57 protein-coding genes and 1 pseudogene (2 of these 58 running past the window's edge) are annotated in these 56,176 nt (G+C 60.4%); 34 read left to right on the plus strand and 24 right to left on the minus strand.

Annotated elements, in window-relative coordinates; translation table 11 throughout:
* The 3 genes from ACA067_RS24430 to ACA067_RS24440 form a co-directional block, all read left to right on the plus strand.
* Positions 1–9, plus strand: the end of a protein-coding gene (locus ACA067_RS24430; protein ID WP_307328006.1) for a hypothetical protein. The gene continues 123 nt to the left of window position 1, outside the view; 9 of the gene's 132 nt are visible here — the last part of the coding sequence; the start codon falls outside the window, past its left edge; the stop codon is at positions 7–9.
* A gap of 77 nt (positions 10–86) precedes the next feature.
* Positions 87–272 (plus strand): hypothetical protein, encoded by a 186-nt coding sequence (locus ACA067_RS24435; RefSeq protein ID WP_497458864.1) that lies wholly within the window; start codon positions 87–89, stop codon positions 270–272.
* Between the two features lie 100 nt (positions 273–372).
* On the plus strand, positions 373–1,587 hold the full coding sequence (locus ACA067_RS24440) for an MFS transporter (protein WP_497458865.1): 1,215 nt from the start codon (positions 373–375) through the stop codon (positions 1,585–1,587).
* On the opposite strand, the gene arfB is transcribed toward ACA067_RS24440, so the two are convergent.
* Positions 1,588–2,001 carry an alternative ribosome rescue aminoacyl-tRNA hydrolase ArfB gene (gene arfB / locus ACA067_RS24445; RefSeq protein ID WP_154977463.1) on the minus strand — a complete coding sequence of 138 codons (414 nt, stop codon included), beginning with the start codon at positions 1,999–2,001 and terminating at the stop codon, positions 1,588–1,590.
* Positions 2,002–2,284: 283 nt separating this feature from the next.
* Between arfB and ACA067_RS24450 the strand changes: the two genes are divergently transcribed.
* A complete protein-coding gene (locus ACA067_RS24450) occupies positions 2,285–2,686 on the plus strand; it encodes a type II toxin-antitoxin system MqsA family antitoxin (protein WP_497458866.1) in 402 nt (133 codons plus the stop codon).
* A 110-nt stretch (positions 2,687–2,796) separates the two neighbouring features.
* On the opposite strand, the gene ACA067_RS24455 is transcribed toward ACA067_RS24450, so the two are convergent.
* The 8 genes from ACA067_RS24455 to ACA067_RS24490 all read right to left on the minus strand — a co-directional run bounded on the left by ACA067_RS24455 (position 2,797) and on the right by ACA067_RS24490 (position 11,117).
* Positions 2,797–3,492 (minus strand): pentapeptide repeat-containing protein, encoded by a 696-nt coding sequence (locus ACA067_RS24455; RefSeq protein WP_497458867.1) that lies wholly within the window; start codon positions 3,490–3,492, stop codon positions 2,797–2,799.
* Positions 3,493–3,600: 108 nt separating this feature from the next.
* The gene (locus ACA067_RS24460) at positions 3,601–5,019 is read right to left on the minus strand and encodes an amino acid permease (RefSeq protein WP_497458868.1); all 1,419 of its coding nucleotides are present in this window, start codon (positions 5,017–5,019) and stop codon (positions 3,601–3,603) included.
* A 966-nt stretch (positions 5,020–5,985) separates the two neighbouring features.
* A complete protein-coding gene (rluB, locus tag ACA067_RS24465) occupies positions 5,986–7,284 on the minus strand; it encodes a 23S rRNA pseudouridine(2605) synthase RluB (protein ID WP_497458869.1) in 1,299 nt (432 codons plus the stop codon).
* 156 nt (positions 7,285–7,440) lie between these two features.
* On the minus strand, positions 7,441–7,632 hold the full coding sequence (locus ACA067_RS24470; RefSeq protein ID WP_497458870.1) for a DUF1289 domain-containing protein: 192 nt from the start codon (positions 7,630–7,632) through the stop codon (positions 7,441–7,443).
* A 143-nt stretch (positions 7,633–7,775) separates the two neighbouring features.
* On the minus strand, positions 7,776–8,780 hold the full coding sequence (scpB, locus tag ACA067_RS24475; RefSeq protein WP_497458871.1) for an SMC-Scp complex subunit ScpB: 1,005 nt from the start codon (positions 8,778–8,780) through the stop codon (positions 7,776–7,778).
* An 11-nt stretch (positions 8,781–8,791) separates the two neighbouring features.
* Entirely contained in the window at positions 8,792–9,610 is an 819-nt protein-coding gene (locus tag ACA067_RS24480) for a segregation and condensation protein A (RefSeq protein ID WP_497458872.1), read from the minus strand.
* Complete coding sequence (locus ACA067_RS24485; protein WP_497458873.1) at positions 9,611–10,240, minus strand: L-threonylcarbamoyladenylate synthase; 630 nt, start codon at positions 10,238–10,240, stop codon at positions 9,611–9,613.
* A 13-nt stretch (positions 10,241–10,253) separates the two neighbouring features.
* A complete protein-coding gene (locus tag ACA067_RS24490; RefSeq protein ID WP_497458874.1) occupies positions 10,254–11,117 on the minus strand; it encodes a PHP domain-containing protein in 864 nt (287 codons plus the stop codon).
* Positions 11,118–11,204: 87 nt separating this feature from the next.
* Between ACA067_RS24490 and ACA067_RS24495 the strand changes: the two genes are divergently transcribed.
* From ACA067_RS24495 to ACA067_RS24520, 6 genes and pseudogenes are all read left to right on the plus strand, one after another.
* Positions 11,205–11,801 (plus strand): septation protein A, encoded by a 597-nt coding sequence (locus tag ACA067_RS24495; protein WP_497458875.1) that lies wholly within the window; start codon positions 11,205–11,207, stop codon positions 11,799–11,801.
* A 1-nt stretch (position 11,802) separates the two neighbouring features.
* Entirely contained in the window at positions 11,803–12,102 is a 300-nt protein-coding gene (locus tag ACA067_RS24500) for a YciI family protein (RefSeq protein WP_497458876.1), read from the plus strand.
* A 123-nt stretch (positions 12,103–12,225) separates the two neighbouring features.
* Positions 12,226–12,385: pseudogene (locus tag ACA067_RS24505) on the plus strand (translation initiation factor 2); the annotation flags it as partial.
* A gap of 7 nt (positions 12,386–12,392) precedes the next feature.
* Positions 12,393–13,070, plus strand: coding sequence for a response regulator transcription factor (locus ACA067_RS24510; RefSeq protein ID WP_138968662.1), 678 nt, complete (start codon positions 12,393–12,395; stop codon positions 13,068–13,070).
* A gap of 353 nt (positions 13,071–13,423) precedes the next feature.
* Positions 13,424–13,870 (plus strand): Spy/CpxP family protein refolding chaperone, encoded by a 447-nt coding sequence (locus ACA067_RS24515; RefSeq protein WP_150749095.1) that lies wholly within the window; start codon positions 13,424–13,426, stop codon positions 13,868–13,870.
* Positions 13,871–14,077: 207 nt separating this feature from the next.
* Positions 14,078–15,418, plus strand: coding sequence for a sensor histidine kinase (locus ACA067_RS24520; RefSeq protein WP_497458877.1), 1,341 nt, complete (start codon positions 14,078–14,080; stop codon positions 15,416–15,418).
* Positions 15,419–15,527: 109 nt separating this feature from the next.
* Here ACA067_RS24520 and ACA067_RS24525 read toward each other — a convergent pair whose 3' ends face one another.
* Positions 15,528–16,094 carry an NAD(P)H nitroreductase gene (locus ACA067_RS24525; protein ID WP_497458878.1) on the minus strand — a complete coding sequence of 189 codons (567 nt, stop codon included), beginning with the start codon at positions 16,092–16,094 and terminating at the stop codon, positions 15,528–15,530.
* A gap of 121 nt (positions 16,095–16,215) precedes the next feature.
* On the opposite strand from ACA067_RS24525, the gene ACA067_RS24530 reads away from it, so the two are divergent.
* A complete protein-coding gene (locus tag ACA067_RS24530) occupies positions 16,216–17,670 on the plus strand; it encodes a TrkH family potassium uptake protein (protein ID WP_497458879.1) in 1,455 nt (484 codons plus the stop codon).
* Here the strand turns inward: ACA067_RS24530 and ACA067_RS24535 are convergent.
* Positions 17,627–18,688 carry an AraC family transcriptional regulator gene (locus ACA067_RS24535; protein WP_497458880.1) on the minus strand — a complete coding sequence of 354 codons (1,062 nt, stop codon included), beginning with the start codon at positions 18,686–18,688 and terminating at the stop codon, positions 17,627–17,629. The two genes, ACA067_RS24530 and ACA067_RS24535, sit on opposite strands and share 44 nt — an antisense overlap.
* A 161-nt stretch (positions 18,689–18,849) precedes the next feature.
* Between ACA067_RS24535 and ACA067_RS24540 the strand changes: the two genes are divergently transcribed.
* Complete coding sequence (locus ACA067_RS24540; protein ID WP_497458881.1) at positions 18,850–19,161, plus strand: Mpo1-like protein; 312 nt, start codon at positions 18,850–18,852, stop codon at positions 19,159–19,161.
* 27 nt (positions 19,162–19,188) lie between these two features.
* Positions 19,189–19,779, plus strand: a complete 591-nt coding sequence (locus ACA067_RS24545; protein WP_497458882.1) for an HD domain-containing protein — start codon at positions 19,189–19,191, stop codon at positions 19,777–19,779.
* 142 nt (positions 19,780–19,921) lie between these two features.
* Here the strand turns inward: ACA067_RS24545 and ACA067_RS24550 are convergent, their stop codons facing one another.
* Complete coding sequence (locus ACA067_RS24550) at positions 19,922–20,737, minus strand: UDP-2,3-diacylglucosamine diphosphatase (RefSeq protein WP_497458883.1); 816 nt, start codon at positions 20,735–20,737, stop codon at positions 19,922–19,924.
* Between the two features lie 135 nt (positions 20,738–20,872).
* Here ACA067_RS24550 and ACA067_RS24555 point away from each other — a divergent pair, with 135 nt between their 5' ends.
* Both ACA067_RS24555 and ACA067_RS24560 read left to right on the plus strand, forming a co-directional pair.
* Positions 20,873–21,637: a helix-turn-helix transcriptional regulator gene (locus ACA067_RS24555; protein ID WP_497458884.1), complete on the plus strand. Its 765-nt coding sequence runs from the start codon at positions 20,873–20,875 to the stop codon at positions 21,635–21,637.
* Positions 21,638–21,840: 203 nt separating this feature from the next.
* Positions 21,841–22,734: a DMT family transporter gene (locus ACA067_RS24560; protein ID WP_497458885.1), complete on the plus strand. Its 894-nt coding sequence runs from the start codon at positions 21,841–21,843 to the stop codon at positions 22,732–22,734.
* Here ACA067_RS24560 and ACA067_RS24565 read toward each other — a convergent pair.
* The 4 genes from ACA067_RS24565 to recQ all read right to left on the minus strand — a co-directional run bounded on the left by ACA067_RS24565 (position 22,728) and on the right by recQ (position 27,832).
* Positions 22,728–23,015 (minus strand): Rdx family protein, encoded by a 288-nt coding sequence (locus ACA067_RS24565; protein ID WP_338920098.1) that lies wholly within the window; start codon positions 23,013–23,015, stop codon positions 22,728–22,730. The two genes, ACA067_RS24560 and ACA067_RS24565, sit on opposite strands and share 7 nt — an antisense overlap.
* Positions 23,016–23,243: 228 nt before the next feature.
* Positions 23,244–25,031 carry a motility hub landmark protein FimV gene (locus ACA067_RS24570; protein WP_497458886.1) on the minus strand — a complete coding sequence of 596 codons (1,788 nt, stop codon included), beginning with the start codon at positions 25,029–25,031 and terminating at the stop codon, positions 23,244–23,246.
* A 129-nt stretch (positions 25,032–25,160) separates the two neighbouring features.
* On the minus strand, positions 25,161–25,595 hold the full coding sequence (locus tag ACA067_RS24575) for a MarR family transcriptional regulator (protein ID WP_064679160.1): 435 nt from the start codon (positions 25,593–25,595) through the stop codon (positions 25,161–25,163).
* A gap of 110 nt (positions 25,596–25,705) precedes the next feature.
* Positions 25,706–27,832, minus strand: a complete 2,127-nt coding sequence (gene recQ / locus ACA067_RS24580; protein ID WP_497458887.1) for a DNA helicase RecQ — start codon at positions 27,830–27,832, stop codon at positions 25,706–25,708.
* A 420-nt stretch (positions 27,833–28,252) separates the two neighbouring features.
* Between recQ and ACA067_RS24585 the strand changes: the two genes are divergently transcribed.
* The 4 genes from ACA067_RS24585 to lapD all read left to right on the plus strand — a co-directional run bounded on the left by ACA067_RS24585 (position 28,253) and on the right by lapD (position 31,456).
* On the plus strand, positions 28,253–28,840 hold the full coding sequence (locus tag ACA067_RS24585) for a UPF0149 family protein (protein ID WP_030130067.1): 588 nt from the start codon (positions 28,253–28,255) through the stop codon (positions 28,838–28,840).
* A gap of 10 nt (positions 28,841–28,850) precedes the next feature.
* A complete protein-coding gene (locus ACA067_RS24590) occupies positions 28,851–29,246 on the plus strand; it encodes a YbaN family protein (protein ID WP_497458888.1) in 396 nt (131 codons plus the stop codon).
* A 96-nt stretch (positions 29,247–29,342) separates the two neighbouring features.
* Complete coding sequence (locus ACA067_RS24595; RefSeq protein ID WP_497462890.1) at positions 29,343–29,492, plus strand: hypothetical protein; 150 nt, start codon at positions 29,343–29,345, stop codon at positions 29,490–29,492.
* 23 nt (positions 29,493–29,515) lie between these two features.
* Positions 29,516–31,456 (plus strand): cyclic di-GMP receptor LapD, encoded by a 1,941-nt coding sequence (gene lapD, locus ACA067_RS24600; protein WP_497458889.1) that lies wholly within the window; start codon positions 29,516–29,518, stop codon positions 31,454–31,456.
* A gap of 220 nt (positions 31,457–31,676) precedes the next feature.
* On the opposite strand, the gene ACA067_RS24605 is transcribed toward lapD, so the two are convergent.
* Positions 31,677–35,057 (minus strand): retention module-containing protein, encoded by a 3,381-nt coding sequence (locus ACA067_RS24605; protein ID WP_497458890.1) that lies wholly within the window; start codon positions 35,055–35,057, stop codon positions 31,677–31,679.
* 588 nt (positions 35,058–35,645) lie between these two features.
* Between ACA067_RS24605 and ACA067_RS24610 the strand changes: the two genes are divergently transcribed.
* Genes ACA067_RS24610 through ACA067_RS24620 form a run of 3 tightly spaced genes read left to right on the plus strand, consistent with a single transcriptional unit; the run spans position 35,646 to position 40,583 of the window.
* The gene (locus ACA067_RS24610) at positions 35,646–37,004 is read left to right on the plus strand and encodes a TolC family outer membrane protein (protein WP_497458891.1); all 1,359 of its coding nucleotides are present in this window, start codon (positions 35,646–35,648) and stop codon (positions 37,002–37,004) included.
* 54 nt (positions 37,005–37,058) lie between these two features.
* On the plus strand, positions 37,059–39,218 hold the full coding sequence (locus ACA067_RS24615) for a type I secretion system permease/ATPase (RefSeq protein WP_497458892.1): 2,160 nt from the start codon (positions 37,059–37,061) through the stop codon (positions 39,216–39,218).
* Between the two features lie 9 nt (positions 39,219–39,227).
* The gene (locus ACA067_RS24620; RefSeq protein WP_497458893.1) at positions 39,228–40,583 is read left to right on the plus strand and encodes an HlyD family type I secretion periplasmic adaptor subunit; all 1,356 of its coding nucleotides are present in this window, start codon (positions 39,228–39,230) and stop codon (positions 40,581–40,583) included.
* A gap of 149 nt (positions 40,584–40,732) precedes the next feature.
* On the opposite strand, the gene ACA067_RS24625 is transcribed toward ACA067_RS24620, so the two are convergent.
* Together ACA067_RS24625 and ACA067_RS24630 are read right to left on the minus strand one after the other, a co-directional pair.
* Complete coding sequence (locus ACA067_RS24625; RefSeq protein WP_497458894.1) at positions 40,733–41,329, minus strand: tRNA-uridine aminocarboxypropyltransferase; 597 nt, start codon at positions 41,327–41,329, stop codon at positions 40,733–40,735.
* Positions 41,330–41,333: 4 nt separating this feature from the next.
* Entirely contained in the window at positions 41,334–42,227 is an 894-nt protein-coding gene (locus ACA067_RS24630; protein WP_064679167.1) for a LysR family transcriptional regulator, read from the minus strand.
* A gap of 348 nt (positions 42,228–42,575) precedes the next feature.
* On the opposite strand from ACA067_RS24630, the gene speB reads away from it, so the two are divergent.
* The 6 genes from speB to ACA067_RS24660 all read left to right on the plus strand — a co-directional run bounded on the left by speB (position 42,576) and on the right by ACA067_RS24660 (position 48,177).
* Positions 42,576–43,526 carry an agmatinase gene (gene speB / locus ACA067_RS24635; RefSeq protein ID WP_150766619.1) on the plus strand — a complete coding sequence of 317 codons (951 nt, stop codon included), beginning with the start codon at positions 42,576–42,578 and terminating at the stop codon, positions 43,524–43,526.
* A 7-nt stretch (positions 43,527–43,533) separates the two neighbouring features.
* Positions 43,534–43,941: a YybH family protein gene (locus ACA067_RS24640; protein ID WP_497458895.1), complete on the plus strand. Its 408-nt coding sequence runs from the start codon at positions 43,534–43,536 to the stop codon at positions 43,939–43,941.
* Positions 43,942–43,995: 54 nt separating this feature from the next.
* Positions 43,996–45,507, plus strand: a complete 1,512-nt coding sequence (locus tag ACA067_RS24645) for a purine-cytosine permease family protein (protein WP_497458896.1) — start codon at positions 43,996–43,998, stop codon at positions 45,505–45,507.
* A gap of 172 nt (positions 45,508–45,679) precedes the next feature.
* Positions 45,680–47,059, plus strand: coding sequence for a sodium:solute symporter family protein (locus ACA067_RS24650; protein WP_497458897.1), 1,380 nt, complete (start codon positions 45,680–45,682; stop codon positions 47,057–47,059).
* A gap of 86 nt (positions 47,060–47,145) precedes the next feature.
* The gene (locus tag ACA067_RS24655; RefSeq protein WP_497458898.1) at positions 47,146–47,871 is read left to right on the plus strand and encodes an MBL fold metallo-hydrolase; all 726 of its coding nucleotides are present in this window, start codon (positions 47,146–47,148) and stop codon (positions 47,869–47,871) included.
* A gap of 54 nt (positions 47,872–47,925) precedes the next feature.
* Positions 47,926–48,177 (plus strand): acyl carrier protein, encoded by a 252-nt coding sequence (locus ACA067_RS24660; protein ID WP_497458899.1) that lies wholly within the window; start codon positions 47,926–47,928, stop codon positions 48,175–48,177.
* Between the two features lie 155 nt (positions 48,178–48,332).
* Here ACA067_RS24660 and ACA067_RS24665 read toward each other — a convergent pair whose 3' ends face one another.
* The 3 genes from ACA067_RS24665 to ACA067_RS24675 form a co-directional block, all read right to left on the minus strand.
* Positions 48,333–48,461: a PA1414 family protein gene (locus tag ACA067_RS24665; RefSeq protein WP_007914492.1), complete on the minus strand. Its 129-nt coding sequence runs from the start codon at positions 48,459–48,461 to the stop codon at positions 48,333–48,335.
* A gap of 231 nt (positions 48,462–48,692) precedes the next feature.
* A complete protein-coding gene (locus ACA067_RS24670; RefSeq protein WP_497458900.1) occupies positions 48,693–49,625 on the minus strand; it encodes a DMT family transporter in 933 nt (310 codons plus the stop codon).
* 303 nt (positions 49,626–49,928) lie between these two features.
* Positions 49,929–50,765: a CvfB family protein gene (locus ACA067_RS24675; protein ID WP_497458901.1), complete on the minus strand. Its 837-nt coding sequence runs from the start codon at positions 50,763–50,765 to the stop codon at positions 49,929–49,931.
* On the opposite strand from ACA067_RS24675, the gene ACA067_RS24680 reads away from it, so the two are divergent.
* The 4 genes from ACA067_RS24680 to ACA067_RS24695 all read left to right on the plus strand — a co-directional run bounded on the left by ACA067_RS24680 (position 50,764) and on the right by ACA067_RS24695 (position 53,171).
* Entirely contained in the window at positions 50,764–50,988 is a 225-nt protein-coding gene (locus ACA067_RS24680) for a hypothetical protein (RefSeq protein WP_497458902.1), read from the plus strand. The two genes, ACA067_RS24675 and ACA067_RS24680, sit on opposite strands and share 2 nt — an antisense overlap.
* 127 nt (positions 50,989–51,115) lie before the next feature.
* Positions 51,116–51,304, plus strand: a complete 189-nt coding sequence (locus ACA067_RS24685) for a PFL_1563 family small protein (RefSeq protein ID WP_017337097.1) — start codon at positions 51,116–51,118, stop codon at positions 51,302–51,304.
* 215 nt (positions 51,305–51,519) lie between these two features.
* On the plus strand, positions 51,520–52,236 hold the full coding sequence (locus ACA067_RS24690) for a TorF family putative porin (protein WP_497458903.1): 717 nt from the start codon (positions 51,520–51,522) through the stop codon (positions 52,234–52,236).
* 65 nt (positions 52,237–52,301) lie between these two features.
* Complete coding sequence (locus ACA067_RS24695) at positions 52,302–53,171, plus strand: DUF6279 family lipoprotein (RefSeq protein ID WP_497458904.1); 870 nt, start codon at positions 52,302–52,304, stop codon at positions 53,169–53,171.
* A 116-nt stretch (positions 53,172–53,287) separates the two neighbouring features.
* Here the strand turns inward: ACA067_RS24695 and ACA067_RS24700 are convergent, their stop codons facing one another.
* On the minus strand, positions 53,288–53,677 hold the full coding sequence (locus ACA067_RS24700; RefSeq protein ID WP_497458905.1) for a transcriptional regulator: 390 nt from the start codon (positions 53,675–53,677) through the stop codon (positions 53,288–53,290).
* 175 nt (positions 53,678–53,852) lie between these two features.
* Between ACA067_RS24700 and ACA067_RS24705 the strand changes: the two genes are divergently transcribed.
* Together ACA067_RS24705 and ACA067_RS24710 are read left to right on the plus strand one after the other, a co-directional pair.
* The gene (locus tag ACA067_RS24705) at positions 53,853–54,587 is read left to right on the plus strand and encodes a DUF899 domain-containing protein (protein ID WP_497458906.1); all 735 of its coding nucleotides are present in this window, start codon (positions 53,853–53,855) and stop codon (positions 54,585–54,587) included.
* Between the two features lie 140 nt (positions 54,588–54,727).
* Positions 54,728–55,003: a hypothetical protein gene (locus ACA067_RS24710; protein WP_497458907.1), complete on the plus strand. Its 276-nt coding sequence runs from the start codon at positions 54,728–54,730 to the stop codon at positions 55,001–55,003.
* Positions 55,004–55,099: 96 nt separating this feature from the next.
* Here the strand turns inward: ACA067_RS24710 and ACA067_RS24715 are convergent, their stop codons facing one another.
* Positions 55,100–56,176, minus strand: partial view of a DEAD/DEAH box helicase gene (locus tag ACA067_RS24715; protein WP_128871778.1) — the 3' portion only. It continues 270 nt past the right edge of the window; only the last 1,077 of its 1,347 coding nucleotides appear in the window; the start codon falls outside the window, past its right edge — the gene reads right to left on this strand; its stop codon occupies positions 55,100–55,102.

The raw sequence follows: 56,176 nt of genomic DNA on the forward strand, positions 1-56,176 counted from the left end.
GAAGACTGAAACACCTGCAATGCCAGACCGTGTGGAAAGCGCTAACATGCGCTTTCCACACCGCCTGAACCCTTGAGCCCCGCCCCATGACCAACGAATTCAATGAGAGCCAGGCCAGCATCCTGATCGGCACAGCCGAGAAGATGATCGAGATCTGGAATCGCCTGCCCCCCGAAAAAAAAGCCGCCTTGCTCGCCCGTTTCGGCAGCGAAGAAAACGCGTTGGCCGCCCTGGTCACGACGCAACTGGTTGCTCCGCATCACCCTGAATAACCCTCTGCGGCAAATAGTTTTACTTTTCCACGACCCGCGGCCGCTTGCGCCGTTATCATAAGCAGCCTATCTATCCTGCTGCCCCGTGGACCTTTACCTCATGTCTGAAAACCAGCGCCCCCTGGCGGTCACGCTGCAAGTCGTCTCCATCGTCCTGTTTACCTTCATCGGCTACCTCAACATCGGCATTCCCCTGGCCGTATTGCCGGGCTACGTCCACAGCGACCTGGGTTTCGGCGCGGTGATCGCCGGCCTGGTGATCAGCGTGCAATACCTGGCCACCCTGCTCAGCCGGCCCTATGCCGGGAAGATCATCGATAACAAGGGCAGCAAACTCGCGGTGATGTACGGCCTCGCCGGTTGCGGCTTGAGCGGTGTGTTCATGCTGATTTCGGCCTGGACCCAGAGCCTGCCGACCTTGAGCCTGATCAGCCTGTTGATCGGCCGACTGGTGCTCGGCAGCGCGGAAAGCCTGGTCGGCTCGGGCTCGATCGGCTGGGGCATCGGCCGGGTCGGCGCGGCGAACACCGCCAAGGTCATCTCCTGGAACGGCATCGCCAGCTATGGCGCACTGGCTATCGGCGCACCGCTGGGAGTGCTGCTGGTCAATCAACTGGGCTTGTGGAGCATGGGCGTGAGTATCGTGCTGCTGGCCATCCTCGGCCTGGCGCTGGCCTGGCCGAAAACCGCGGCGCCGATCGTGGTCGGTGAACGCTTGCCGTTCATGCATGTGCTGGGGCGGGTGCTGCCCCATGGCTGCGGACTGGCGCTGGGCTCCATCGGTTTCGGCACTATCGCGACCTTCATCACCCTGTATTACGCCACGCAACACTGGGATAACGCGGTGCTGTGCCTGAGCCTGTTCGGCGCCAGCTTCATCGGCGCCCGGTTGCTGTTCGGCAACCTGATCAACCGCCTTGGCGGCTTTCGCGTGGCGATTGCCTGCCTGTCGGTGGAAACCCTCGGCCTGCTGCTGTTATGGCTGGCACCGGATGCCCACTGGGCGCTGGCCGGCGCGGCATTGACCGGTTTCGGCTTCTCGCTGGTATTCCCGGCACTGGGCGTGGAAGCAGTCAACCTGGTGCCGGCCTCCAGCCGTGGGGCGGCAGTCGGGGCTTATTCGTTGTTCATCGATTTGTCGCTGGGGATTACCGGACCGCTGGCCGGGGCGATTGCGGCGGGTTTCGGTTTTGCCTCGATCTTCCTGTTCGCGGCCCTCGCCGCCCTGAGCGGCCTGGTGCTGAGCGTTTACCTGTACCGCCAGGCGCCAAAACACCTTAATGAGAAGCACCGCGAAGAACGGGACGCGCGCTAGCTAGAAGTCGACCTTGCCACGCCCGGCCTTGATGCTGCCGCGCTTGGTCTTGGATTCGAGCCGACGCTTTTTCGATCCGAGGGTCGGCTTGGTCGGACGGCGTTTCTTTTCGACCTTGGTGGCGCTGAGGATCAACTCGGTCAGGCGCTCCAGCGCGTCGGCGCGATTGGCTTCCTGGGTGCGGTATTGCTGGGCCTTGATGATCAACACGCCTTCGCTGGTGATCCGACTGTCCCGCAGCGCCAGCAGCCGCTCCTTGTAGAACTCGGGCAAGGACGAGGCCGGAATGTCGAAGCGCAGGTGCACCGCGCTGGAGACCTTGTTGACGTTCTGCCCACCCGCCCCCTGGGCACGAATGGCCGTCAACTCGATCTCGGCATCCGGCAGATGCACGTTGTTGGAAATCTTCAGCATGGGATTCTCACTCAAATTCCTCAAAGCTCACCGCAGCAGGAAAACCCTTTATTGGTAGGTAGTTAGCGAGCCTTCTATTATCCAAATGTTTCATTCGGCAACGCCCTTTTCATTACAAACGGGAACCAAACGGGAAAAATGGCCAAGTGTATTCGACTGACAGAAATGGAAGCCTATAACGTCAAAGGCAAAAAATCCGAACCGCACGAGAAAGCAATTAACCAATTTTGAAACTGACGGTTATTGATGACGTGCTGATCGTATCCTTTAAGGAGCTATAAACATGAAATGTCCTGTTTGCGGCGCAGCTGAACTCATCCATGACACCCGCGACCTGCCGTATACCTACAAAGGTGAAACCACTGTCATTGCGGCGGTGACGGGCGACTTCTGCCCCGCCTGTGCCGAATCTGTTTTGGGTGCAGTTGAGTCGGATCGTGTCATGCGTGAAATGCGTGCTTTCACGAAGCAGATCAATGCGGCCATTGTCGATCCGGGCTTTATCACGACCGTGCGCAAAAAGCTCGATCTTGACCAGCGTGAAGCGGCTGAGATTTTCGGCGGCGGCGTCAATGCGTTCTCGCGCTATGAGAATGGCAAGACCAAGCCCCCATTGGCCCTGGTCAAGCTGCTCAAGGTGCTTGATCGTCACCCTGAACTGCTGAACGAAGTCAAAGCGTATTAACACACCGGCATTGGCCGGTGTGCCTGGCTGATCCACCGGTTCTGGCGGGCAAAAAAACCGCCTTATCAGGACGGTTTTCCGCAAGCTCAGTGAGGAGCTGGCTTGCTGTGCTATGCGACCGATAAACCCAGTTCCGACAGCAGCATCGAGGCTTGTGCGCGAGAAATCACCGCCCCCTTGAACAGTTTGGCATCATTGAGTCGAAAGCCGCTCAAATCGGCGCCGCGCAAATCCGCACCGGCAAATGTCGCGCCATTGATACGGGCATGCGCCAGGCTGCAATCGACAAACTCGGCCTTGCGAAAGTCCGCATCGCTCAGGTCCGCCTCGGAGAAATCCAGGTTGTTCAGCGTGCTTCTGGCGAAAGACATCCCCGGTAAAAAAGCACTGTTGAGTCGTGTTTCATTGAACGAAAGACCCAGGCTCGAACAGTGACTGAAATTGGCGCCTGTCAGCTTGCAGCCGTTGAACACGACTTGCGCCAACTTGGCTCGCTGCCACCGCGTGTTATTCAGATCACAATTGCTGAACGATGCTTCCAGCAGGTGCGCTGCTTCGAAAATCCCGTGCGCCCCCCGGCACCCCTTCCACTGCGTGCCCTCCAGACGAGCCCCGAGAAACTGACTGCGCAGCAAGGTGCAGCGCTGGAACTCGCAGTGATCCAGCACCAACCGCGACAAATCGGCGTCGGTGAAGTCCACACCAATGAAGCGCAGCGGCAAGCCGTGATGATCAATCGCCGCCTGAACGTCCTCACGGGCCAATAGGCCGCCTTCTATTTCGTGGTGCGTTTGTCCTTCGCTCATGCTTGCCTCCTGTCCTTTTTATCTGGCGCGGGCAGTCTATCGTCACCTCGCGTAGGACCGCAGACAAAAAAACCGGCAGAAGCCGGCTTTTTTGTTGTCATCCTGTTCCTACTTGATCGCGGAGCCGGCCACAGCGGCGCCGTGGTCACGACGCTTGTTCTTGATGCCGTAGCAGACCCACATGAATGCAACCCACACCGGAATCGCATACACCGAGATCTGGATCCCCGGGATCAACAGCATCACGCCGAGGATGAACACCACGAACGCCAGGCATACGTAGTTCCCGTACGGGTACCACAACGCCTTGAACAGCGGCGTCTGCCGGGTTTTGTCCATGTGCTGGCGGAACTTGAAGTGCGAGAAGCTGATCATTGCCCAGTTGATCACCAGCGTCGCGACCACCAGTGACATCAACAGCTCAAGGGCGCTATGCGGAATCAGGTAGTTCAGCAGCACGGCGATCAGCGTCACTGCGGCCGAAGCCAGGATCGATCGCACAGGCACACCGCGCTTGTCGATCTTCGCCAGGGCTTTCGGCGCATCGCCCTGCTCGGCCATGCCCAGCAGCATGCGGCTGTTGCAGTAGGTGCCGCTGTTGTACACCGACAATGCCGCGGTCAGGACCACGAAGTTGAGGATGTGCGCGGCGGTGTTGCTGCCAAGCATCGAGAACACTTGTACGAACGGGCTGCCGCTGTAGGAGTCGCCGGAGGCGTTCAGGGTCGCCAGCAGGCTGTCCCATGGCGTCAGCGACAGCAGAATGACCAGCGCACCGATGTAGAAAATCAGGATCCGGTAGATCACCTGGTTGATGGCTTTGGGGATCACGGTTTTCGGCTTGTCGGCTTCTGCCGCGGTGAAACCGAGCATTTCCAGGCCGCCGAAGGAGAACATGATAATCGCCATGGCCATCACCAGACCGCTGACGCCGTTCGGGAAGAAGCCGCCGTGGGACCACAGGTTGGTCACCGAAGCTTGCGGACCGCCGTTGCCGCTGACCAGCAGGTAGCTGCCGAGGGCAATCATGCCGACGATGGCCACGACCTTGATGATCGCAAACCAGAACTCGGCCTCGCCAAAGACTTTGACGTTGGCCAGGTTGATCAGGTTGATCAGCACGAAGAACCCGGCGGCCGAGACCCAGGTCGGGATGTCCGGCGCCCAGTAGTGGATGTATTTGCCGACCGCGGTCAGCTCCGACATGCCCACCAGGATGTACAGGATCCAGCAGTTCCAGCCCGACAGGAAGCCGGCGAAACCGCCCCAGTACTTGTGCGCGAAGTGGCTGAAGGAACCGGCCACCGGCTCCTCGACAATCATTTCGCCGAGCTGGCGCATGATCATGAAAGCAATGAAGCCGCAGATGGCGTAGCCGAGGATCATCGACGGGCCAGCGGATTTCAGGACGCCGGCCGAGCCGAGGAACAGTCCGGTACCGATCGCGCCACCGAGGGCGATCAGTTGAATATGGCGATTTTTCAGGCCGCGCTTCAGCTCGCCTGAATGCGAGTTTTGTCCACTCATGAAAAGGGTCTCACGCAAGGTTTGATGATGTTCGTTAGACGTTGCTGCTCGGTTACGGCTTCAAGCAGCGCCGATCAAACCCCAGCGCAGGCACCGGGAGTCCAGCGTTTTTACAACGGTCATGCGTCACCTGTTTGTTTTTATCTGTGACGAAATCGGACCCGACACGCTCGTGACGTGGCGGAGTGAACAAGGCGGATAACCTTGAGGTTTGCGCAGATGCGCAGGAGGTCACAGTTAAAACGCGGCGCATTGTACACCTGTAACCCCCTGCTGCCAGACACCGTTGGATCAACGTGTCGTTTGCCGGGATTGCCTGTGTCCGCCCCGAGGGTCTCGGGCGGCTGCAAAAATTGAGTCAGACCTTTGCAGGTCCTGGACGGAGGCGGTAGAAAAATCGCCCGTTGGTGAGAGATGAAGATGAGTCACGGCGTACATTGCGCCTCCTTCTTGTTATGCACCTGCACGACAGGCATGGGGCGCATCTGATCCTTGATGAGGCTTTGAAACAAGCGGGCCAGAGGGCTGTGAAGGGTGCGCAATGGCAAGCGGATGGAAGTATTTCCTTACAGTATCTGGAGAATCCCGATTCCAAAGGAGTGAGGAGTAGATTTCGTAAGATTTTCGTTACGGGGCGTAACGCTGGTTTTCCGGTCCGAGTCCAGTGGAGTTGCCACTGGCGCTATCGCGAGCAAGCTCGCTCCCACAGGTTTAGTGGGTGTATGCAAAATTTGGAGTTGCCTGCTCCCACAGGATTAATGGGTGTATGCAGAACTCGGGTCATCTGCTCTCAAAGGGTTCACAGGTGTACGCACAATTCGGGATCAGCCACAATCACTGTGGGAGCGAGCTTGGTCCGGGCGGCGTTCCGACGAAGGCGTCAGTACAGGCACCACCTCACCCAATGAAAGCAGCAAAAAAAAACGCCAACCCGAAGGTTGGCGTTTTTCATGAAGCGCTTACCGATTACTCAGGCTTGCGACGACCAAAGCCCGGACGCTGGCCGGAGCCGGCTGGGGCGCCGCGGCGTTTGCCCGATGGCGCGTCCTTGTCGACCAGGACGATCCCTGGGCGTTTCTTCGGCGCTGGCTTGGCCGGGCGCTTGGTGTCGGACGGACGGTCCGCCACTGGCGTGCCGCGTGCCGAATCACCACGAGGTTCACCACGACCTGCCGGGGCGCCGCGATCACTGCGACCACCGCTTGGTGCACCGCGGCCTTCACCGCGTTCGGTGCGACCGTTGGCCGGACGCGGCGTGCGTGGACCGCGCTCGCCGTCCGCACGGGGTGCTGCTGGCTTGCGGGCCGGACGCTCGCCTTCGATTTGCGGTTCACGGGAGTCACGCGGCGTAGCAGCGGTCTGGTTACCGATGGCTGGACGCAACGAACGCACGCGCTCGGTCTTGCCCATCGGACGCGACGATTTACGCTGCATGCGATCGAGCTTGTCTTTGCTCTTGGCGTTCATCTGCGGCATGGCCACCGGCGTCAGGCCTACTTCAGCACTCAGAATGTCGACTTCGTACTGGCTCATTTCGCGCCAGCGACCCATCGGCAGGTCGGAATTGAGGAACACCGGACCGAAACGCACGCGCTTCAGACGACTGACCACCAGGCCCTGGGATTCCCACAGGCGACGGACTTCGCGGTTGCGACCTTCCATGACCACGCAGTGGTACCAGTGGTTGAAACCTTCGCCGCCGGGCGCCTGCTTGATGTCGGTGAACTTGGCCGGGCCGTCTTCGAGGACGACGCCTGCCTTCAAGCGCTCGATCATCTCATCATCGACTTCGCCACGCACACGGACTGCGTATTCACGGTCCATTTCGTAGGAAGGGTGCATCAGGCGGTTGGCCAGCTCACCGTCGGTGGTGAACATCAGCAGACCGGTGGTGTTGATGTCCAGGCGGCCGATGTTGATCCAGCGCCCTTCTTTCGGGCGCGGCATCTTGTCGAACACGGTCGGACGGCCTTCCGGGTCGAGGCGGGTGCAGATTTCGCCGTCGGGCTTGTTGTACATGATCACGCGGCGTACCGACTCGGCGGCTTCTTCGCGCTTGATCACCTTGCCATCGATGGTAATGGCGTCGTGCATGTCGACACGCAGGCCGAGGGTGGCGTCTTTGCCATTGACCTTGATGCGGCCGTGGCTGATCCAGGCTTCTACGTCACGGCGCGAGCCGACGCCGATACGGGCGAGGACTTTCTGCAGCTTTTCGCCTGCAGGGCCGATTTCCTGGTCGTCTTTCTGGTCTTTGATACTCATCTGGGCACCTCCCGGTGTGGTCTGTTCAGGCAGCCCTGAAGTGAGGGGCCTGAAGCGTTGAAAGCTGGGTACTCGGGCGAAGGGATCGCCGGAGGGTCGCGAATCATACGCTCATGCGGGCGCTCGCGCATCAGAGACTAGTCGACGCAGGCCAGATTATTTGTTTTTCCGCCGACCGGTGGCGCCGAGCCTGATCAACCGCAGCGCCGCCTCAGCCAGCACCGTGCGCTTGTCGACCTTGTCGAGTTTCTTCCAGGCCTTGATCTCGCGCTTGCTGCGGCCGCAGCCGATGCAGATGTCGTCGGTGAATTTGCAGAGGCTGATGCAGGGGTCTTTGGTAGAACTCATTACCAACTCCGGAACACATAATCCCTGTGGGAGCGAGCTTGCTCGCGATGAGGGAGTGTCAATCGACATCATTGTTGACTGACCCACCGCTATCGCGAGCAAGCTCGCTCCTACAGTAGGTCTCAACGGCCCGCAGATTCGAGTCAGTCGTCGAATTCGCGGCGTTCGGCCTCGATTGCTTCGGCGAGGGCTCGGGCTTCGGCTTCTTCGTCGCTCAACTCCGGTTCGGGTTTGTGCTGCTCTAGAGCAGCGACGGCGGCCAAAAGTTTTTCGCGAGCTTCGGCGACGCCAAGCACATCGTCTTCCTGCTCTTCTTCCTGCTCTAGTTCCGCCTCTTCTTCGTCTGTGGCTTCAGGCTCGACCTGAAGTTCAACTTCGATCTGAGGCTCAGGCTCAGGCTGTTCCAAAACCTCTTCAGTCTCAGTCACCGCCCCATCGCGCAGGATGTCGTCGAAATCAGTCTTGAGCCCCTCCTCCATTGTGTCCAGCTCCTGCAACAGCGTATGGAAACTGGTTTCTTCCTTCGGCTCTTCCGGCTCGGCACTGGCATCCGCCAGTTCTTGCAGCCCGGCCGGCACCGGTGCGTCGTCGAAATCCAGTACCGGATCGGGTTCAAGCTCGCGCAGCTCGGCCAGCGGCGGCAGATCGTCGAGGTTCTTCAGGTTGAAGTGATCGAGGAAGATTTTGGTGGTGGCGAACATCGCCGGTTTGCCGGGCACTTCGCGATAGCCGACGATGCGGATCCACTCGCGCTCCAGCAGGGTCTTGACGATGTGAGTGTTGACCGCCACACCCCGTACGTCTTCGATCTCGCCACGGGTGATCGGCTGGCGATAGGCGATCAGGGCCATGGTTTCGAGCATGGCGCGGGAATAGCGTTGCGGCCGCTCTTCCCACAGACGTCCTACCCATGGCGAGAACTTTTCGCGGATCTGCAGGCGATACCCGGAGGCGACTTCCTTCAGCTCGAAGGCGCGGCCGTCGCAGGACTTGGCCAGAATCGTCAGCGCTTTCTTGAAGACCGGCGGCTCGGGGCGTTCACCCTCTTCGAAAAGTTCGAACAGGCGTTCAAGCGATTGCGGTTTCCCCGAGGCCAACAGAAAGGCCTCAAGCAGTGGCGCGAGCTCGCGGGGTTCACTCAGGTTCATGATTCAACTCGTTATTCGGCTCGGGCCCGGACGTGGATCGCCGCGAACGGTTCATTCTGCACCAGCTCGACCAGGGATTCCTTGACCAGTTCGAGGATCGCCATAAAGGTCACCACCACCCCCAGGCGCCCTTCTTCAGCGGTGAACAGTTCGACAAATGGCACGAAACCGCCGCCCTTGAGCCGTTCCAGCACATCGCTCATGCGTTCGCGGGTGGACAATGCCTCGCGGCTGACCTGGTGGCTTTCGAACATGTCACCCCGACGCAGGACCTCGGCCATGGACATCAGCAGCTCCTCCAGGCTCACGTCCGGCAACAGCTTGCGCGCCCGGGCCTCAGGGGCGTCGAGCTTGGGCACCACCACGTCACGGCCAACGCGACTCAAGCCATCGATGCCTTCAGCGGCCGCCTTGAAGCGTTCGTACTCCTGCAAGCGCCGGATCAGTTCGGCGCGCGGGTCGTCTTCTTCGTCTTCGATGGTTTCGGCACGGGGCAGCAACATCCGCGACTTGATTTCGGCCAGCATCGCGGCCATCACCAGGTATTCCGCGGCCAGTTCCAGGCGCACCGACTGCATCAGTTCGACATAACCCATGTACTGACGGGTAATTTCCGCCACCGGGATGTCGAGGATGTTGATGTTCTGTTTGCGGATCAGATACAGCAGCAGGTCAAGGGGGCCTTCGAAGGCTTCGAGAAAAACCTCGAGCGCGTCCGGCGGGATATACAGGTCCAGCGGCATTTCCATGACCGCCTGGCCATAGACCATCGCGAAGGGCAGCTCTTGCTGGGCTTCGGCCTGACTGTCGACGGGTTCTACTGCGGACATCTAGGCCTCGGCCATGAATGGCGTGGGGTCGCCACAACCGACGCGGATCACTTCGGGCTCGCCATCAGCGAGGTTGATCACGGTGGACGCCTTGATCCCGCCGAAACCGCCGTCGATGATCAGGTCGACCTGATGCTCGAGCAACTGGCGCATTTCGTAAGGATCGCTCATCGGGTCGGTGTCGCCGGGCATGATCAGGGTCACGCTCATCAACGGTTCGCCGAGTTCTTCCAGCAGCGCCAGGGCAATCGGATGGGCCGGCACGCGCAGGCCGATGGTGCGTTTTTTCGGATGCAACAGCAGGCGCGGGACTTCGCGGGTGGCGTTGAGGATGAAGGTATAGGGGCCTGGCAGATGCGCCTTGAGCAGGCGGAAGGTGCCGGTGTCGATCTTGGCGAACAACCCCAGTTGCGACAGGTCACTGCAAATCAGCGCAAAGTTGTGCTTTTCATCCAGTTGACGCAAGCGGCGCACGCGTTCCACGGCGTTCTTGTCACCGATCTGGCAACCAATGGCGTAGGACGAGTCTGTGGGGTAAATCACCACCCCGCCGCTGCGGATGATCTCGACAGCCTGTTTGATCAGGCGCGCTTGCGGGTTTTCCGGATGAATCTGGAAAAATTGACTCACATTCTCTACCTGTTCAGACGGCGGCAATAATTGGGTCATGTTTGAATCGACACCACAATGGCGGCAGATCCTCCGGGAGCGGGCGGTATTCACCGATCTCGGACCAGCCTCCAGGGCCATGAAAATCACTGCCGGCGCTGACCAGCAGACCGAACTCACGGGCAAGAATCGCCAGGCTGCCCACTTGCTCGGCGGGCTGATGGCCATTGACCACTTCGATCGCGTGGCCCCCTGCTTGAATATAGTCGGCAATCAGCCGGCGACGTTTGCTGCGAGTGAAATCGTAATGCCAGGGATGCGCCAGGCTGACCCAGGCTTGCGCCGCGCGCAGGGTTTCGACGGTGTCCTCCAGGGTCGGCCAGTGTTGCTTGACGTCCCCCAGCTTGCCGGCGCCCAGCCATTTGCGGAACGCCTCGGCGCGATCCTTGACGTAACCCTCGCGCACCATCCAGTCGGCGAAATGCGGACGGGCCGGCGCGTTGCCGCTGTCGCCCAGTTCCTGCTGAATGGCCCGGGCACCTTCCAGCGCGCCCGGCATGCCTTTCAACGCCAACTTGCGGCTTATTTCTTCGGACCGTAGCCAGCGGCCATCGTGCAATCTTGCAATCGCCTCGACCAACGGTGGTGCATTCACATCAAATCCGTAGCCCAACACATGGATGGTCGCGCCGCCCCAGGTGCAGGACAATTCGACGCCATTGACCAGTTGCATGCCCAGCGCGAACGCCGCGCTGCGGGCCTCATCAAGGCCTTCGAGGGTGTCGTGATCGGTCAAGGCCAGGACTCGCACGCCTTTTTCGAACGCACGCGCAACCAGAACCGCAGGCGCCAAGGCGCCATCGGAGGCCGTGCTGTGGCAGTGCAAATCAACATTCACGGGGATGTATTACCTCAAATCAGCTGGCGCTATCGCGCGCCCATATGTTTGTTATTATGCCGCCACATCCTGCTTCTGGCTGCCACTGTGAAACAATTCATCGATTTCATCCCGCTCCTGCTGTTCTTCATTGTGTTCAAGATCGATCCACGGGTCGTCGACATTGCCGGTCACGAGGTCACTGTAGGCGGTATCTACAGCGCCACCGCGATGCTGATCGTCAGCTCCCTGGTGGTCTACGGCGCCCTCTATATCAAGCAGCGCAAGCTGGAGAAGAGCCAGTGGCTGACCCTCATCGCCTGCCTGGTCTTCGGCAGCCTGACCCTGGCGTTCCACAGCGAGACCTTCCTGAAATGGAAAGCCCCGGTAGTCAACTGGCTGTTTGCCCTGGCGTTCATCGGCAGCCACTTCGTCGGTGATCAATTGTTGATCAAACGCATCATGGGCCACGCGCTGACATTGCCAGAGCCGGTCTGGACCCGTTTGAACGTCGCCTGGATCGGGTTTTTCCTGTTCTGCGGTGCCGCCAATCTGTTCGTCGCCTTCACGTTCCAGGAATACTGGGTCGACTTCAAGGTCTTCGGCAGCCTGGGCCTGACCCTGCTGTTCCTGATCGCTCAGGGTATTTACCTGTCCCGCCATCTGCACGACGCCGAAACCACAACGCCAAAAACCGAGGACTGACATGCTTTACGCAATCATTGCCACAGACGTCGCCAACTCCCTGGAAGCCCGCCTGGCCGCACGGCCTGCCCACCTTGAGCGCCTGCAAGTGCTCAAAGGCGAAGGCCGCATCGTACTGGCCGGCCCGCACCCGGCCGTCGACAGCAATGATCCGGGGGCCGCGGGTTTCACCGGCAGCCTGATCGTCGCCGAATTCGATTCCCTGAGCGCCGCCCAGGCCTGGGCCGACGCCGATCCGTATATCGCCGCAGGCGTCTACGCCAATGTTGCGGTCAAGCCGTTCAAGCAAGTCCTCCCGTAATACCCCCTCGCGATGAACCTTATCGGTTCATCGCGCTCTCAACGCTCATTATTCTCGTTCACTGGCCGACAACCTGCCCAATCCCCGTATTGGAACCAGGCGTCGCGATGCGCAGAGGGGGCGTTGTGTCTGATGGTGGCAGCTGCCAACAGTCCGCTGCCGCGTCTATTGACCGACCCGGCAACAAGGGTTCGTCCTCGGAGCGGGAGTTGCACTATTGACCCTGCTCTGCGGTATCTTCGCCAGTGGTGCAAGCAGAATACGTCGGCAATGGCTAAATTGAGTGATTCATGAGCGAGTTGTTATTAATTGATGATGACCAGGAGCTGTGTGAGCTCCTGAGCAGTTGGCTGAGCCAGGAAGGCTTCCACGTCCGCGCCTGCCACGATGGCCGCAGCGCCCGTCGCGCGCTGGCTGAAACCTCGCCGGCGGCCGTGGTGCTGGACGTGATGCTGCCGGATGGCAGCGGCCTGGAATTGCTCAAGCAACTGCGCAGCGATCATCCGGACTTGCCGGTGCTGATGCTCTCGGCCCGGGGCGAGCCGCTGGATCGCATCCTCGGCCTGGAACTCGGTGCCGACGATTACCTGGCCAAACCCTGCGATCCACGGGAACTGACAGCGCGCTTGCGTGCCGTTTTGCGCCGCAGCCATCCGACGGCAGTGTCCAGCCAGCTTGAACTGGGCGACCTGTGTTTCAGCCCGGTGCGCGGCGTGGTCAGCATCGATCAACAGGAATTCACCCTCACCGTTTCCGAAAGCCGCCTGCTTGAAGCGCTGCTCAAGCAACCCGGTGAACCGCTGGACAAACAGGATCTGGCGCAGATCGCCCTCGGCCGCAAACTGACCCTGTACGACCGCAGCCTGGACATGCACATCAGCAATCTGCGCAAAAAAATCGGCCCGCATCCCGATGGCCGGCCGCGCATCGTTGCCCTGCGCAGCCGTGGTTACTACTACAGCCTCTGAACCCGAACGCGATCCCATTTGTGATCGGCCAAACGCCGCGGTTCCCTACGGGATCTGCCAAACACCGCGGCCCCCTATGGGATCTGCCAAACACCGCGGTCCCTGTAGGAGCTGCCGAAGGCTGCGATCTTTTGATCTTGCTTTTCGGCGGCTTTGAAAAGATCAAGATCAAAAGATCGCAGCCTTCGGCAGCTCCTACGGGGAGGCGTGATAGTTAGCGGGCAACGTGGTTTGTCAGCAAGGTACAAAATCGTCTTTACCCAAGCTTTACGCTCCGCTGACCGCCGCTGACCTTGATCTGCGTAATCTGCACTCATCCGGAACGTACCGGGAACGAGACAAGGAGATTCACCATGCGCAAGACTCTTATCGCTCTGATGTTCGCTGCCGCCCTGCCGACCGTTGCCATGGCCATGCCTGAAGGTGCCGGCCCGATGGGTCCGATGGACGGCTCGCGCCACGGCGGCCAGATGCACGGCATGCACGGCAAAGGCCCGTACAGCCAGCTGGACCTGAGTCGCGAACAGCGCGAGCAGATCCGCAAGATCATGGGCGAGCAGATGCACGAGCGTAAGCAAGTGGTCGACAAGTACCTGGAAAAACTGTCGCCAGCCGACCAGAAAGCCATGAAAGACGAAATGGCCGCCAACCACAAGAAAGCCGAAGCCGACGTGCGTGCCCTGCTGAAACCGGATCAACAGAAGCAATTCGACGAGATCCAGAAGAAAAAGGCCGAGCGCCGCGCGGAATGGGCCGAGTTCAAGGCCTGGAAAGCTCAACAGCCGCAAAAAGCGCAATAATGCGTTAATTCCAGCCCCAACAGTTCAACACTGTTGGGGCTGATGCCACTCGGTTAAATGTGGGAGCGGGCTTGCTCGCGAAGGCGGTGTGTCAGTCAAGATCTTCTCTATCTGACACTCCGCTTTCGCGAGCAAGCTCGCTCCCACATGGATTGGGCTTGACTGACAAACATCAACAGTCGGGCTTTCTTTGTTCGAGGATTTTCTGTGCGCTCATTGTTCTGGCGTATCCTGGCCAGCTTCTGGCTGGCCATCGCTCTGGTTGCGGGGCTGTCCATTCTGCTCGGGCACATGCTCAACCAGGACGCGTGGATTCTCAGCCGCCATCCGGGTCTCAACACCCTGCCCGAACAGTGGACGCAAACCTACGAAGCCCAGGGCGAGGAAGCGGCCCAGGACATTCTGGAGCTGCGCAAGCGCCAGTATCACATTGACGTTCAGGTGCTCAACGAGAGCGGCGATCCGGTGGTGCGCGGCACCTTCCCTCGTCGCGCGGCGGCCTTCGAAGCACGGCAGAACAACGACGATCGCCGCCTGCCGTGGCGTCGTCTGACCGCTGAGTACACCAGTGAAAAAACCGGTGACACCTACCTGCTGATCTATCGGATCCCGCACCCGGAACTGGACGCCTGGCACCGCGAGAGCCTGCTCTGGCCGTTGAGTGCATTAGGTATCGCGTTAGTGGTACTGACCTTGTTCAGCCTGCTGGTGACTTTTTCGATCACCCGCCCGCTCAGCCGCTTGCGCGGTGCCGTGCATGATCTGGGGCAAACCACCTATCAACAGAACAGCCTGGTAAAACTGGCAAACCGGCGCGATGAGTTCGGCGTGCTCGCCAACGATTTCAACCGCATGGGCGCCCGCCTGCAAAGTCTGATCGGCAGCCAGCGACAACTGCTGCGCGATGTGTCCCACGAATTGCGCTCGCCCCTCGCCCGACTGCGCATTGCACTGGCCCTGGCCGAAAGGGCCAACCCCGAGGAACGGGAAAAACTCTGGCCACGCCTGACCCGTGAATGCGACCGGCTGGAAGCGCTGATCAGCGAAATCCTGGTGCTGGCGCGGGTTGATGCCGACAACGCCAGCGCCGAAGAGGTGGACCTGAATGCCTTGCTCAACACCCTGCAAAAAGATGCACAGCTCGGTTCGCCGGAGCAGAACGTGTGCCTTGAGGCCGAGCCGCAACTGAACCTCAAAGGCTGGCCGACCATGATCGAGCGCGCGGTGGACAACCTGCTGCGCAACGCCCAGCGCTTTAACCCCGTAGGGCAATCGATAGAAATGCAGGCGTCACGCCAGGGTGAGCGGATTGTGGTCAGTGTGCGTGACCATGGGCCCGGTGTGAATGCCGAGCACTTGAGCCAGTTGGGTGAGCCGTTCTATCGGGCACCGGGACAGACTGCGGCGGGGCATGGCCTGGGGTTGGCGATTGCCCGTCGTGCGGCGGAAAGGCATGGCGGGAGCCTGGTGCTGGCCAATCATCCGCAGGGTGGGTTCATTGCCAGCCTGGAATTGCCGTTGGTGCCCGGAATCGTCGTCCAACCCTGACCCCCTGTGGGAGCGAGCTTGCTCGCGATGGCGGTATTACATTCAACATCAATATTGACTGACCCACCGCTATCGCGAGCAAGCTCGCTCCCACAGTTGAACGGTGGTGTCAGGACTTGCCCGGCCAGGCGCTGACAAACTCGGCCAGATCGACCTTCTCCGCCACCCGCGGCTCTTTCTGCGGTGTGCCAAGGTAAAGAAACGCAATCACCTCTTCCCCTTCCGCCAGTCCCAACCCTTTGGCCACATGCGGCGAATACGCCAGCTCACCGGTGCGCCATACCGCGCCAATCCCTTGCGCATAGGCCGCCAGCAAAATCCCGTGCGCCGCGCAACCCGCCGCCAGCAGTTGTTCGGACTTTGGATATTTGACGTGGTCCTGCAAACGGGCGATCACCACGACTACCAGCGGCGCACGCAGCGGGCCGTTGCGCGCCTTGTCCAGCGCCGCCTCGGACACTTCGCTGTCCTGCAGCCTCGCCGCTTCGGCCAGCAACTCGCCCATCTGCTCGCGCGCCGCGCCTTCGACTGTCAAAAAGCGCCAAGGCTGCAAGTGGCCGTGGTCCGGCGCACGCATCGCGGCGGCAAACAGCACTTCTCGCTGTTCGGCGGTAGGGGCCGGATCAAGCAGTCGTGGAACGGAAACACGGTTGAGCAACGCGTCGAGAGCCTGCATCGGCCACCTCCTGAAAAAATGTTTGGCTATTCTAGCTGCAAGTGCGCAGACCCTGCCGGTTTACATGTCCTGCGCCGCAGGTAGAATGGCGCCCTTCCCTATTTCAGCCCGAGCGGACTTCATGGCGTTGCCGACCTTACGGACCATTGGTTTCATCATCGGCATCTTCCTGATCACGCTGGCCATTGCCATGGTCGTGCCCATGGCCACGCTGGTGATCTTCGAGCGCACCGGCGACCTGCCCTCGTTCCTCTGGGCGAGCATGATCACCTTTGTCGCAGGTTTAGCCCTGGTTATCCCCGGGCGTCCCGAACACGTGCACCTGCGCCCGCGGGACATGTACCTGCTGACCGTCAGCAGCTGGCTGGTGGTGTGCATTTTCGCCGCGCTGCCGTTTTTGCTGACGCAACACATCAGCTACACCGACTCGTTCTTCGAAAGCATGTCCGGCATTACCGCCACCGGCTCGACGGTGCTCAACCACCTGGACGACATGTCCCCCGGCATCCTGATGTGGCGCTCGTTGCTGCACTGGATCGGCGGCATCGGGTTTATCGGCATGGCGGTAGCGATTCTGCCACTGCTGCGCATCGGTGGCATGCGCCTGTTCCAGACCGAGTCGTCGGACCGTTCCGAAAAGGTCATGCCGCGCTCGCACATGGTGGCGCGCCTGATCGTCGCGGCCTACGTCGGCATCACCATTTTCGGCAGCCTGGCGTTCTGGTGGGCCGGGATGAGCCCGTTCGATGCGATCAACCACGCGATGTCGGCGATTTCCACCGGCGGTTTCTCCACTTCCGACCAGTCCCTGGCCAAATGGACGCAACCGGCTGTGCACTGGGTAGCCATCGTCATCATGATTCTTGGCAGCCTGCCGTTCACCTTGTACGTGGCGACCTTGCGTGGCAATCGCCAGGCCCTGATCAAGGATCAGCAGGTGCAAGGCTTGCTCGGCATGTTGCTGGTGACCTGGCTGGTGCTCGGCACCTGGTACTGGTGGACCACCCAGCTGCATTGGCTCGAGGCGCTGCGGCATGTGGCGCTGAACGTGACCTCGGTGGTGACGACGACAGGTTTCGCGCTTGGGGACTACAGCCTGTGGGGAAATTTCTCGCTGATGCTGTTCTTTTATCTGGGCTTTGTTGGCGGCTGCTCGGGCTCGACCGCTGGCGGTATCAAGATTTTCCGTTTCCAGGTCGCCTATATCCTGCTCAAGGCCAACCTTAATCAGTTGATACACCCGCGGGCGGTGATCAAACAGACGTACAACGGTCACCGCCTCGACGAAGAGATCGTCCGCTCGATCCTGACTTTTTCCTTCTTCTTCGCCATCACCATTTGCGTGATCGCCCTGCTGCTGTCGCTGCTCGGCGTGGAATGGATGACTGCCCTGACCGGCGCGGCCAGCACCGTGTCCGGTGTCGGTCCGGGGCTGGGCGAGACCATCGGCCCGGCAGGTAACTTCGCGTCCCTGCCGGACGCCGCCAAATGGATTCTCTCGTTCGGCATGTTGCTCGGCCGACTGGAGATCATTACGGTATTTGTCCTGTGTATACCGGCGTTCTGGCGTCACTGACCGGGTTCGGCGTTGCCATCAGCCGCATCCGGTACTCGCCGGGGGTAGCATCGAACCAGCGTCGAAAAGCGCGGAAGAAGTTGCTCGGATCGGCGAACCCCAACAGGTAGGCAATCTCCAGCAGGGTCATGCCCGGTTGCGCCAGATACTGCTCCGCCAGTTCGCGCCGGGTGTCGTCCAACAGCGTCTGAAAACTCGTGCCCTCTTCCTGCAGGCGTCGCTGCAAGGTCCGTTGCGACAGGTGCAGCGTCTGCGCCACGGTGTCGCGCTTGGGTTCGCCCTGGGGCAGCAACCGGCACAACACCTGCCGCGCCTTGTGGGTCACCCGGCTTTCAGAGAACCGCGCCAGGTATTCGCCGGCAAACCGGTCATGCAGCAGCGCCATCGCCTCGTTGGCCGTAGGCAGCGGCGCTTCCATATCGGCGCACTCGAAGATCAAGGCGTCATACGGCGCGTTGAATACCATCGGCGCGTGGAAGGCTTGTTTATAGGGTACGAGATCGATGGGCTCATCGCCCTGCAACAGCACCTTGCGCGGCTGCAGGATTCGCCCGGTCAACCAGCCACACAGCGCCAGGGCACAGGCCAATGAAGCTTCGGCGCTCTGCCGGGTGGGCGGCAGATGGTCGCCATGGACCGTCAGGATCAGCGCGTAACCCTCATCCAGCAACCGGAAACTCAGGTCGGCGCTTTCGGCGATGATCCGCTGATAACGCACCAGCCGCCGAAAACCTTCGGCCAAGGTCTGGCTGGACATCAGGGCATAGCCCGCCACGTGGAAGGAGGCCGGTCGCACCACCTTGCCCATGTTCAGGCCAATCGCCGGGTTGCCGGACAGCTCGACCGCACGCTGCCACAGGCGTGTCATGGAATCTTGCGGGAAGCGCGCGTCCGGATCATCCAGCGCCGCGTAGTCGAGTCCCAGCTGCTTGAACAGAACCCGGCAATCCAGGCCGTCCATTTCCAGTGCCTTGACAATCCCCATTGCCCAGCTTGCAGATGTCGTTCGTTCGCTCATGGCGTTTTCTTACATGATGAGCCGCATGCAACGGCCGGTTTTCCGAAGGATACTAAAGTGGCGCCCATTGTCAGTGGCTGATGCCATTGTTCACTCTAGACTTAAATAAGCTAGCCGCAGAACAACTTGCAGCCAGAACAACAACCACAGAGATCGCAGTCGTGGAAAACATCAGACGATTCAACAGTTTCGCTGAGTTTTACCCGTACTACCTCAGCGAACACAGCAACAGTACCTGCCGACGACTGCACTTTATCGGCACCACGCTGGTGATCTTCATCCTGGCCCTGACCCTCGGCACAGGCGCCTGGCTGATGTTGCTGGCCGTGCCGCTGGCGGGTTACAGCTTCGCCTGGATCGGGCATTTCTTCTTCGAAAAAAACCGTCCTGCGACCTTCCAGCACCCGCTTTACAGCCTGCTCGGCGATTTCGTCATGTACCGGGATATGATCCTGGGTCGCGTGCCGTTCTAGGGGCAATCAGTCAACAGAGGACAGCCGATGAATGCCAACGCCCGTTTCACCCACATGAAGGACGGCACGCAGGAAGACTGGGCGATCATCGCCGCAGACTTCAGTGCCTACGCCCGACAACTGCCGACGCGGATTGTGGCGCACCTGAAATTGCTGGAGGGTGACTTCGGCGGCTTCCCGGTGGATCGCCTGACCCACTCCCTGCAAACCGCCACCCGCGCCTGGCGCGATGGTCGCGACGAAGAATACGTGGTCTGTGCCCTGCTTCACGACATCGGTGACACCCTGGGTTCCTACAACCATCCGGACATTGCCGCGGCGATCCTCAAGCCGTTCGTCAGCGCCGAGAATCTGTGGATGGTGGAAAAGCACGGGATTTTCCAGGGTTATTACTTCTTCCATCACCTGGGCATGGATCGGCATTTGCGCGAGCAATTCAGCGGGCATCCGCAGTACCAGGCGACGATCGAATTTTGCGCCAAATATGATGCGGCGGCGTTTGATCCGTCGTACGACACGCTGCCGTTGAGTTTCTTCGAGCCGATGATGGAGCGGTTGTTTGCGCAGCCGAAGAATTCGATTTACAAGGCGGCGATGCAAGAGTATTCGCCAGCCTGATGGATCTGGAGTGTTCGGGCTGGCCCCATCGCGAGCAAGCTCGCTCCCACAGTGAGCGAGGTGAACTCAAAATTTGTGAACGCCAGAAAACCCTGTGGGAGCGAGCTTGCTCGCGATGGGGCCAGCCTGGACACCCTGACTTTCAGGCCGGCTCCGCGATCTTCACCGCCTTCAACTGCGCCTCCCGCGCCTGGGCATCCGCCAACCGATACAACTCGATCGAGCCATCCCAATGCTCGATCAACGCCGTGCACGACTCCACCCAATCCCCGCAATTGAGGTAATCCACCTCGCCCACCTTGCGAATCTCGGCATGGTGAATGTGCCCGCACACCACGCCCTGCAGTCCGCGCTTGACGCATTCGTGGGCAATGGCTTCTTCAAAATCGCTGATGAAGCTGACCGCTGTCTTCACCTTGTGCTTGAGATACGCCGACAACGACCAGTAGCCATAGCCATAACGGGCGCGCCAATGATTGAGCCAGCGGTTGAGGGTCAGGGTGAATTCGTAGGCCGAATCGCCGAGAAAGGCCAGCCAGCGGTGGTACCGGGTGATCACGTCGAACTGGTCGCCATGGATCACCAGCAAATGACGGCCATCGGCGGTGACGTGCACGGCTTCGTCCACCAACCGGATGTTGCCCAGGATCAGCTTCGAGTAACGGCGCAGGAACTCGTCATGGTTGCCGGTGACGTAAATCACCTCGGTGCCGCGCTTGCTCATGGTCAACAAACGACGAATCACATTGGTGTGCGCCTGGGGCCAGTACATGCCGCCGCGCAGTTTCCAGCCGTCGATGATGTCGCCGACCAGGTAGATCTTGTCCGCATGGTAGCCCTTGAGAAACTGCGACAGGTGTTCGGCCTGGCAATCCCGGGTGCCCAGATGTACATCGGAAATCCACAAGGTCCGCACACGTTGCTTGCGACTGGGTTTGGCGAACTCGGCGCTGGTCATGGGCAACCCTCTGCGATTGTTTGGGCAAGCTTGCGCCGGCCGGATTAATTGCCCATGACAGTGGCAAGTCAGTCCCGTGACAGCGCTCGCGCATGCCCTCGGTGTAGACTGGCAACCTGATTCGGGAGACCTGCGATGAGACCGATCCTCACGCTACGCCAGTACAGCGACGAGCTGATCGTCCACAGCCACGACCACGCGCAACTGGTGTTCGGGCTGTCGGGCGCGCTGGATTTCGAGGTCGACGGACGCGGCAGCCAGGTGGTCCGGCAGAGTTTCGTGGTGGTGCCGTCCGGTTTTCACCATGCCTGTGGCAGCGCCAATGGCAGCCGTTGCCTGGTGCTGGATGTGCCAGGCGATGAGTGGGTCTTGCAGTCACTGGGCGATCACGCGCAAGCCAGCCGTCGTTTGCTCGACAACGCCGGGCGCCTGCCGCTGGATGCCGGCCAAAGCCAACTGGTGAACTGGCTGGCGGCCAGTCAGGTCAGTGATCCTGTCATCGCGCAACAGGGTGCGGTGCTGTTGCTGGCCAGCCTCAACCATGCCAAACCGCAGGTCATGGGCGGTCGGCGCCTGCCCTATGCGGCGCTCAATGCTCATATTGATCAGTATGCAGCCTACCCGCTGCAAGTCGCTGACCTGGCGCGTATCGCCGGATTGTCCAGCGCCCGGTTGCATGCGCGGTTCGTTGCCGAATGCGGGCAGACCCCGATGGACTATATCCGTAGCCGACGATTGCACATGGCCGTGGGTATGCTGCGGGATTCGGCGTTGCCCATCGGCGAGATTGCCAGTCGGGTCGGCTACAGCTCGCAGAGCGCCTTCGCGGCCGCGGTGTTGCGCGAATTTGGCGCTTCGCCTGGCAGATTGCGGCGCGAGGCTGGCGACAAAAAACGATAGTTTGCCGACAGACATAACTGGGGTTATCACGGTTCAATGCAGGAGCTGCCGAAAGCTGCGATCTTTTGGTCTTGATCTTGATCTTTTCAAGATCGCTGAGAAGCAAGATCAAAAGATCGCAGCCTGCGGCAGCTCCTACAGGGGGCCGCGTTCACGTTGGTGAGCGTTGTCCGGCAGATTCGATACGCTCATCAAGGATTGCAATGACTCCCCGTACCGCCCTTGGCGCCCTGCATATCGGCGCACTGATGTTTGGCCTGACCGGTGTGTTCGGCAAACTCGCCGCCGCCTCCCCCGCCGTCATCGTTTTCGGGCGTGCCGCGTTTGCCGTGCTGGCGTTGGCGTTTTTTGCGCGGTTCGCCAGCCCTACTCGCTGGCGCAAGCTCGAGGCCGTGGACTGGCGCCGGTTATTGCTCAGCGGCTTGCTGCTGGCCGGGCATTGGGTCAGTTTTTTCATTGCAGTGAAGGTGGCCGGCGTGGCGATCGCGACCCTGGGCTTTGCCAGTTTCCCGGCGTTTACCGTGATCCTCGAAGGGCTGATCTTCCGCGAGCGGATTCGCGCCAACGAAATCCTGCTGGTGGTGCTGGTGAGCGTCGGGCTGGTGCTGGTCACGCCGGACTTCGATCTGGCCAGCGGCGCCACCACCGGCCTGCTGTGGGCGGTGGCTTCCGGCTTGCTGTTCGCCCTGCTGTCGTTGACCAACCGCGCCAGCTCCGGGCGCATCCCGCCGGTGCAGGCGGCGCTGTGTCAGAACGTGGTGGTCGCGCTGTGCCTGCTGCCGGTGGCGGCGCCGCAGTTGAGTGAGGTGCGCGCCCTCGACTGGCTGTGGATCGGTCTGCTTGGGGTGTTCTGCACTGGCATCGCTCACAGCCTGTTCGTCGCCAGCCTGGCGGTCATCAAGGCGCGAACCGCCGCGGTGGTGTTCGCCCTGGAGCCGGTTTACGGGATCACCATGGCCTGGCTGCTGTTCGATGAAAACCCGACGCTGCGCATGCTGTTCGGCGGTGCCTTGATCATTGTCGCGATCGTTGCGTCCAGCCGGCTCTCGGGCGGCTCAAACAAAAAGACCGTTGCGGCACAAGCCCCGTCTCACTGAGGCCGGTCGTTGTGCCCCAGGTCGCGGTCCGGATCGATCCGGTCGCGGACCCGCTGCTTGAGCACCTTGGCCTCGGGGAAACCGCCGTCGGTCTTGCGCTCCCAGATCTGCACCTCGTCACAGAAAATGTGAAAGACCCCGCCGGTGCCGGGCACCAGGGACACTTTGCCCAGGTCGTCGCCAAAGGTACTGAGCAGTTCCTGGGCCAGCCAGGCCGCACGCAACAGCCATTGGCATTGCGTGCAATAAGTGATGACGATTTCCGGTTTATGCGCGGTCATGATGGGCGGGATTCCTGAGTCGGCGTGGTGGCCATGATAACCACCTTCATGGCCTCACACATCGCAAACTCAAACACTAGATCACCAGTGAAAACTGTATTTTTGAACACTCCGATCAAATGTGGGAGCGGGCTTGCTCGCGAAGCAGACGACGCGGTTTGTCAGAAAAACCGAGTCATCGTTCTTCGCGAGCAAGCCCGCTCCCACATTTGATTTTGCACGGCAATCCTAGCGGATGCCGGCCAACAAACTCCGGGCGGTCTGTTTGAGTGGCTCGTCGCCGTCCTTGAGCAGCTCGTTGAGCAGTTCGATGGCGCTGTCCAGGTCGCCGTCATCGATGCAGGTCTGGGCCTGTTCCAGCTTGCCTGCATTGCTCGATTCGGACGGCTCAAGATCCTCGGCACTCAACGGTTCAAGCTCCAATGACAAGCCGGCATCAGCGAATTCGTCGAGAAAGTCGTCATCCAGAGGCTGTGCGTCAGGTTCGGCCACCCACTCGAACGCAGGTTCGTCCAGCGTCGGCTCCTCAGGCATTTCGAACACATCGGGCAAGACGTGCAGATTCGAGGTGAATTCAGGCTCGTGGGTGCGTGACGCCACATTCGGGGATGCGGCGGCGGGCGGCGAATTGTCGAAGGGGCTGATCAGGTCCCAGTTCGAATCCATCGACAGGTCATCCAGGTTCAACTGGAACTCATCGCTGTCGGCGGCTGCCTGGGGCTGTGCAACCGCGGGCGGCGTGATGGACGGTGCGATGGCCAAGGCGGCGACAGTGCCCAGTTTCGGATAACGGTCACGAATCTCCTGAAGCTTCTGCGGGTCGAATCCAGCGTCACGCAGGCTGTTTTCCTGCGCTTCATAGGCGGACACGTCACCCTGTTTGCCTAGAACTTCCAGCAGCTGCACGGCCAGATCGGTACGGTTCGGCTCCTTGAACAACGCCTCCCTCAACACACCGGCCGCCTCGGAAAAACGGCCATAGGCCAGATAAATGCCGACCCCTTCGAGCACATCGCCCGCCGACGACTCTTCGCCTTGGCCGGATGCCGGAGCAGGCGGCTGCACTTCCCGATCCAGCACCGGCTCGTGCCGTGACGGCAACATGGCTAACGGCTCAGGGACTGCCTGAACCTGCTGTCGCTGACGGCGAACGAACAATCCGAGCAACGCCAGGGCCACCAGCAACAGCACCCCGTAGATCAGCGGCCAGTGAGTCGTCTCGATTTTTTCAGCAACAACCGGCGCTGGCGCCGCGACGTCTGGCGCAACAGGCTCCACCGCAGCCTGTGTGACTTGCGCCAATTGAGTCTGCAACTCGGTGACCTGTTTTTTCTGGCCGGCAATGTGCTCGTTTTGAGCCTGCAATTGTGCATTCAGCTCATCGATCGTGGTTTGCAACGCCTGGTTCTTCAGGACGCTGACGGCCAGTTGCTCGGCAACAGGATCAGTGACAGGCGCGGCAGCAGGTTGATCGACGGGCGGGGTGGGCGGCTTTTTGCTCTTCACCGCAGGTGGTACTGCAACGGCCGGCTCCACGCTCGGGAATGCGGACGATTGCGTGCTGGCAACCGGTTCGTCAGCCACCGGAACAATCCCCGGTGAGCCCGGCGGGTCGATCAATACCGTGTACTCGCGCAGCACGCGTCCGTTGGGCTGATTGAGCTGCACAAGGAAATTGAGGAAGGGTTCATTGACCGGTTTGTTGGAGCTCACTCGGATCAGCCTGCGGTTGCCGCGCAGGATCGGCGTGAACTTCAGATCGTTGAGGAAGAACACCCGATCAACGCCGGCGCGGCTGAATTCTTCTGCCGTCGCGAGGCTGACCGACAACTCGCCCTCCTCCAGACCCGCGGCGTCCATCAGGGCGATATCGGCCCGCAGCGGTTGATTCAGCGCCGAATGCAGGGTGATTTCACCCAAGCCCAGCGCGGGCGCCAATGCCGAGTAGGAAACAGCACCAACGACCAGAAGCAGCCTGGCGCAACACCGCAATACCACGTGCAAACTCTCGAGCATGAGCATCCCTTGGATAACCGGAACCAACCTTGTACGTGTTCGCACATCCGGTACGAACACGATATTGCCGACTAGTTCTTTATAGTCTGCCCAACGGGGTATCTCAAAAGTCCGGCACGCGGTTATGCCTCAAGACTTTTCCAGGTTGGCCAGTATGTGTCCGTGGACCCGCATACAGATTTTCAGATCCGCTTCATCAACGCCATCGAACAGTTCGTGACGCAGCTGGGTGGCAATGGTCTCAATTTGTTCAATCAAGGGACGGGCCGGAGCACAGAGGACGATTTTTTTTGCCCGGCGGTCTTCCAGCACCGATTGACGCTGTACCAGTCCCTGGCTTTCCAGGCTGTCGAGCAACCGGGCCAGGGTCGGCCCTTCGACGCCGACGCTTTGCGCCAATTCGCGCTGGGTGGGTGCATCGTCGAAACGCGCCAGGTGCAGAAGCACCAGCCAGCGTGCCTGGGACAGTCCGAGGCCGGCCAGGCGGCGGTCCAGCTCGGCACGCCAGCCACGCGACATCTGGGCCAGTTGCATGCCAAAGCGGTGTTGATCGGTGAACGGCATAAAACACTCATGATTAGGCTGAAATAGAGAAATACTAATTATTAGTCAGCTAAGCATGACCTTTGGCTATAGGCAAGGGTTGCTATGTACTGAATCGTTACATCTCTCATTCAGATTTCGAATTCCGACTGCAGAGCGGCACGAACACAATACAAAACACCTTCCGGCACTCGCCCGGCGAACAGCGCGGCAATCTCCGACACGGGTGGCAATTCACCCTCGCCGTCAAGGAACGCGTCCTGGACTTCGCCCATCAAGTCTTCGGGTAGATCCAGCGCTTGCTCCAGCGACAACTGCTGCTTGCCAATCGCTTCGGCGAGCATGGTGTAGACGTTCTTTTCCGAGCATTGCAGTTGACCGGCGATCTGCAGCGGGGTCATGCCGGCCCGTGCCAGGGTGATCAGCTCATGGCGCACGTCGGCCACCACTTTCGGCGCCTCGACCTGGCCGCCAAGCACTTCGAGGAAGGCCTGGCCATAACGTTCCAGTTTGCGTGCACCGACGCCGCTGACCGTGGCCATCGCCGCCAGCGAGGTCGGCTGGCTGCGCAGCATTTCCAACAGCGTCGAATCGGGGAAGATGACGTACGGTGGCACACCATGCTCTTCGGCGAGTTTGCGGCGCAGGGCGCGCAAAGCTTCCCACTGTTCGCGTTCTTCGCCGCGAACCAGCTGGCTCGCCTGGCTCTTGCTGCTTTTGGCAGTGGTTTGCGGCTTGAGGTCGCGGCGCAGTTCCAGGGTCACTTCGCCCTTGAGCAATGGCCGGCAGGTGTCACTCAGGCGCAAGCCGCCGTAGCCTTCGAGGTCGATGTCGGCCAGGCCGCGGGCAACCAGCTGGCGGAACAGGGAGCGCCATTCACCTTCGGCCATCGCCTTGCCGACACCGTAGACCGACAGGTGCTGATGACCGATGCTGCGGACCTTTTCGTTGTCCTTGCCCAGCAGTACGTCCACCAAGTGCCCGACGCCATAGCGCTGGCCGGTGCGGTAGATCGCCGAGAGCGCCTGGCGGGCCGGCTCGGTGGCGTCCCAGGTCTGCACGCCGTCGACGCAGTTGTCGCAATGGCCGCAGGGTTCGGGCATGTCTTCGTCGAAGTAAGCCAGCAGCGTCTGGCGGCGGCAGCGGGTTTCTTCGCAGAGTGAAAGCATCGCGTCGAGCTTGTGCTGCTCCAGACGCTTGTGGCGTTCGTCGCCCTCGGAGTTCTGCAACATCTGCTTGAGCATCACCACGTCTTGCAGGCCGTACGCCATCCAGGCGTCCGCTGGCAGACCGTCACGGCCGCCGCGACCGGTTTCCTGGTAGTAAGCTTCAAGGGATTTCGGCAAATCGAGGTGAGCGACGAAGCGCACGTTGGGTTTATCGATGCCCATGCCGAATGCCACGGTGGCGACCATGATCAGGCCTTCCTCGTTGAGGAAGCGTTTCTGGTGGTGGGCCCGGGTATCGTTGGGCAGACCGGCGTGATAGGGCAGCGCCGGGAACCCTTGTTCGCTGAGGAACACCGCGACTTCGTCGACTTTCTTGCGCGACAGGCAATAGACGATGCCGGCATCGCTGCGCCGTTCGGCAAGGAACGCCAGCAACTGCTTGCGCGGCTGCTCCTTGGGCACGATGCGGTAGAAAATGTTCGGGCGATCGAAACTCGAGAGGAAACGTTCAGCGTCCTGCAGATGCAGGCGATCGACGATTTCTTCCCGGGTGCGCTTGTCGGCGGTCGCGGTCAGGGCGATGCGCGGGACATGGGGGAACAGCTCCGCCAGCTGGCCCAGTTGCAGGTATTCGCGGCGGAAGTCGTGGCCCCATTGCGACACGCAGTGCGCTTCATCGATGGCAAACAGGGCGATTTCAAGGCTTTGCAGGAACGCGAGCATGCGCGGCTGGACCAGGCGCTCGGGCGCCAGATAAAGCATCTTCACTTCACCGCGCTTGATGCGGGCGGCCAGATCCCGTTGCTGCTCGGCACTGAGCGTGGAATTCAGTGCAGCCGCGGCGACACCCAGCTCTTCGAGGGTCGCGACCTGATCGTCCATCAAAGCGATCAGCGGCGAGACCACCACCGCCAAGCCTTCGCGCAGCAGTGCCGGCACCTGGAAGCACAGGGACTTGCCGCCACCGGTAGGCATCAGCACCAGGGCGTCGCCGCCGCTGGCCACGCGCTCAATGATTGCACCCTGGCGGCCACGGAAACTGTCGTAGCCGAAGATGTCCTTGAGGACGCGTTGAGCCTGTTCGAGCATAAAAACTCCAGAAATCACCAAAAACATCCCTGCAAGACTGGTTCAGAACCACGCAGGCTGCACTGACGAATAGTAAGTGCGCATTGCATGACGCTTCACATCTCAGCCGTGGCGCCAGCAGGGCATCACAAAACGCGCGAGTATACCCGAGCCCTCCCCTGTAAAGGGCGCCGCTGAGAAGACCCGGGCAAGCCAATGCACCGCGAACCTGTAGGAGCTGGCTTGCCAGCGAAGGCGGCTTCAAACCTTGCAGCGCCAATGAAGACGCCTTCGCCGGCAAGCCAGCTCCTACACAGGGTTCGGCGTTTTCCACCATGCAGGAGCGGTGCCCCGGGGCGCAAATATCTTGCGCGGCTGGCCTGACTGCTCAAGAAGGCCTAGAATTCCCGCATCTGTTTAATTCCCCAAGGTAGCCCTTTAATGTCCTTCGCTGAGCAACTAACCCGCCTGCAAGTCTTCCTCGACGCCGACGAACTGCATGACGAGGCGCTGGACTACGTGGCCGCCCACGGCTACCTCACCGCGCTGTCGATCTGCTCCGAAAGCGTTCCCGACCGTGAATGGATCGACGCACTCTTCGCCGAAGAGCCGCATTACGCCGACGACACCGAGCGTGAAGCGATCGAATCCACTCTGCTGGCCCTCAAGGCTCACATCGCGCGCCAACTGGCGTCCGATGAAGAGTTCGAGCTGCCCTGCGACCTGGACCTGGGCGAAGAGCCGGATGATTCCGACCTGCGCGGCTGGTGCATCGGTTTCATGGAAGGCGTGTTCCTGCGCGAAGCGGCCTGGTTCGAAACCGCCGAAGACGAAGTCAGCGAAATGCTGCTGCCGATCATGGTCGGTTCGGGTCTGTTCGACGAACAGCCTGAGTTCGAAGACATCGCCAAAGACGCCAACCTGATGGACGACATGATCGTACAGATCCCGGAAGCCCTGACCGCGCTGTACCTGCTGTGCCAGGCGCCAGACGAAAAACCGGCGATCCTCAAGCCACGTCACCACTAAGGTCTTGCCTATGGACAACCCCATAGGCAACCGCTCCTTGATGTTGCGCTACGTGCTGCTGGCCATCGGCTGGCTGAGCGTAGTGCTGGGGGTGATCGGGATTTTCCTGCCGGTGTTGCCCACCACGCCCTTCCTGCTGCTGGCGGCGGCCTGTTTCGCCCGCAGTTCCCCGCGTTTTTACCATTGGCTGGTGGAGCACCCGCGGCTTGGGCCCTGGATTCGCAACTACCTCGAAGGCAATGGCATCCCGCTCAAGGGCAAGGTCTATGCCATCGGATTGATGTGGGCGAGCATCCTGCTCTCCTGCTACCTGGTGCCGCTGCCTTGGGCACGCGCGGTCATGCTGACCAGCGCGGTGCTGGTGACGGTTTATATCCTCCGGCAGAAAACCTTGCACAAGTCTTGAGCCTCAAGCGATGTTTTGCGTTACACGTCGACGATCTGCCCCCCTGCCCCGAAAACACCACCTAGACTTCTCCCATCTGCACCCGAGCAGCCCGACATGCCTCGTCGGCAGCGAACTCAACGCCCCCGTGCGTACTTGCCAGGCGCCAGCGACGGCAAATCCAGCCGCGACTCGAAAAGTCTGTCGCGCTGGCAAGACGTACTGAAGAAGATGCAAGCCGAAGGGTTCGCCATGGGCGGCGGCTAGTCGCCACAGCAAGGAGCGTGTTCATGTCACTGCGCAAACAATTGTTTCTCGCCATTTGCCTGTTCCTACTCGTGGCGTTCAGCGGCAGTTTTTTTGTCAGCCTGGAAAGCTCCCGGGAGCAGATGCTCGGCCAGTTGCGCTCCCACGCCCAGGACACCGCCACGGCGCTGGGGTTATCGCTGACCGCGCAAATCCACGACCCGGCGATGATCCAGTTGATGGTCAGTTCGATTTTCGACAGCGGCTATTTCAGCAGCATCCGGATCATCAACATCGACAATGAGCAGGTGCTGGTCGAACGCAGCTCTGCGGCATTGGCCGAGGATGTTCCCGGCTGGTTTGTCAGTCTGGTCAAGCTGCATCCACAGGGCGGCGACGCCCTGATCATGCGCGGCTGGGATCAGGTTGCGCGCGTCGAAGTACTGAGCAATCCACAGTTCGCACTGGCCAGACTCTGGGACAGCACATTGGGCAGCCTGATCTGGTTGTTGGTGTGCGGATTGCTCAGTGCCGTGTTTGGTGGCTGGTTGTTGCGGCGGCAATTTCGTCCGCTCGAGGCCATGGTCAGACAGGCCGAAGCCATCAGCAAACGCGAGTTTCTCAGCCTGCCGAGGCTGCCGCGTACACCGGAACTGAAACGCGTGGTGCTGGCCATGAACCAGATGGTCGAGAAACTCAAGGCGCTGTTCACCGAAGAGGCCGCGCGCAGTGAAAAACTGCGGGCGCAATCCTATCAGGACAGCCTGACCGGCCTGGCCAACCGGCGTTTGCTGGATGAACAGCTGGCCGACCATTTGCTGGTCGGCGAGCAGAGCAGTGACGGCCATTTGCTGATGCTGCGGATCAACGATCTGGTCGGCCTCAACCAGCGCCTCGGCGGCCAGCGCACCGACGCCTTGATCAGCACCGTCGGTGACTTGCTGATGCGTCTGACTCAGGTACCGGAGCGTCGTACCTGGCTGGCGGCGCGTAATCGCGGTGGCGAATTCAGCCTGCTGGCACCGGGTCTGGACAGCCAGGATGCCGCACGCGTGGCCGCCGAAATCAGCGCTACCCTGGAAAACCTGCGCCTGACCGGCGCCAGCGATTGCATGCCGGTGGCGCATTTGGGAATGGTCGCCTTCCAGCCCGGCGAATCGGCCAGGGACGTGCTGCTGCGACTGGATCAGGCGCTGACTGAAGCCAGGCACCACGCTGAGCGGCCGTGGAGACTCCTGAGCCACAGCGACAGCGCGCCCAACCAGACCCAACACGATTGGCAAACCTGGATCGACGATGCCCTGACCGAAGGCAAGCTGCGGCTGTATTTTCAACCGGTGGTGCAATGCGCCGACACCAGCCAGGTGCTGCATCACAAAGTCCTCGCGCGCCTGCTTGATCCCCGTGGCGAGGCAATTGCCGCCGGGCATTTCCTGCCGTGGATCGAACGTATCGGCTGGTCGGCGCGGTTCGACCTGGCCATGCTCGAAGCCACCCTCGACTACCTCTTGGTCAACCGCTGGCCCCTGGCATTGAGCCTGTCCGGCAGCACCCTGCGCGATCAGGCGCAACTGCACAAGATCCTTGAAATGCTCGAGTCACTGCCTGAACTGGCCCCGCTGCTGACCCTGGAAATCGATGAACGCCAACTGCCTCCGCCTCAGGATTTGCAGCGCCTGAGCCATAGCTTGCTCAACACCGGTTACCGTATCGGTTTGCAGCATTTCGGTGGCAGCTTCAGCCAGATCGGCAACCTTGCGCAACTGGGGCTGGCTTACCTGAAGATCGACGGGGTCTACATTCGGGGCATCGATGAGCAGCAAGACAAGCGGCTGTTTGTCGAGGCGATTTTTCGGGCGACGAACAGCATCGATTTGCCGTTGATCGCGGAAATGGTCGAGAGCCAAGGGGAGCTGGAAGTGATCAGGGCGCTGGGGGTGTTTGGTGTGATGGGGCGGTTGATCGGGCCGCCGGAGCCAATGTGATTCGTCAGTTGGACCGCGTTATCGTTCTTCGCGGGCAAGCCCGCTCCCACAGGTTCGCGTCGACCACAAAACCCAGGCCCACCACAGCCCCCTGTAGGAGCTGGCTTGCCAGCGAAGGCGGCGGACCAGTCAATACATCACCAACAGCCACCCCTCCTCCCACCAGACAACAAAAAAAACGCCATCCCATTGACCAGGAATGGCGGTTTTGTCGTTCAGATCACACCGTATCCACCTTCAACGAATGATCATTCAACATCCCGTTGATGATCGTCGCCGTATCGTGCCCCCCCGCAACCACCCCGCCCGCCCCCGGCATGACGCCGTAATGGCTGGCCAGGTTGACGCCCGCCAGGTCGATGGTCTGGTTCGGCGCGGCGCCGGCCATGCCGCTGACGTCGATGCTGGTGACCAGTGAGTCGCCGCTACCGCTGATTTTGAAGTGCAGGTAGTCATCCAGCGAGGCCGCGGTGCCGTTTTCCCCTTGCAGCAGTTGCGACAGATCAAGTTTGTCGGTGCCCGGCGTGAAGTCGGTGACCACGTCGTGGCCACTGTTGCCCTTGAGCCACTGGAAAGTGTCCGCGCCGGCGCCGCCGGTGAGGGTGTTGTTGCCCAACCCGCCGATCAGGAAGTCATCGCCATCCCCGCCGTTGAGGATGTCGTTGCCCAGACCGCCATCGAGCAGGTCGTTGCCCGCTCCGCTGAACAACAGGTCATTGCCGGCCTCGCCATGCAAGGTGTTGTTGCCGTTGCCGGCGGTCAGCACATCATTGCCGTCGCCGGCACTGATGAGGTTGTCACCGGTGCCCGCCACCAACACGTCATCGCCCGCGGTGCCGACAAGCGTGTGGCCCTCCTGATAACTGATGGTCACGGCCGCGCTGTCACTGCCGCCATGGTTGTCGCTGGCGGTGTAGGTGCCGTGGTAATCCGGGGTGATGTCGTGGGCGCCGGAGTAATTGACGGTCATGGTCAGCGTGTAGTTTTCCGAACCGTTGCCACTGTGTCCCGGGCCGTCGGGGATATTGGTGATGTGGATCCGGTAAGTGGCATCCGAGGTTGCGGTGATGGTCTGGCCGTCGGCGATGGCGATGAAGGCGCCACCGTTGACGGAGTACTCCATGGCGATCTGGCCGGCAGTCAGGTTGTGGTCCAGGTTGAGGGTTTCACCCTGTTTGAGGTTGACGGTGATGCGGTCCTCATCGTTGGCATTGGCGTGGGTGACTTTGCCCAGGTAACCGCTGACGACCAGCACCGCGGTCATGGTGGCCGCGTTCGCGGTAAAGGCGCTGCGCACGTTAGCCAACGCCTGGTTCGGCGTGCAATTTTGGGTGCCGGTGAAGTTGATCGCCCCGGTGCCGGTGAAGTCCGCACCTCTTGCAATCCATCCGGTATTGAAGGTGGTCGGTGCCGCAGTGAGCGGGTCAGCATCGGGATCGGTATCGTTGGCCAGCAGCCACTCACCCGGCAGCACGACGCTGCCCGACAGCACGTTGGTGATGACGTGGTCATCGACCGCCACCGGTGCCCCGTTCGGAATGACCTTGACCACCAGCGTCGAGCTGGTCAGGTCGCCGTCGTTGTCGCTAATGGTGAAGCCGATGTTTTCGGTGAGCACCACCGCCGTGGTTTTCTGCGAGGTGTAGGTGTACTCGCCGGTGTCCAGGTTCACCAGCAGCGTGCCTTTGTTGTCGGTGGCGATGCTCAGGGTGTTGTTGGCTGTGTTGAACGTACCGTGATTGGCACCGCCGCTGAAATTCAGCGAACCCTGGTGGCCGTTGCCTTTGGGGTTATAGGTGTATGTCGTGCCATCCACCGTGATGGACTTGATGAAACCGCCATCGGCGCCGAATGAACCGCCCTCGCCCAGCAGCGAGCCGGTGACTGGTACGCCGACCACAGTGCCCGACAGTACCGAGTTGAGTTGACCGAGGTCTTTGACGATCACGGCGTTGGTGTTGGTGCCGGTACTGCCGTCATAGGCCAGTGGATCGAGGCTGGCATTGCTGACGCCCTTGCCCAGGCCGATCGCGTAGTTCTTGATATCATTGGCTTCGAGGAAGGCTTTCCAGGCCGCTTCATCCGATCTGCCGATAGACCCTTCGTTGGGTTTGCCATCGGAGAAGAAGTAACCGACGTTCTGCGCTCCTGTCAGTTTGCCTTGGGTGTCGAACGCGGTTTTCGCCACGGCCACGGCCGCATCGTAGTTGGTATCACCACCCGCCTTCAGGCCGGAGATGATCGACTTGGCCGTCGCCACATCCACCCAGACCGAGGTCTTGTCCGAGGCGTTGCTGCTGAAGGTGACAATCTGCACTTTCACGTCGCCCAGGTCATCGTATTGGTCGAGCAAGGCGCTGATCGCCTGCTTGGCCAGCGCCAGCCGCGACAGGCCATTGACGCCGGAAGCGTCGGCCATGCTGCCGGATACGTCGATCACCAGCAGCAGGTTGGTGTCGATCTCAGCGGCCGCCACAGAGCGCTCGGCAGCGACGGCGGTGGGCAGATCATCGACGATGTTGACGTTGATCTGCCCCGAGGCGGAGCTGCCATCAGTGTCGGTGGCGACCACGTTGAAGTCTTCGCTGATGCTGTTGGCACCGTTGGCGTTCGGATGGGTTTCGTTATCCAACAGGGTGTAGCTGTAGCTGACAACGCCGGTGGCCGCATCGTAACCGGTGATGGCCAACGTATTGCCCAACGGGGTGACGATCGATTGCGGAAAACCTGCGGCCACGCCGCCACTGATCACATTGATCCCGCCGATGCTCAGGTTGTTCAGCCCGTCCGGTGCGGACACGGTGAAAGTACTGCGCTGCGTCAGTGCATCGGGGTTGCTGGCAGAACCGTCGGCCAGGTGGGCGTCGTTCAGCGTCAGTTCGCCTCCCGCCACGGACAGGCCCGTAAGCGTGACCGGATTATCCACAACGTCCGGCACCACCGGCACTACGCCTGTACCGCCAGCCCCTCCCGCACCGCCTGCGCCGCCTGCGCCGCCTGTGCCGCCTGTGCCGCCTGCACCGCCTGCGCCGCCTGCGCCGCCTGCACCGCCTGCACCGCCTGCCCCCCCTGCACCGCCGTCGCCATTGTCCGGACCACCGGCCAAACGCTCAAGGGGAGGTTCCGCAATGCTATTGAAGTCCGTAGTGGAGAAACCCATCGTGGGATCGACCCGGCCCGCCACTTCTTCCAGCATCACAAAACTGTGGCCACCCCCCAACGCACCGCTGGCATTGCCGTTGCCGGGGCCGGCCGCCGTGGCTTCGCCGGTCTCCGTCGGGTCGGCCCCCGCCGCGATCGCTCTTTGCAATTGCTCGACATCGGCCAGTTGCGCCTGACTCGGCGTCATCACCTCCGTGGTGTCCACATGGGGCACCTGGTGAGCGAGTAGCTGGGAGGTCATTTGCAGGCTGCTGCCACGGCCCAGGGTCAGTTCCTGGCCATTTTGCAGATGCACCGCCACCGCCCCCTCGGTACCGGTGAACAGTAGCTCGCCGGCGAACAGCCGATCGCCCTCGATCAGGGCGCGTCGGGTGCCGTCGCTCGCGACCGCAAACACCTGGCCGATGACCTGACTGACGATACCGATGAGCTTAGCCATGTGCGATTCCTCCGCTGCCAACCGCTGTCGGCACCCTGTGGTTGCGAAGAACGTGCTCATGGCTCAAACAGGTCACAGGTCGGATCGTCACGGGGCAGGGCTTACCTGAAGTAAGCCGCTGCCCTGGCGACAGACTCGCCATGCGTGTCACTCGCGGGGGATGTGTGCGGGTCGGGATAAACCCGATGCAATCAACGGCATCGGGGTCCACTCACGCAACAATTCGCCTGCGAGCGATGCGTAACGGTGATGAAGCATCAGGGTGACAAAAAACCGTCACCCTGAAACCGTCACGCTTCCCTCCCCTCCAGCACTTTCCCGCCCTATGTCGATAAATGGATTGAACGTTCCTCAAGCCCTAAGAAGCGCCCTAAAGCTCCTAAATCAAGGGCTTTCGCAGTAAACAATGTGCTGGATTTTTCACAGTGCATAAGTTTTTTTTGGCATATGTCTTATGAGAAATGCTTCTTAGGTTGGCTCTAGAATGTTCTTAGCTCTGTTGTTACAAGCATGAAACGGTTTACTGATTAAAATCGTCAAATAATTGGCGACTGACAAGCACCATCCAGGACTTCAGGGAGATGCCCGATGCGCGTTTTGCCCCCTCTTTGCAGCGCGATTCTTCTGGCCATGGCCTGTATCAGCCAGGCTCAGGCGATGTCATTGACTGAAGCGATCCAGAGCACCATTGCGACTCACCCGGAGCTGGCGTCCCGGGTGGACAGTCGCCTGTCGGCCGATGAAGACGTGAAAGTCGCCAGAGGGGGTTTTTATCCATCGGTTGATCTGAATGCCGCCTACGGGCGCGGGTACAGCGATAACACCAACACCCGGGCATTCGGCAATCACCACAAGGAAATCCTCACCTATACCCAATCGGAACTGCGCCTGCGCCAGATGCTCTTCGACGGTTTCAATACCGCCAATGAAGTCGAGCGCACCAAAGGCGTGGTCAACTCCCGGGCCTATTACGCTCAGGGCACCGCCCAGGACCTGGCCCTGCGCACCATCGAGGTTTACCTGGAAGTGCTCAAGCGCCGCGAACTGGTGACCCTGGCCAAGAACAACCTGCAAGCCCACCTGCGGGTCAACGACCAGATCGGCCTGCGCACCCAACGCGGTATCGGCAGCAATGCCGACGCCGATCAGTCCACGGCTCGCCGGGCCCTGGCGGAGAACAACCTCGACACCGCCGAAGTCGATCTGGCCGATGCCGAAACCAACTTCTTCGCCGTCGTGGGGCGCATGCCCGACGAGCTGGAAACGCTGCCGTCGATTCGCGGCGAATTGCCCGCCAGCCTGGCGCAAGCCCAGCAGAGCATGGTCGATAACAACCCGTACCTGAAATCGGCCCAGGCCGATGTGCAATCGGCCGAGAGCCAGTACGAAGTCTCCAAGTCGCCGTTCTACCCGCGCTTCGATGCCGAAGCCGCCGTGGGCGCGAACAACAACGTGCAAGGCGAGGAAGGTCACGACAACGAATGGCGCGTCGGGATAGTGATGAACTACAACCTGTTCCGCGGCGGCAGCGACAAGGCCCGCCTGGCCGGCAACGCGCACCGGATCAACCAGGCGATGGACATCCGCAACAACGCCCTGCGCCAGCTCAACGAGAACATCCACCTGGCCTGGAACGCCATGGTCAACGCGAAGAAACAAACCCCGACCGCCCGCGAATACGCCGAAACCACCACCCGCGTACGGGCGGCGTATCAGGATCAGTTCGGCCTGGGCCAACGGACCCTGCTCGACGTACTCGACAGTGAAAACGAGCTGTACAACGCCAATCGTCGCTACACCGAAGTGCGCTACGTCGAGGAGTACTCGATGTACCGCGTGCTGGCGAACATGGGCCAGTTGCTGAGTCAACAACGGGTGGTGCTGCCCGCCGATGCGATCGCCCAGGCCGAAGTGAAAAACGAGGCTCGTCTGCCTGAACTCAAATAATCCGAATGGGGTAATCCCTACGGGGAGATAGGTCGTTCAACGGGAGCGTTCACTGTGACCAGCATGGAACCCGGCAACATCGGTGTCGATCCGCGCTTGAGCTTCGATGACCCGCTTCTGGACGGTCTGTTGATCCTCTGCAAACTCCACGGCGCCACGGTCAGTCGCGCCAGCCTGAGTGCCGGGCTGCCTTTGGCACATCAACGCCTGAGCCTGGACCTGCTGCCGCGCGCAGCAGCCCGGGCCAGTTTGCAGGCGCGGGTGCTGCGCCGTGAACTGGCGGACATTTCCGCCCTCAACCTGCCCGTGATGTTGATCCTCAACAACGGCCGCACCGCGATTCTACGGCGTTGGGGCGATGACGGTCGGGCGCTGATTCTGCCGTGCGAAGCCGACGGCGGTGAACAATGGGTCAGCCGTGAAGAGCTGGCGCAAAACTACAGCGGCCAGGCCTTGTTCGCCCGGCCGCGCCATGAACTCGAAGACTTGCGCGCGCCCCTGGTGCCACGCGTCGAAGCCTGGTTTCGCGATACGTTGAAGCTGTCGAAATGGCTGTACGGCGATGCGATCCTGGCCAGTTTTCTGATCAACCTGCTGGGGTTGATGGTGCCGCTGTTTGTCATGCAGACGTATGACCGAGTGGTGCCGAACCAAGCGACATCGACCTTGTGGGTGCTGTCCATCGGCTTGCTGATCGGCACCGGTTTCGAACTGGTGTTGCGGGTGGTGCGCGCACACTTGCTGGACACCGCCGGGAAGAAAACCGACGTAATCCTGTCGGCCACGCTGTTCGAACGCATCACCGGCATGGCCATGAAAGCGCGGCCGGCGACCATCGGCGGTTTCGCCCAAAGCATCCATGACTTCCAGGGCCTGCGCGAATTCCTCACTGCCGTGACGCTGACCAGCCTGATCGACTTGCCCTTCGCCATACTGATGCTGGTGGTGATTGGTCTGCTGGGTGGCTGGCTGGTGGTGATTCCAGTGTGTGCGTTTCCGGTCACGATCATTTTCGCCATGGTGATCCAGGCCCGCCTGCGCGACACCGTACAAAAAAGCCTGACCCTGGGGGCCGAACGCCAGGCCCTGCTGATCGAAACCCTCGGCGGCCTGGAGACGCTCAAGGCCTGCAGCGCCGAAAGCGAACGCCAGCACCAGTGGGAAAGCACCCACGGCGCGCTCACCCGCCTCGACAGCCATGCGCGCAATCTCTCGGCCCTGGCCACCAACGGCACCTTGTTCATTCAACAATTTTCCGGCATGGCGACCATCGTCGCCGGGGTCTACAGCATCATCGCCGGCAACCTCAGCGTGGGCGCGCTGGTGGCGACCTACATGCTCGGCAGCCGGGTGCTGGCGCCGCTGGGCCAGATCGCCGGCTTGATCACCCGCTACCAGCAAGCACAACTGACCATGAAAAGCACCGACGCGCTGATGTCCCTGCCCCAGGAACGCGACGCCCGACAACGGCCGCTGGAACGCACGCAACTGCAAGGCGCGCTGGATGTCATCGGTGTGACCTTCCACTACACCGGCCAGGGCGCTCCGGCGCTGGCCAATGTCAGCTTCAGCGTCAAACCCGGCGAACGGATCGGCATCATCGGTCGCAGCGGTTCGGGCAAAAGCACCCTGGCGCGGCTGGTGATGGGTTTCTACGCGCCGGAAGAAGGCCAACTGCTGCTCGACGGCCTGGACCTGCGGCAACTGGACGTCGCCGACCTGCGCCAGCAGATCGGTTACGTCGCCCACGACCTGCCCCTGTTGGCCGGCAGCCTGCGTGACAACCTGACCCTGGGCGCACGCTACATCAGCGATGCACGGATGCTCGAAGTGGCAGAACTCACCGGTGTCACCGAGCTCGCGCGCCAGCACCCACAAGGGTTTGACCGGCCAGTGGGCGAACGTGGGCAACTGCTGTCCGGCGGCCAGCGCCAGGCGGTGTTGCTGGCGCGTGCCTTGTTGCTCGACCCGCCGATCATGCTGCTCGACGAGCCCACCAGCGCCATGGACAACAGCAGCGAAGACGTGCTGCGGCAGAAACTCCACGGCTGGGTCCAGGGCAAAACCCTGCTGCTGGTCACCCACCGCACCTCGATGCTCAGCCTGGTGGATCGGCTGGTGGTGCTGGACAACGGGCGGATCGTCGCCGACGGTCCGAAAGACGCGGTGATCGATGCACTGCGCAAGGGCCGCGTCGGCTCTGCGGCTGTCTAGGAGTGCGCCATGTCGTCTTCACAAGATTCGCGCGGCTATTTCTCCAGCTTCGGCAAAAGCGCCGAAAGCGAGTTCATGCCGGAAACCGCCAGCGCTTCGTTGCAGGACTCCCCGCGCTGGTCGCGGATTACGGTGTGGCTGACCGCCGCGCTGATTATCTCCGCCGTGGTCTGGGCCAAATTCGCCGTGTTGCAGGAAGTCACCATGGGCGAAGGCAAGGCGATTCCGTCGAGCAAGATTCAGGTGATCCAGAACCTGGAGGGTGGCATCGTCACCGAAATTTTCGTCCGCGAAGGGCAAATGGTGAACAAGGGCGATACCTTGCTGCGCCTGGATGACACGCGTTTCCTGTCGAACAAGGGCGAAAGCGAGGCCGATCGCTACGCGCTGACCGCACAGGTCGAACGGCTTTCGGCCGAAGCGGAAGGACGGCCGTTCAAACTGTCGCCGGACGTCATCGCCAAGGCCCCGCAAGTGGCCGAGGACGAACGCTCGCTCTACGAACAACGGCAACGCCGGCTGGCCAGCGAACAACGCACCCTGTCGGAACAACTTCGGCAAAAAACCCAGGAACTGGCGGAGTTTCGCTCGAAACAGGGTCAATACAGTTCCAGCCTGGCACTGCTGCAACAAGAGATGAACATGTCCGCACCGCTGGTGGGCACCGGGGCGGTTTCGCCCGTGGAGATCCTGCGACTCAAACGCAGCGCGGTAGAGATTCGCGGCTCGCTGAATGCTACGACCCTGGCGATTCCCCGGGCCGAGTCGGCGATCAACGAGATCAAGAGCAAGATCGATGAGTCGGAACAATCCTTCCGCTCGGACGCGGCCAAGGAGCTGAATGAGAAGCGCACCGACCTGTCGAAAATCACCGCGTCGAGCATCGCCATTGACGACCGCGTGACCCGTACCACGGTGGTGTCGCCGGTACATGGGATTATCAAGATGTTGAAGGTCAACACCATCGGTGGCGTGGTTCAGCCAGGCAGCGACATGGTGGAAATCGTGCCGCTGGAAGATAACCTGCTGATCGAAGCCAAGGTTCGACCGCAAGACGTGGCGTTCCTGCATCCAGGGCAGAAAGCGATGGTCAAGTTCAGTGCCTACGACTACACGATTTATGGCGGGTTGAGTGCGAAACTGGAGTTGATCGGGGCGGACACGATTACCGATGACAAGGGCAACAGTTTTTATCTGATTCAGGTCAGGACCGACAAGAATCATTTGGGGGGAGATGTGAAGCCGCTGCTGATCATTCCGGGGATGGTGGCGACGGTGGATATCATTACCGGGCAGAAGAGTGTGCTGGATTATCTGCTTAAGCCGGTGTTGAAAGCGCGGACCGAGGCGATGCGGGAGCGGTAGTCTCTGGCCGGGATTTTCTGTGATTGTTCCATCGCTATCGCGAGCAAGCTCGCTCCCACAATTGATCTCCAGTGAACACAGAATTTGTGATCACCGCATACCCCCTGTGGGAGCGAGCTTGCTCGCGATGGGGCCCGCAAAGGCAACGATCATTTCGGCCCATGATTGCGTAAAAAAGTCTCCTCCCCCATCGCCGCAATCTGCCCCTCGATCAACGCTTCGAACGGCTTTAACAACGGTTCAAAACTGACGGGTGCTTCCAGCGTCTGCAACGCCTGAACAATCGCCTCCACCGTCGACAACGCCCCCGGTCCCGGTGCCTTGCGCAGCCGATATCGCGACACGCCCCCCTCAACCAGGGTCACTCTGGGCAACGCCGCCAGCAACGGATTGAGGTGCAGCATCTTGCGCGCCTTGCGCCATGTGCCGTCCGGAACCACCAGCAACAGCGGCTCCTCGGTTTCGGTGTACGCCTGCAACGGCTGCGCATCGTCGGCAGGAAACAACAGCCGCGCCTGGTAGCCCGGTTGATTCAACAAGGCCGGCAACGCCTCGAACACCTCGCCCACGATCAATTCGGCATTGTTCAACCCCAACGCCGCCAACCGTGCGGTGTTCAGCGCATGGTTCACTTCGCTCGGATGCTGAAGCAGCAATACCCGAGTGCGGCTATCGAGACTCGGGATCAGCGGGCACAGGCAATGACTGTGTGGGCGCAGGCAGTGCGGGCATTGGATTCTGGACATCTTCTCAAGCCTGATTCAGTTGCGCTTTAAGCAAGTCGCGAAAGGTCTGGATCAGCGGCTCGCGACTGCGCCCACGGCGCACGATCATCGAAAACGGTGCCTGATAACCGAACGTCGCCGGCAGCAGCACCCGCAAGTCGCCCTTGTCGGCCCAAGCCTGGGCGTAGTGTTCCGGCAGGTAACCGATATAGGCGCCAGACAGCACCAGTATCAGCTGCGCTTCCATACTTTCCACCGTTGCCGCGCTGTGCTTGAAACCATGGCGCGCCAGTTCCGCCTGGCTCCAGTAACCCCGGCCGACCATGCGCTGCTGGGTGATGACCTGCTCGGGGATACGCCGCTCGGTGAACAGCGGATGCCGACTGCTGCAATACAACCAGTGCTGCTCACGGTACAGCGGCATATAGACCAGCCCGCTCATGCGCGTGGAGAACGCGCCGATGGCCAGGTCGAGGCGATTGTCCTGCACGCCGAGCTGCAGTTCGTAAGGGCTCATGACCGACAAGTGCAAATGCACCGCCGGATGCTCCTGGGTGTAGGCGCCGATGGCTTCGGCAAAGGGCAGGGCCTTGTCGCTGACGGTGGAATCGATCACCCCCAGGTTCAGCGTACCGCGCAGTTCGCCCTTGAGGGCGGCGGCGTACTGCTCGAAACCTTCGAGTTCGCCGAGCAGACGCAATGTTTCCTGATGGAACAATTCTCCCTTGCTGGTCAGGCTGAAGCCGCCGCGACCGCGATGGCACAGCACCAGACCGAGGGCGGCCTCGAGCTGGCTCATGTAAGTGCTGATGGCCGAGGTCGAGAGGTTGAGCTCCTGCTGGGCGTTGGCGAACCCCTGATGGCGGACCACGCTGACGAAGATGCGCAACAGTTTCAGGTCGGGTAAAGCGTTGGCCATGGGGGCTCCGATCTCGGGGGGACGCGCAGTGCTCGTATCAATGCAAATCCTTGTGGGAGCGAGCTTGCTCGCGATAGCGGTGGGTCAATCAATGTTGATGTTGACTGTCACTCCCTCATCGCGAGCAAGCTCGCTCCCACAGGTACTGCACAATTCGACCCATCGCAGGATCATGGGAGAAGTCTATCTCCCCCTCCGCCATTAGTTTAGAAAAATCTGAACTAAGTATTTGCCCGTAGCGATTCTTCCCCGCCACTACATTTCGCAGAATCGGCCCACAGCGGTGCCCGTGTCTTCCCAGACCTGCGCAACCGACATAAATAAAACAACGACGATGAGGCCCTACCCGTGGACAAGATTCTTCACCAACCACTGGGCGGCAACGAAATGCCGCGCTTCGGCGGCATCGCCACCATGATGCGACTCCCCCATGTGCCTACCGCTGCCGGCCTCGACGCCGCCTTCGTTGGCGTGCCGCTCGACATCGGCACCTCCCTGCGTCCCGGTACCCGCTTCGGGCCACGTGAAATCCGCGCTGAATCGGTGATGATCCGCCCGTACAACATGGCCACCGGCGCTGCCCCGTTCGATTCGCTGTCAGTGGCCGACATCGGTGACGTGGCGATCAACACGTTCAACCTGCTGGACGCTGTACGGATCATCGAAGAGTCCTACGACGCCATTCTCGAACACAACGTGATCCCGCTGACTCTGGGCGGCGACCACACCATCACCCTGCCGATCCTGCGTGCCATCCACAAGAAGCACGGCAAGGTCGGCCTGGTGCACATCGACGCCCACGCCGATGTCAACGATCACATGTTCGGCGAGAAAATCGCCCACGGCACCACCTTCCGTCGCGCCGCCGAAGAAGGCCTGATCGACTGCGATCGCGTGGTGCAGATCGGTCTGCGCGCCCAGGGCTACACCTCCGAAGACTTTAACTGGAGCCGTAAACAAGGCTTCCGTGTGGTTCAGGCCGAAGAGTGCTGGCACAAATCCCTGGCCCCTTTGATGGCCGAAGTTCGCGAGAAAGTCGGCGGCGGCCCGGTGTACCTGAGTTTCGACATCGACGGCATCGACCCGGCCTGGGCGCCAGGTACCGGCACCCCGGAAATCGGTGGTCTGACGACCATTCAGGCGATTGAAATCGTTCGCGGCTGCCAAGGCCTCGACCTGATCGGCTGCGATCTGGTAGAAGTCTCGCCCGCATACGACACCACCGGCAACACCTCGCTGCTGGCCGCCAACCTGCTGTACGAAATGCTCTGCGTACTGCCGGGTGTGACCCACCGCTGAGGATCGCATGCACGAACGTGATCAGGTACTCCAGGCCGCTGCCGATCTGGTAGCCGCCTTTGCCCGTAACGATCGCGAAGCCTACTTCGGCGCGTTCAGCGCCGATGCCAGCTTCGTCTTCTACACCCTCGAACAGCCTTTGCTGTCGCGCGATGCCTATCAGGCACTGTGGGACGGCTGGCGGACCGAGGATGGCTTCGAGGTGCTGTCATGCATCTCGAGCAACGCCTTCGTCAGCCTGCAGGGTGACGTGGCGATTTTTATCCATGACGTGGCCACCGAGTTGCGCATGCAAGGGGAGCAACACTTCAGCCAGGAGCGCGAGACGATTGTGTTTCGCCGACAACAACAAGGCCCATGGCTGGCCTGCCACGAACATTTGTCCGCGATGCCGGAAGGGCTGCCATCCCCTTAGCCAAACAGGTGACGCTCACGCACGATGAGCGCGCCTTTATGATCGGAGCTGATCATGAATAACAACAACAACGACCCAAGCCTTACGCAGATTGAAACCCACGGGGTCGAACAGATCCCGGACAGCGAACGCACCGCAGGCCCGACGGACTTGTTCCGGATGATTTTCGGCGGTTCCAACACGTTTGCCACCGCCGTGCTCGGCAGTTTCCCGGTACTGTTCGGCCTGTCTTTCCAGGCGGGCGTCCTGGCGATTGTGCTCGGTGTGCTGCTGGGCTCGCTGATCCTCGCGCCCATGGGCCTGTTCGGCCCGCTCAATGGCACCAACAACGCCGTGTCTTCCGGTGCGCATTTCGGCGTGCACGGGCGGATCGTCGGGTCGTTTCTGTCGTTGCTGACTGCCATCGCTTTTTTCTCGCTCTCGGTGTGGAGTTCGGGGGATGCGCTGATCGGTGGTGCCAAACGCCTGATCGGTCTTCCGGAAACCGACCTGACCCTGGGGCTGGCCTACGGTCTGTTCGCGATTCTGGTGCTGACCGTTTGCATCTATGGCTTCCGCTTCCTGCTGTGGGTCAACAAGATCGCGGTGTGGAGCGCCAGCCTGCTGTTCCTGCTGGGTATCTTCGCGTTCTCCGGTCCCTTCGATGTGAACTTCGCCGGCACCGTCAGCCTGGGGCAACCGGGTTTCTGGGCGGCCTTCATCGGCGCGGCGCTGGTCGCAATGAGCAACCCGATTTCCTTCGGCGCGTTCCTCGGCGACTGGTCGCGCTACATCCCGCGTAACACCTCCAAGCGCCGGATCATGGCGGCCGTGGTGATCTCGCAGATCGCGACCTTCATCCCGTTCCTGTTCGGTTTGACCACTGCCACCATCGTGGCGATCAAGGCGCCGGACTACATCGCGGCCAACAACTACGTCGGCGGTCTGCTGGCGGTCTCGCCGAGCTGGTTCTTCCTGCCGGTGTGCCTGATCGCGGTGATCGGCGGCATGTCCACCGGCACCACTTCGCTCTATGGCACCGGGCTGGACATGTCCAGCGTGTTCCCACGGGTACTGTCGCGGGTCAAGGCCACGCTGCTGATCGGCGTGATGTCGATTGCCTTCATCTTCATCGGACGCTTCGCCGCGAACCTGGTGCAGAGCGTGTCGACCTTCGCCGTGCTGATCATCACCTGCACCACGCCGTGGATGGTGATCATGATTATCGGTCTGCTGGTGCGTCGCGGCTTCTACTGCCCGGATGACCTGCAAGTGTTCACCCGCGGCGAAAAAGGTGGCCGCTACTGGTTCACCCACGGCTGGAACTGGCGCGGGCTGGGGGCATGGATCCCGAGTGCGCTGGTTGGTTTGTGCTTTGTGAACCTGCCAGGGCAGTTCGTGGGTCCGCTGGGCAACCTGGCTGGCGGCATCGACATCAGCCTGCCGGTCACTCTCGGCCTGGCGTCGCTGGTGTACCTGGCGTTGCTAAGCCTGTTCCCGGAACCGGCGGCGGTGTTCGGGCCGAATGATTCACGTAGCAAGGGCACGGATTCGCTCGGTAAACCGGCGCTGCGACAAACCGCCTGATTCAACGCACTACCTGTGGTCAACGCATTACCTGTGGGAGCGGGCTTGCCCGCGATGAACGATAACGCGGTCAGTCTGGAAGATCGCGGCGCACCCATCGCGGGCAAGCCACGCTCCCACAGGGATTGATTTTTCGCCTCACCATAAAAAAGACAATCGGAGACACGCCATCATGGCTTTGGATTTATTCGTCGTTCTCATTTACGCCGCCGCGATGCTGGTACTCGGCTACTTCGGCATGCGCAAGGCCAAGACCAACGAAGACTACTTGGTCGCCGGTCGTAACCTCGGCCCTACGCTGTACATGGGCACCATGGCCGCAACCGTCCTGGGTGGCGCGTCCACCGTCGGCACCGTGCGCCTGGGCTACGTCCATGGCATTTCCGGTTTCTGGCTCTGCGCCGCACTCGGTTGCGGGATCGTGGCGCTGAACCTGTTCCTCGCCAAACCGCTGCTGAAGCTGAAAATCTATACCGTTACCCAGGTCCTGGAAAAACGCTACAACCCGATGGCCCGTTCGGCGAGCGCGGCGATCATGCTGGCGTACGCGCTGATGATCGGCGTAACCTCGATCCTGGCGATCGGCACCGTGCTGCAAGTGCTGTTCGGCCTGCCATTCTGGATCTCGGTACTGCTCGGCGGTGGCGTGGTGGTGGTCTACTCCGCCATCGGCGGCATGTGGTCCCTGACCCTGACCGACATCGTGCAGTTCGTGATCAAGACCGTTGGCTTGATGTTCATCCTGTTGCCGATCTGCCTGTACCGCGTCGGCGGCTGGGATGAACTGGTGATGAAACTGCCGGAGGCCGCTTTCAGCTTCACCACCATCGGCTGGGACACCATCATCACCTACTTCATGATCTATTTCTTCGGGATCCTGATCGGCCAGGACATCTGGCAGCGTGTGTTCACCGTCAGGACCGCCAAAGTCGCTCAGTACGCCGGTACGTTCGCCGGTATCTACTGCATCTTCTACGGTCTGGCCTGCGCCCTGATCGGCATGGCTGCTCATGTGCTGATTCCGGATCTGGACAACGTCAACAATGCCTTCGCCGCTATCGTCAAACTGTCGCTGCCGGACGGTATCCGTGGCCTGGTGATCGCTGCTGCACTGGCCGCCATGATGTCCACCGCCAGCGCCGGGCTGCTGGCTGCGTCCACCACCCTGACCGAAGACCTGCTGCCGAAACTGCGCGGCGGCAAACAGTCGAGCCTGGGGATCAACCGCCTGTTCACCCTGCTCACCGGCATCGTCGTACTCGGCATCGCGCTGGTGGTCAATGACGTGATCAGCGCCCTGACCCTGGCCTACAACCTGTTGGTGGGCGGCATGCTGATCCCGCTGATCGGTGCGATCTTCTGGAAGCGTGCAACCACTGCCGGCGCCATCGCCAGCATGGGCCTGGGTTTTGCCACCGCGCTGGTGTTCATGATCAAGGACGGAATGGACGCCAACACCCCGATCTACTACAGCCTTGGCGTCGGCCTGGTGAGTTTCGTCATGGTCAGCTTGCTGTCCCGCCGTCCGGTAGCGGTAGCGAGCGCCGTCTAAGCTGAAAAGAATGGATTAAGTTTTTTCTTCGACGAGTGTGGCGTCGGTTGCCACACTCGTTTTTTTTCGCCTGAAGGAAACTGCCAATGAAAATCGTCAGCCGCGATCAGTGGTTCGAGGTCAAACAGCTCAGCGACGGCGTCCGATTGATTCACGAGCCTTACATTCGCCCCTTCTACCGCTGCAATCTCTGGCACATTCAGGGCCGCGACAAGGACTTGCTGCTGGACAGCGGTTCCGGGCTGGTGAGCCTGCGCGAGCAGTTGCCGTGGATCACCGAACGGCCACTGGTGGCAGTGGCCAGTCATTGCCATTTCGACCACATCGCCGGCCATCACGAATTCCCCGAGCGCCTGGTGCACCCGGCTGAAGCGCAGATCCTCGCCGCGCCGGACGGTGACAACACACTCAGCACGGCCTTTGTCGGTGACGACATGTTCGAGGCTCACCCCGACTGCCCGCTGTGCTACGCCGAATACCGGGTCAAGGCCGCACCGGCCACGGGAATGATTGAAGAAGGCGACGTGCTGGATCTGGGGAACCGCACGCTGCAGGTGCTGCACACACCGGGGCATTCACCGGGCGGCATCAGCCTTTACGAGGCGGCGACCGAAACGCTGTTCAGTGGCGACATCATCTACGACGGGCCGCTGATCGAAGACGCCTACCACTCTAACCTCGACGACTACGCCCGCAGCCTGCAGCGCTTGCGTGCGTTGCCGATCCGCACGGTGCACGGCGGGCATTTCGGCAGTTTTTCCGGGGAGCATTTACGCACGATGATTGACGAGTGGCAGCGCTCGCACGGTTGAAGCCTGCTGTACTCAAGCGCAGGGACAACAACAATAACGCCCTCGAAGAAAACCATGAAAAAAGCCGCCGTACGTGCCGCCATGCATCGCTTCATCAGCCACCTGCTGGAGGGTCAGGATGACTTCGACGACAACACCAGCCTGGCGCAGCTGGGACTGGACAAGGAGGATATCGAAGAACTGATCTTCCATTTGGAAGATGAGCTGGGTTTGACGGCGTTTACCGCCGAAGAAGATCAAATGCTCAAGACGGCCAGGACGGTGAATGACTTGAGCCGGTTTTTGATGGCGCTTGGGCGGGACTGAAAACCGCCCTGTTATTGGAACCTGTAGACCGCCAAGATCGCAGCCTTCGGCAGCTCCTACAGGAGCACTCGCAATCGCAACCTTTACACTGCTCCACTGTAGGAGCTGCCGAAGGCTCGGGCCGCGTTCGGACGATCTTTTCAGACCTTGACGCGTTACCGGCGACGCTGCTGGCGTCGGCGCTGTTCGTCGTCAGTACGAATAGGTACAGGTTGCAGAGGCGGTTCGATCAAACCGAGTGCGACACCCAGGTCATGCAGCCAGTTTTGGATTTTCTCTTTCATGGTGCCCCCTTCAGGGTAGTGCCGAGCGGCTGAAAATTCTGTAGCCCCTTCGCACTGATAATAGTCCGAAGTCCTGCGCAATGCTCGCCAAAAGTGGCAATGATCTGTTACTGAATTGATCCAAATACCTGACCGTTAGTTCAAGTCATCAGCTGAACGTGAGTCAGGCCGCCGGATAGACCGTCTGTCGCCGCTTGATCCACGCATTCGGTGCTTTGCTACCCGCCACCGTCAGTACTGCCCCAGGGCTTTGCGTAGACGACGGCGCACCCACTGCTCAGCACTGACAAAGGTGATGCCCAATAGCACCAGCACCGCGCCGACGACGAAGTTGAGACTCAATTCCTCACCCAGCAGCACCACGCCGAACGTGACGCCAAACAACGGCGTCATGAAGGAAAATACCGCCAGGTTAGCTGCCAGATACCGGCGCAGTAGCCAGAACCAGGTCAGGTAACTGAAGAACGACACCACCAATCCCTGGAACAGCACGCTGGCCACCGCCACAGTGGTCAGGCTGACGTGGCCGACCTGGCCGCTGAGGATTGCGATCAGCAGCAGGCCGACGAAACCGACGATCAGTTGATAAAACAGGGTCAGGGTCACCGGCGCTTCCGACAGGCGCGAAGCGCGCACCACCACTGTAGTCGCGCCCCAGGACGCGCCGGCCAGCACGCCCAATGCATCGCCCAGCAGCATGCGCTGATCGAGATTGTCCCAAGACACTCCACCGGCAAATGCGATGGCAATCCCGACGAAAGCCAGGAAAATGCCCAGCCACTGCACAGGCCTTAAACGTTCACTGGGCAACAGCCAGTGAACACCCAACGCGGTAAAGATCGGCGCGGTGTAAAGGAACACCGACATGTGTGCGGCCGTGGTCAGTTGCAGGCCTTCGGAAATGAAGAAAAACTCCAGGCCGAACAGTGAACCGGCCAGCAAACCGCCGCGCCAGGTACTGCCGACCTGATCCCAACCACCCTTCCAGCACAGCAAAAGTCCTACGAGCAATGCGGAGATACCCGACCGCCCCGCCGCTTGCATGACCGGAGCAATGTCGGGCGCCGCCCATTTGATCATCACTTGCTGAACGCCCCAGATCAGGCACAGCCCCATCATCACTTGCAGGGCAAACCCGTCGGCGCTACGCCGGGCGGCGCTCACCGGAACACCTCGACAACACAATCCATGGCAGTGACTCGACAGTAAAAGCAAAGCCCCGGTTTTTTGCCGAGAGAGCGCCGGGGCGAAAAATTGTGCGGCCGATTATTAACCAGATGGCCAGAAAATGCCGCCTGCCAAAGACCTTGGGATTCCTGGTTGCGTCATTTTGCGGGAGCGTACTTGGGGTGAACCGGGGATTTTTGCCGGATGCATACTGTAGGCGCTGCCGCAGGCTGCGATCTTTTGACTCTCAAAGATCAAGATCAAAAGATCGCAGCCTGCGGCAGCTCCTACGGGGGGCCGTCAGCTCAGTTCGATGCGGTCGGCATGAATGACGATCTGGCCGTTCTTGTACAACGCACCAATCGCCTTTTTGAAGTTGCCCTTGCTGACGCCAAACATGCTGGTGATCACCGTCGGATCGCTCTTGTCGCTCACCGGCAGCGTGCCGTTGTTGTCGCGCAACCTGGCGAGGATCTTCGAGTTGAGGCTGGTGGCAGCTTCCTCGCCGACCGGTTGCAGGCTCAGGCTGATCTTGCCATCGGCCCGGACTTCTTTGATAAAGCCCTTTTCTTCTTTACCGGCGCGCATGAACTTGAAGATTTCGTTCTTGTGGATCAGGCCCCAGTGCTTGTTGTTGATGATCGCCTTGAACCCCATGTCGGTGGCTTCGGCGACCAGCAGGTCAACTTCCTGGCCCGGGGTGTAGTTGGCCGGCGTCTTGTCCAGGTAGCGGTCCAGACGCGCCGTCGCCGTGATGCGGCGGGTGTGTTTATCGAGGTAGACGTGCACCACGACATACTCGCCAGCGGTCATCTGACGCTTTTCTTCGGAGTACGGCAGCAACAGATCCTTCGGCAAGCCCCAATCCAGGAAAACCCCGATACTGTTGACTTCAACGACTTTCAAACTGGCGAATTCACCGACCTGCACTTTCGGTTTTTCGGTAGTTGCGATGAGTTTGTCATCGCTGTCCAGATAAATAAAAACGTTGAGCCAGTCTTCATCTTCGCTGGGAATATCTTTGGGAATATAACGATTGGGCAGGAGGATTTCGCCGTCCGCGCCACCGTCCAGATATAAACCGAAGTTAGTGTGTTTAACCACTTGCAAACTGTTGTAACGCCCGATTAAAGCCATGTCCAATACCCTCATTGCGTGGGCGGCATTCTACCCGGTTTTGCGGGTCGCGTTCGGCGGCCAGCCCGATGGCGCAGGAAAATCCTCTGAAGCCCTTAATTTTCCTGATTTTTATCCCGCACGCCTGGCCACTCGTCAGACCACACTGACACTGCTCGCGCCTGCCAGTCAGGCAAAAATCGCTAGTTCCCCACTGTTCTTTTTAGTTAAAACAGCAGCTTAGGGGCATTTCCCGAACAATAACCCGCGATACATTACTCACCTGCGATCTGTATTTCGGGGGGATATTTATCAAGCAATTGTCAAGTATTTCCTGTACTATGCCTGGCCAAGTTAATTTCTACAGGTTAATGGCCGCCATGCGTGTAAAAGCATCCAACAGCAAAGCAAAGCCAGCTCCAGCCGTTGAAACCAGCGAATCGATCAACAACCAGATTGCTGCGTTCCTCAAGTCCGGCGGCGAGATCCAGCAAATTGCCAAAGGCGTCAGCGGCCAGACATTCGGCCCGTCCAAGCAGATCACCTTGGGCAAAAAGTAACTCTACACGATTTCTCCGCGATAACTGGTCCCTAAGCGCTTTGAGCTTCGAAGCGCTTGGACTGGAACCCTCCTGCAACACCCCGCCCAACATCCATCCATCAAAAATCGACGAACGGCCATCAATGCCGAGCATTCGCCGGTATCCTTGCACACGTCTAGATCAAGCGTTTCAGCAGGTTTTTTTCCTGTTTCTCGCTGTTCATGGAGTGACGCATGCTCAAACCCTCTCTGTTCCTGCTCGCCAGCCTGCTGGCGTGTTCGGTCGCCAATGCGCAGATCTTCCAGCGTGAGCTGGGCGACTTCGATCTCAAACTGGGCACCACCCCCAGTCGCAGTATGGCCCAGGGCCTGGTCAAGCCTTCCAGCACCGGCTCGTTCCACGGTGGTCTCGACCTGAGCCACAATAGCGGATTTTACGTGGGCCAATGGTCACCGAGCATGGGCTTGAGTCCGGGTAACAACCTCGAAGTCGATTCCTACATGGGTTTTAAACAGCCCTTCGATCACAGCCTCGGGTACGAAGTAGGCATGATCCATTACAGCTACCCGACAGTAGAGACGCTCGACAGCCAGGAGCTGTTTGGTGGCCTGACCCTGCTGGGCAGTCGGTTCGGCGCGGCGTTCAGTAACGATCCGGATAAACGGAACAGCACGGTATTCGCCGACCTGAGCGGGAATCAGCCCTTCGGCATCGGGGTCAGCATGAAATACACCACTCACCAGCTCAACGCTCCGGTGTCCGTCGAGGGTGGATATGTCGGCAGTTTCACCGATTGGTCAGTGAAGCTCTCCCGTCCATTCATGGGCATCGACCTGGACCTGATCTACAGCGACTCCAGCCTCAGCGGCAGCGACTGTTCCGCCTATTCCGGGCACAACAGCCAGTGCGATGGCCTGGTCACCCTGAAAGCTCAACATGCCTTCTATTGATAGGCTGAACTGGCGGGCTCATCCCGCGTCCACATGAGAACCCACGCATTCGCAAGGACTTGCCCATGTCGCGCTGGTTGAAGTGTCTCACCGTTGTTATCTCCCTCTGTCTTGCCCTCGGTGCGTGCAGCCGCGTGGGCCTGGCCTATCGCAATCTCGACGTAATCATCCCGTGGACGCTCGGCGACTACCTGAATATGAACGGCGAGCAGAAAGACTGGTTCAACGAACGCCTCCGCGAGCACCTGAGCTGGCACTGCACCACGCAACTGCCGGGCTACCTCGACTGGCTGGACCGCTTGCAGGACATGGTCGAGCGCAACCAGGTCACCGACGCTGCGCTGCAAGCCCGCACCCAGGAGGCCAAACAGGCCATCGCTCAGACGGCCAGGGAAATCACCCCGTCGGCCATCGAGTTGTTGCAGGGGCTGAATGACAAGCAAGTCGCGGAAATGAACGACGCCTTCGCCAAAGACCAGCGCAAACGACAGGAGCAATACCTCAAACCGTCGCTTGATCAGCAAATCAAGGAGCGTGGCGAACGCATGGAAAAACGCTTGAATGACTGGCTCGGCCCGCTCAGCCCGACGCAACAGCAACGAGTAGTCGCCTGGTCGAATGCCTTGGGCGATCAGAACACGCAATGGATCGCTAACCGCGTCCATTGGCAAAAGCAATTCAGTGCGGCGGTCGCGCAGCGCCAGAGCCCGCAATTCCCACAGCGCATCGAGACGCTTCTGGTCAATCGAGAGACGTTGTGGACACCCGCCTATCGCCAGGCCTACGCCAACACCGAAGCCCAGGCGCGGTCGCTGTTCGTGGACTTAATGGTCGAGAGCACGCCGGCGCAACGGCAGCAATTGCTGAAGAAAATCGAAGGGGTTCGCAAGGATTTCAATGATTTGAAATGTCTGAAAGCAGCACAACAGAGCTAAAAATCAAAAGATCGCAGCCTTCGGCTGCTCCTACAGGTGTACACAAAAACCTGTAGGAGCTGCCGAAGGCTGCGATCTTTTTGCATTCACCACAATATCAGGCGATCTGCACAAGATCAGGCGATCTGCGCCTTGGATGCCACTTGATCAAACGTCACCTCGTCCAGCGCATCTTCCTGCTCATCCAGCACCTGCCGCGGATGGTCATTGCCCGGAATGCTGCTGTCGATCAGGCTCAACAAACTCGATCCCCGTGGCGTCAACCTGTAGTTCGAGCCGGTGCCACCCTGTTCCTCGGGCCGAGGCTCGATATAGCCGCGCTCCAGCAATAACTTTTCGTACTCGCCGGCCACCGCCTTCAGGTGATCCAGGTTTTCCGTCCGTTCGCCCTCCGTCGCTTGCTCGGCAGCGTACTGTTCGGCATAGGGCCGTGGCGTGAAGCTGGGTGCCCCGTTCTGTACTTCGTGCAGTAAGCGTTCGATCAAATCCCAGTTATAAGTCGTCATCCTGATCAACCTCCAGCGCCCGTAAGTGAAATGGCCTACATAGGTTGTGACCTACAGCGTCCGCAGCCGTTCAGCTAAGGATTTGAACAGCGCCGACCGGTGGTATGTCGAATTTGGCACAGGTCGAACGACTACCCATGTCAGCTACCTCCCAGCATCCCGCAGGAGAAAACCAATGAACATTCAGAATCATCCCGTCGTCTCCCGAGAAGAATGGCTCACCGCCCGCAAACAACACCTGGCCAACGAAAAAGCCTTCACGCGGGAACGGGACAAACTCAGCGCCGAGCGCCGCGCCCTGCCCTGGGTGAAAATCGACAAGGACTACCGTTTCCAGGGCCCTGACGGCGAGTTGAAACTGGCCGATCTGTTCGGCGGCCGCAGCCAGTTGGTGATTTACCACTTCATGTTCGGCAAAGGCTGGGACGAAGGTTGTTCCGGCTGCTCTTTCCTGTCCGACCATATCGACGGCGCCAACCAGCACCTGGCCCACCATGACGTGGCAGTGGTGGCGGTTTCCCACGCACCCTTCGCCGAATTCCAGGCGTTCAAACGGCGCATGGGCTGGAAATTCGATTGGGTCTCGTCCGAAGGCTGCGATTTCAACTACGACTTCGGCGTCTCCGCCCGGGCCGAAGACGTCGCCGCCGGCAAGGCCACCTACAACTATGAAAAATCCGACGGTGCCGAAGAAGAACTCCCCGGCCTCAGCGTGTTTTATCGCAACGAAGACGGCGAAATCTTCCATACCTACTCCACTTATGCCCGCGGTCTGGACATGCTGGTGGGCGCCTACAACTATCTGGACCTAACGCCCAAGGGCCGCAATGAAGAGCAAATCATGGAATGGGTGCAGCTTCATGATCAGTATGAAGGCAAGGCCTCATCCAGTTGCTGCCATGGGGGATAGACCGCGGAGACTGAGTCGCGCCTCTGTCGGATCGTCGCCCGGTGACGATCCGACAGAGACTGAGGTGCTGTCGCTGAACTTTTTCCACTCTTCAACCCTCAACCGGATAACCCGCCTTAACCGGAAATGAGGCTCGCCCTATGAAAACCCTGCTGAAACTCACCCTGGCTGCCACTTTCGCCTGCGCTCTTCCCGTTTGGGCTTGCACGCCTGAAGAAGCCACGGCCAAACGCGAACAACTGGCCAAGGAGGTCGCCAAGCTCACCGAACAGAATCCGGCCAAGGCCAAGGAGATCAACGACGAGTTGCAGAAGATGGACCTGGGCACTGCCAGCAAGGATTTGCCGGACAAGTGCCAGTTGATCGATCAGCGATTGAAGGAGCTGGGAACGGCTGAGAAGAAAGCCGAGAGCTGAAGGCTGCGATCATCTGATTTGAAGAGGGTTAGTCAGGTTTCAAAGAAAAAAAACCCGGACACTGTCCGGGTTTTTTATGGGATCGCTACCGACGCTTTATTCAGCAGCCGGCGCTTCCGGCTTGCGGCGCTTGAGCGGCGCCATGCCGTCCTTGCTGACCAGCGACAGGGCGTCGGTCTTCGGGCGGTTTGCGATCTTGCGCTTGGTCGGGGCCTTGGCACCGGTTTTCTTCTTGTCGCCCTTGGCGTCGACCTTTTTCTTCTTCACGCCGACGGCTTTGCCCGAGGCCTTGACCTTTTTCGGTCCGCCGTAGGTGCCTTTGACTTCCTTGATGGTGCGGCGCTCGAAGCTCTGCTTGAGGTAGCGCTCGACGCTCGACATCAAGTTCCAGTCGCCGTGGCAGATCAGCGAGATGGCCAGGCCATCGTTGCCGGCGCGGCCGGTGCGACCGATGCGATGCACGTACTCGTCGCCGCTGCGCGGCATGTCGAAGTTGATCACCAGGTCCAGCCCGTCCACGTCGAGGCCACGAGCGGCGACGTCAGTGGCGACCAGGATTTTCACGCCGCCCTGCTTCAGGCGGTCGATCGCCAGTTTGCGATCTTTCTGATCCTTGTCGCCGTGCAGCACGAACGCTTTGTAGTCCTGCGCCACCAGGCGGCCGTAGATACGGTCGGCCATGGCCCGGGTGTTGGTGAACACGATGGCCTTCTGATAGGTCTCGTTGGCCAGCAGCCAGTTCACGATCTGTTCTTTGTGCTGGTTGTGGTCAGCGGTGATGATCTGCTGACGGGTGGTGGCATTCAGGTCGCTGACGTTGTTCAGCTGCAGGTGCTCAGGGTCGTTCAGCACCTTGGCGACCATCTCGCGCAGGCCCGAACCGCCGGTAGTGGCGGAGAACAGCATGGTCTGCTGGCGGTTGGTGCACTCTTGCACCAGACGCTGCACGTCTTCGGCAAAGCCCATGTCGAGCATGCGATCGGCTTCGTCGAGCACCAGCACTTCAACTTCTTTCAAATCGAGGTTGCCGGCGTTGAGTTGCTCGATCATCCGCCCCGGCGTACCGATCAGGATGTCCGGCACTTTGCGCAGCATCGCGGCCTGGACCTTGAAGTCTTCACCGCCGGTGATCAGACCGGACTTGATGAAGGTGTACTGGGCGAAGCGCTCGAC

This window comes from Pseudomonas sp. LBUM1674 (genome assembly GCF_059695635.1).

Excerpts from the sequence above, each read along its gene's own strand:
- ACA067_RS24435 (WP_497458864.1), top strand. The coding sequence starts at position 87 with ATGACCAACGAATTCAATGAGAGCCAGGCCAGCATCCTGATCGGCACA.
- ACA067_RS24440 (WP_497458865.1), top strand. The coding sequence starts at position 373 with ATGTCTGAAAACCAGCGCCCCCTGGCGGTCACGCTGCAAGTCGTCTCC.
- arfB (WP_154977463.1), bottom strand. The coding sequence starts at position 2,001 with ATGCTGAAGATTTCCAACAACGTGCATCTGCCGGATGCCGAGATCGAG.
- ACA067_RS24450 (WP_497458866.1), top strand. The coding sequence starts at position 2,285 with ATGAAATGTCCTGTTTGCGGCGCAGCTGAACTCATCCATGACACCCGC.
- ACA067_RS24455 (WP_497458867.1), bottom strand. The coding sequence starts at position 3,492 with ATGAGCGAAGGACAAACGCACCACGAAATAGAAGGCGGCCTATTGGCC.
- ACA067_RS24460 (WP_497458868.1), bottom strand. The coding sequence starts at position 5,019 with ATGAGTGGACAAAACTCGCATTCAGGCGAGCTGAAGCGCGGCCTGAAA.
- rluB (WP_497458869.1), bottom strand. The coding sequence starts at position 7,284 with ATGAGTATCAAAGACCAGAAAGACGACCAGGAAATCGGCCCTGCAGGC.
- ACA067_RS24470 (WP_497458870.1), bottom strand. The coding sequence starts at position 7,632 with ATGAGTTCTACCAAAGACCCCTGCATCAGCCTCTGCAAATTCACCGAC.
- scpB (WP_497458871.1), bottom strand. The coding sequence starts at position 8,780 with ATGAACCTGAGTGAACCCCGCGAGCTCGCGCCACTGCTTGAGGCCTTT.
- ACA067_RS24480 (WP_497458872.1), bottom strand. The coding sequence starts at position 9,610 with ATGTCCGCAGTAGAACCCGTCGACAGTCAGGCCGAAGCCCAGCAAGAG.
- ACA067_RS24500 (WP_497458876.1), top strand. The coding sequence starts at position 11,803 with ATGCTTTACGCAATCATTGCCACAGACGTCGCCAACTCCCTGGAAGCC.
- ACA067_RS24510 (WP_138968662.1), top strand. The coding sequence starts at position 12,393 with ATGAGCGAGTTGTTATTAATTGATGATGACCAGGAGCTGTGTGAGCTC.
- ACA067_RS24515 (WP_150749095.1), top strand. The coding sequence starts at position 13,424 with ATGCGCAAGACTCTTATCGCTCTGATGTTCGCTGCCGCCCTGCCGACC.
- ACA067_RS24525 (WP_497458878.1), bottom strand. The coding sequence starts at position 16,094 with ATGCAGGCTCTCGACGCGTTGCTCAACCGTGTTTCCGTTCCACGACTG.
- ACA067_RS24530 (WP_497458879.1), top strand. The coding sequence starts at position 16,216 with ATGGCGTTGCCGACCTTACGGACCATTGGTTTCATCATCGGCATCTTC.
- ACA067_RS24535 (WP_497458880.1), bottom strand. The coding sequence starts at position 18,688 with ATGAGCGAACGAACGACATCTGCAAGCTGGGCAATGGGGATTGTCAAG.
- ACA067_RS24545 (WP_497458882.1), top strand. The coding sequence starts at position 19,189 with ATGAATGCCAACGCCCGTTTCACCCACATGAAGGACGGCACGCAGGAA.
- ACA067_RS24550 (WP_497458883.1), bottom strand. The coding sequence starts at position 20,737 with ATGACCAGCGCCGAGTTCGCCAAACCCAGTCGCAAGCAACGTGTGCGG.
- ACA067_RS24555 (WP_497458884.1), top strand. The coding sequence starts at position 20,873 with ATGAGACCGATCCTCACGCTACGCCAGTACAGCGACGAGCTGATCGTC.
- ACA067_RS24560 (WP_497458885.1), top strand. The coding sequence starts at position 21,841 with ATGACTCCCCGTACCGCCCTTGGCGCCCTGCATATCGGCGCACTGATG.
- ACA067_RS24565 (WP_338920098.1), bottom strand. The coding sequence starts at position 23,015 with ATGACCGCGCATAAACCGGAAATCGTCATCACTTATTGCACGCAATGC.
- ACA067_RS24570 (WP_497458886.1), bottom strand. The coding sequence starts at position 25,031 with ATGCTCGAGAGTTTGCACGTGGTATTGCGGTGTTGCGCCAGGCTGCTT.
- ACA067_RS24575 (WP_064679160.1), bottom strand. The coding sequence starts at position 25,595 with ATGCCGTTCACCGATCAACACCGCTTTGGCATGCAACTGGCCCAGATG.
- recQ (WP_497458887.1), bottom strand. The coding sequence starts at position 27,832 with ATGCTCGAACAGGCTCAACGCGTCCTCAAGGACATCTTCGGCTACGAC.
- ACA067_RS24585 (WP_030130067.1), top strand. The coding sequence starts at position 28,253 with ATGTCCTTCGCTGAGCAACTAACCCGCCTGCAAGTCTTCCTCGACGCC.
- ACA067_RS24590 (WP_497458888.1), top strand. The coding sequence starts at position 28,851 with ATGGACAACCCCATAGGCAACCGCTCCTTGATGTTGCGCTACGTGCTG.
- ACA067_RS24595 (WP_497462890.1), top strand. The coding sequence starts at position 29,343 with ATGCCTCGTCGGCAGCGAACTCAACGCCCCCGTGCGTACTTGCCAGGC.
- lapD (WP_497458889.1), top strand. The coding sequence starts at position 29,516 with ATGTCACTGCGCAAACAATTGTTTCTCGCCATTTGCCTGTTCCTACTC.
- ACA067_RS24605 (WP_497458890.1), bottom strand. The coding sequence starts at position 35,057 with ATGGCTAAGCTCATCGGTATCGTCAGTCAGGTCATCGGCCAGGTGTTT.
- ACA067_RS24610 (WP_497458891.1), top strand. The coding sequence starts at position 35,646 with ATGCGCGTTTTGCCCCCTCTTTGCAGCGCGATTCTTCTGGCCATGGCC.
- ACA067_RS24620 (WP_497458893.1), top strand. The coding sequence starts at position 39,228 with ATGTCGTCTTCACAAGATTCGCGCGGCTATTTCTCCAGCTTCGGCAAA.
- ACA067_RS24625 (WP_497458894.1), bottom strand. The coding sequence starts at position 41,329 with ATGTCCAGAATCCAATGCCCGCACTGCCTGCGCCCACACAGTCATTGC.
- ACA067_RS24630 (WP_064679167.1), bottom strand. The coding sequence starts at position 42,227 with ATGGCCAACGCTTTACCCGACCTGAAACTGTTGCGCATCTTCGTCAGC.
- ACA067_RS24640 (WP_497458895.1), top strand. The coding sequence starts at position 43,534 with ATGCACGAACGTGATCAGGTACTCCAGGCCGCTGCCGATCTGGTAGCC.
- ACA067_RS24645 (WP_497458896.1), top strand. The coding sequence starts at position 43,996 with ATGAATAACAACAACAACGACCCAAGCCTTACGCAGATTGAAACCCAC.
- ACA067_RS24650 (WP_497458897.1), top strand. The coding sequence starts at position 45,680 with ATGGCTTTGGATTTATTCGTCGTTCTCATTTACGCCGCCGCGATGCTG.
- ACA067_RS24655 (WP_497458898.1), top strand. The coding sequence starts at position 47,146 with ATGAAAATCGTCAGCCGCGATCAGTGGTTCGAGGTCAAACAGCTCAGC.
- ACA067_RS24660 (WP_497458899.1), top strand. The coding sequence starts at position 47,926 with ATGAAAAAAGCCGCCGTACGTGCCGCCATGCATCGCTTCATCAGCCAC.
- ACA067_RS24665 (WP_007914492.1), bottom strand. The coding sequence starts at position 48,461 with ATGAAAGAGAAAATCCAAAACTGGCTGCATGACCTGGGTGTCGCACTC.
- ACA067_RS24680 (WP_497458902.1), top strand. The coding sequence starts at position 50,764 with ATGTCCAATACCCTCATTGCGTGGGCGGCATTCTACCCGGTTTTGCGG.
- ACA067_RS24675 (WP_497458901.1), bottom strand. The coding sequence starts at position 50,765 with ATGGCTTTAATCGGGCGTTACAACAGTTTGCAAGTGGTTAAACACACT.
- ACA067_RS24685 (WP_017337097.1), top strand. The coding sequence starts at position 51,116 with ATGGCCGCCATGCGTGTAAAAGCATCCAACAGCAAAGCAAAGCCAGCT.
- ACA067_RS24690 (WP_497458903.1), top strand. The coding sequence starts at position 51,520 with ATGCTCAAACCCTCTCTGTTCCTGCTCGCCAGCCTGCTGGCGTGTTCG.
- ACA067_RS24695 (WP_497458904.1), top strand. The coding sequence starts at position 52,302 with ATGTCGCGCTGGTTGAAGTGTCTCACCGTTGTTATCTCCCTCTGTCTT.
- ACA067_RS24700 (WP_497458905.1), bottom strand. The coding sequence starts at position 53,677 with ATGACGACTTATAACTGGGATTTGATCGAACGCTTACTGCACGAAGTA.
- ACA067_RS24705 (WP_497458906.1), top strand. The coding sequence starts at position 53,853 with ATGAACATTCAGAATCATCCCGTCGTCTCCCGAGAAGAATGGCTCACC.
- ACA067_RS24710 (WP_497458907.1), top strand. The coding sequence starts at position 54,728 with ATGAAAACCCTGCTGAAACTCACCCTGGCTGCCACTTTCGCCTGCGCT.